Origin of the sequence: Variovorax ginsengisoli (assembly GCF_030811835.1) — a bacterium.
GTDB classification, from domain to species: Bacteria; Pseudomonadota; Gammaproteobacteria; order Burkholderiales; family Burkholderiaceae_C; genus Variovorax; species Variovorax ginsengisoli_C.
Genome location: NZ_JAUSRO010000003.1, coordinates 339,665 through 396,393, shown reverse-complemented (window position 1 = coordinate 396,393; position 56,729 = coordinate 339,665). Strand labels below are relative to the sequence as shown.

The window sequence follows — 56,729 nt, the reverse complement described above, 5'->3', positions numbered from 1 at the left end:
GTCATCGGGCGTGTCCACGCCGGGGCCAGGCGCATGGGCGCTGACATGCACGGCAATGCGATGACCATGCCACAGCGCCCTCAGTTGCTCCAATGCCTCGGTGGCCTCGATCGGCGCGGGCGGCAGCAAGGGGAAGCGCTTCACGAAGCCGGCGCGATAGCCGTAAATACCGATGTGGCGAAGGGGTGCGGGCGAACTGGGCACGCGCGTTGGGCCGGCGGCGGCAAAGGCATCGCGCCACCACGGGATCGGTGCGCGGCTGAAATAGAGCGCATTGCCGTTCGTGTCGAGCACAGCCTTCACTACATTTGGATTGAGAAATTCCTCGAGCGAATCGATGGCATGGGCCGCCGTGCTCATGGACGCGTCGGGATGCGCGCGCAGGGTTTCGGCGACCGCATCGATCAGCGAAGGGGCAATCAGCGGCTCGTCGCCCTGCACGTTCACGACGATCGCATCGTCGGGCAGGCCGAGTTGTTCGCAGGCTTCGGCCAAGCGGTCGCTGCCGCTCGGGTGGTCCTGGCGGGTCAGCAATGCGGCGATGCCATGGGCCTGGCAGGCGTCGACGATGCGCATGTCATCGGCCGCCACCACCACGCGCCCCGCACTGGAGGACAGTGCGCGACGGGCCACACGCACCACCATCGGCTCGCCGCCGATGTCGGCCAGCGGTTTGTCAGGCAGACGCGTGGACGCCAGCCGTGCAGGAATCAGGACGGTGAAGCTCAAAGTCCGAGCTCTTCGTCGGTCAGGGTGCGGGCTTCGTTTTCCAGCAGCACGGGGATGCCGTCGCGCACCGGGTAGGCCAGTCGCGCGCTGCGCGAGACGAGTTCCTGCTTTTCCGCATTCCAGGTCAGGGGGCCCTTGGTGACGGGGCAAACGAGCAGTTCAAGCAGCTTGGTGTCCATGGGTCGATGATAGCTTTGCATCGAGCGCCGAGAAGAACGCGGGCTCGGGCGTGAAGACCAGCGGCACGGCCAGTGCGTCAGGTACCCGCCGCCACAATTTGACCGCGTCTTTTTCCGTACATACCAGCACGGCATCGGTAGCCGACACAGGGCGCGTCCATTGCGTGAGGTCGTGGTGATCGGGCAGCGCGATGGTGTCCGCCAGCGTCAGCCCGCGTGCGCGCAGCATGTCGAAGAACGCCTCGGGCCTGGCGATGGCAGCGAGCGCGACCAGTGGGCGATTGCTCAACTGGGAGAGTGGCACCTGGGTGCCGTCGCTGCGCAGCGCGTGGTCGGCCAGCGCGCGCTGCGAAGTGAAGCCGGCGAAGGCTGGCTGTGATCCCGTGTGCAGCACGAGGTCGCAGGTCCGCGGCCAGTGCTCGCGCAAGGGGCCTGCAGGCAGGAGAAAGCCGTTGCCTGTGCCCCGGTCATCGAACACGCAGATCTCGATGTCACGCCCCAGCGCCAGATGCTGCAGGCCGTCATCGCTCACGATGACGTCGGTGGTGGGGTGCGCTGCGCGCAGGGTCCGGGCGGCTTCCACCCGGCGCGCCGCGACGAACAACGGCGCGCCGGTCGCCTGGCGGATCAGCGCCGGCTCGTCGCCGACCGCAGCCGGGTCGCTGTCGGCCCGCACTTCGCAGCACCCCGTGCCCGTACGCCCATAGCCGCGCGAGACGACGCCGACATGGAGGCCGCGAGACTGGAGGTGGCGCACGACAGCCATCACCACAGGGGTCTTTCCGGCACCGCCCGCAACCACATTGCCGACCACGATCACCGGCACGCCGATGCGTTCGGTCGACTGCCAGCCGCGACGGTAAGAAAGGCGGCGCAAGGCGGCCAGCGCGCCGTAAAGCAGCGACAGCGGCCACAACACGCGCGCCCGCCAACCGCGTGTGAGCCACGCTTGTTGCAGGCTCAAGAGGAGCACGCCTGCCCGGCGACGGTGCGTCGAGCCACTATGATGGAAAACAAGGAAACCTCCGCCCCGAGAGCTGCCAATGCGGGGCGATTATCTCTCTCGACTTGCACTGTCGTGCACCCCGGTCCTGTAGGCACCGACGCACAGAAACTGTGGATAACTTTGTGAGTAACCGCGTTGGGAACGCACTGGAAGCCACGCCCGACGGGGCTTTCATTGGAACGATCGAATTTTGAGCACCTATTTATCATTTGAAATCAATGAGTTGCACCACAAAACGTGCCTCTTTCACGCGTCCTGCCCGGTGCCTGGAGACAGCGTGCACCGCTGTGGACGAGTTGTGACACATTTGTGGCGTCTGGCATGAGCACGCGCGCGTTTTCCTCGATGCCCGGGCCTCGCGTGTGGGCGGTGGGTGCCCTTTGCCATGCGGTGGCCGATGCGCTGGAAGCGCGCTTCAACCCAGTCACCGTGGCTGGCGAGATTTCGGGCTTTTCACGGGCATCGAGCGGGCACTGCTACTTCTCGCTCAAGGATGACACCGGCCAACTGCGCAGCGCCATGTTCCGTCGGGCGGCCAGCCTGCTTGACTTCACGCCGCGCGACGGCGATCAGGTCGAAGTGCGCGGTCGTCTGGCCGTGTACGAGCCGCGCGGCGACTTGCAACTCATTGTCGAAAGCCTGCGCCGGGCGGGGCAGGGAGCGCTGTTCGAGCAATTTCTCCAGCGCAAGGCGAAGCTCGAAGCCGAAGGGCTGTTCGATGTGCAACGCAAGCGCGAACTGCCGGTCATGCCGCGCGCGATCGGGCTGGTCACGTCGCTGGGCGCAGCCGCATTGCACGATGTGGTGACCGCACTGCGGCGCCGCGCGCCGCACATCCCCGTCGTGCTGGCGCCCGCTGCAGTGCAGGGCGCCGGGGCACCGGGTGAACTGGTGCAGGCCCTGCGGGCGCTGTATGCGCTGGGCCGCACCGACGGCGCCTTGGAAACGCCTGTCGATGTGATTTTGCTGGTGCGCGGTGGCGGCTCGATCGAGGACCTCTGGGCCTTCAATGACGAAACGCTGGCGCGCACCATCGTGCAAAGTCCCGTGCCGGTGGTCAGTGGCGTGGGCCACGAAACCGACTTCACCATTGCCGATTTCTGCGCCGATCTGCGCGCGCCCACGCCCACCGCTGCGGCTGAACTCGTGTCAGCCACGCGCGAGCTCTGGCTCGGCGCGCTCGATCTGATCGGACAGCGACTCGACGACGCCCTGGGCCACCGCATCGACCAGCTGAGCCAGCGCCTGGACCTCGCCGCCGGCCGGCTGGGCCGCCCTTCCTCGATGGTTGGTCGCCAGCAGATGCGGCTGGCGCACCATGCCCAACGCCTGCGCTACGGTATGCGCGCGCGGCTCGAGCGGGCAGTGCGCGCGCAGTCGGAGTTGGCCGTCGCCTTGCCTGCTGCGCTCGAACGGGACAGCGCGCGGCGTGCTGACCGGCTCGACCGCGTCGAATCGCGACTGCGCCTGCTCGACCCGGCGCTGGTGCTGCAGCGCGGCTACGCGTGGCTGACCGACCCCCAAGGGCGGGCGATCACCCAGGCCGCGGCACTTCGCCCCGGCGACCGCGTGGTGGCACGGCTGGCCGACGGCGCCGCGGCGCTGACGGTGGACGCGGCCGCCACGCCGTCACGCAAGGCCCGCTCCGCGCCCACGCCACGTGTTCGTCCGACACAGGGCGAATGATTTTTTTCTAGAATGATCCGTTCGACCAACCAACCCGCGAGAAAAAAGATGGAACACGTTCTGCCACCCCTGCCTTACGCAATGGACGCCCTGGCGCCCGAGTATTCGAAGGAAACGCTCGAATACCACTACGGCAAGCACCACAATGCCTACGTCGTGAACCTGAACAACCTCCAGAAGGGCACTGAGTTCGAGAGCATGACGCTCGAAGAAATCGTCAAGAAGTCGAGCGGCGGCGTGTACAACAACTCCGCACAGATCTGGAACCACACCTTTTTCTGGAACTGCATGAAGCCGCAAGGCGGCGGCGCTCCGAGTGGCGCACTGGCCAAGGCCATCGAAACCAAGTGGGGAAGCTATGACGCTTTCAAGGAAGCCTTCGTGAAGTCGGCCGTCGGCAATTTCGGTTCCGGCTGGACCTGGCTCGTGAAGAAGGCCGATGGCTCGGTCGATATCGTCAACACCGGTGCGGCCGGTACGCCCCTGACCACCGAAGACAAGGCCCTGCTGACCGTCGACGTCTGGGAGCATGCCTACTACATCGACTACCGCAACCTGCGCCCCAAGTTCGTGGAGACCTTCCTGGCCAAGCTGGTGAACTGGGAATTCGCGGAAAAGAACTTCGCTTGACCCGTTGATTTATCTGAACGCGCGCGGCCACGGCTGCGCGCGTTCAGGCAAAAAAGCCGACCCTTGAGATCGGCTTTTTTCGTTCTGGAGCGCGCTTTCGGCTCACTTCGAACCGAACGGGGCTCCGACGAGCTTGAAGCCCTTCTTGATGCTCTTCTTGGCAAACCAGCCCTGGTTCATCTCCAGCACGAAACGCACCGGTTCTTCAGAGCAGTGGGAGTCGAGCGTCTGCGGCTTCATGTCGACCAGGTTGACGATACGGCCGTCGTCCGCCACGAACGCAGCGGTCAGCGGCAGCACCGTGTTCTTCATCCAGAAGCACTGCGTCGAAGGCTGCCGGAACATGAACAACATGCCTTCTTGCTGGGGCATCTCCTGGCGGAACATCAGGCCGATCTCCTGTTCCTGAGGCGTGACCGCCACCTGCGCATCGATGTTGTACATGCCGGCGTGCAGTTCCACCCGTTGCAGGTTCATTTGCGGTTGCGGCTGGGACCAGGCGGCATGTAAAGGCGCGAGGAAGGCTGCGGCTGCGAGCAGCACCGAGGAAAGAGGGCGAGCGAACATAGGGACCTCAAAGGAATGACCAAATCAAAAATGCCCGCGGAGAGCGGGCATCGTTCCAACACCGCGGTGGAGCTTACATCGCTCAGACCGCGTGTGCCTTATGCACGGCGCGCTTGGCGGTGTGCTTGACATGGACCTTGTGGACGGCCTTCTTCTTGGCGTGCTTGGGTGTGTGTTTCACGGCGTGCCTGGCTGCTGGTGCGTGCGCCGGTGCATGTGGCGTCTGGGCGAAGGAACCGACAGCGAAGAGGCCTGCAAAGAGGGCAGCGATGATTTTGTTCACGAGAGATCCTGTGTAGTCATTGGTTCTGGACACCCCCCGATGGAGGTTCTCCTACAACGGCGCAGCAGCAGCGCGGTTGACGGCATGTGCTTGTCGATCAGGCAAAAAAAAACGTCCCGAAGGACGTTTTTTTGACCCGGGGGCCGTCCGAATTACTTCGGCGTACCGCCTTGCACGGTCTTCTTCTTCACGCTGCCGTCCTTGTTCAGGTGACGGGCGTCACGCGTGGAAGCGCGCTTTTGGCCAGCCACAGCAGCCTTGTCGACGCCAACTGCGCCGCCTTCGGGCGTCTTGTTGATGTCGCCACCAGCAGCAGGAGCCACACCGGCCGGACGCGAAGCCACCTTGGCTTCGGCCTTGTCGACAGCCTTGCCGCTGGGCAGTGCGCCTTGTTCCGGGGTCTTGCCCGTGGGGTTCTGGGCGTAGGCGCCAGCTGCGAACAGGCCTGCGATCATGACTGCGAGAACTTTGTTCATACGATTTCCTCTGTGGACAAATTGATTTAAAGCGCCTCCCGGCCAGCAGAAGGTCTGCAAACAACGAAGCCGGCATGGCTGCGGTTGACAGAACTTCGGGCTCCTCCGGTTGCGTCTAAAATTCTACGGCTATTCCGTCGGTCTAATTTACGTTGAACCGCCGACTGTCACCTCGGAGCCACATTGCACATGTCCAGCTATCAGCACATCGCGGTCCCCTCAGAAGGCCAGAAGATCACCGTCAAGGCCGATGGCACGCTGAACGTTCCTGATCAACCCGTCATTCCATTCATCGAGGGCGATGGCACCGGTGCCGACATCACGCCGGTGATGATCAAGGTGGTCGACGCAGCGGTGGCCAAGGCTTACGAAGGCAAGAAGAAAATCCATTGGATGGAAGTCTTCGCGGGCGAGAAAGCCACTCGCATCTACGGCCCCGATGTGTGGTTGCCCGAAGAAACGCTGGCGGTGGTGCGCGAGTATCTTGTGTCGATCAAGGGTCCGCTGACGACCCCCATCGGCGGCGGCATCCGGTCGTTGAATGTGGCACTGCGCCAGGAACTCGACCTTTATGTTTGCTTGCGGCCCATCCGCTACTTCAAGGGCGTGCCGTCACCGGTCAAGGAGCCGGAAAAGACCAACATGGTGATCTTCCGGGAAAATTCGGAAGACATCTACGCTGGCATCGAATTCGAAGCCGAAAGCGAAAAAGCCAAAAAACTCATCCGATTTCTGCAGGAAGAATTCGGCATCAAGAAAATCCGGTTTCCCAATACGTCGGGCATCGGCATCAAGCCGGTCTCGCGTGAAGGCACCGAACGGCTCGTGCGCAAAGCGATCCAGTACGCCATCGACAACGAGAAGCCTTCGGTCACGATCGTGCACAAGGGCAACATCATGAAGTTCACCGAGGGCGCGTTTCGGGACTGGGCTTACGGTCTGGCCGCCAAGGAATTCGGCGCGGAGCTGATCGACGGTGGTCCCTGGATGCGGGTGAAGAGCCCCAAAACCGGCAAGGACATTACCATCAAGGACAGCATCGCCGACGCGTTCCTCCAGCAGATCCTGCTGCGTCCGGCGGAGTATTCGGTGGTGGCCACGCTCAACCTGAATGGCGACTACGTGTCCGATGCGCTGGCGGCCCAGGTGGGCGGGATCGGCATTGCGCCGGGCGCGAATATCAGTGACACGGTGGCGATGTTCGAGGCCACGCACGGCACGGCGCCCAAGTATGCCGGCAAGGATTATGTGAATCCCGGCTCCGAGATTCTGTCTGCCGAGATGATGCTGCGCCACATGGGCTGGACTGAAGCGGCCGACCTGATCATCAGCGCGATCGAGAAGTCGATCGTCAGCAAGAAGGTGACTTATGACTTCGCCCGCATGATGGACGGTGCGACGCAGGTGAGCTGCTCGGGCTTCGGCCAAGTGATGATCGACAACATGTGACATCGACGGTCGGTCGGTCCGCTGGAAGCCAAGCCCTGATGTCCGTACCGCGCGGCCACAGGGCTTTTTTCTTGCTTTCGTACCCATCTGGGCAAGGTGAAGGGTGGGTACCTTCGTATTCGCTCGCTCCCACCCCTTGATTTGTCCGTAATATGACACCAACTCCTCAGGCATCGGCAAGGCGCTGGGCTCCTCGATAGAATGAAATTCATGGCAACCCGAATCCCCTCCACCCCGAAGACGCCACCGGCAACCAAGCCGCGGCGCGACGATGGTGACGCGGTCGTCCTGGAGCGGCGCCCCCAGAAAACGGCCCCCCCGCAGATGTACCAGGTCGTCATGCTCAATGACGACTACACGCCCATGGAGTTTGTCGTGGTGGTGATCCAGGAGTTCTTCAACAAGGACCGGGAAAGCGCCACCCAGATCATGCTCAAGATCCATCTCGACGGCCGCGGCGTATGCGGCGTTTACTCCCGCGACATGGCTGCGACCAAGGTCAACCAGGTGATGGAAGCGGCGCACCAGGCTGGTCATCCGCTCCAATGCGTCAGTGAACCGGTTGAATAAACCGCACTCCAACCCATCTGACAATTTATTTACAGCAAGGCAAAAGGAAATCTCATGATTGCCCAGGAACTGGAAGTCAGCTTGCACATGGCCTTTGTCGAGGCCAGGCAGCAGCGCCATGAGTTCATCACGGTAGAGCACCTGTTGCTCGCTTTGCTGGACAACCCGAGTGCCGCAGAAGTGCTGCGGGCCTGCTCGGCCAACGTCGACGACCTGCGCGCGTCGCTGACGAACTTCATCAAGGACAACACGCCTCAGGTGGCGGGTACCGACGACGTCGATACGCAACCCACGCTGGGCTTCCAGCGCGTGATCCAGCGCGCCATCATGCACGTACAGTCCACGGGCAATGGCAAGAAGGAAGTGACCGGCGCGAACGTGCTGGTTGCCATCTTCGGCGAGAAGGATTCGCATGCGGTGTATTACCTCCACCAACAAGGTGTCACACGCCTTGACGTGGTGAATTTCATCGCCCACGGCATCAAGAAGAGCGATCCGCCGGAAGCAGCCAAGGGCAATCCCGAGGCTTCTTCCAGCGAGAACGAAGAGGGCGGTGGTGAGAAGAACGAAAAGGCTTCGCCGCTGGAGCAGTTCACCCAGAACCTCAACCAGATGGCCAAGGATGGAAAGATCGATCCGCTGATCGGCCGCGAGTACGAGGTCGAGCGTGTGATCCAGATCCTGTGCCGTCGGCGCAAGAACAATCCGCTGCTCGTCGGCGAGGCCGGCGTCGGCAAGACTGCCATTGCCGAGGGCCTGGCCTGGCGCATCACGCAAGGGGATGTGCCGGAAATCCTCGCGGAAGCGGTGGTCTATTCGCTGGACATGGGCGCCTTGCTGGCCGGCACCAAGTACCGCGGTGACTTCGAGCAGCGCCTCAAGGGTGTGCTCAAGTCGCTCAAGGACAAGCCGAATGCAGTGCTCTTCATCGATGAAATCCACACGTTGATCGGCGCAGGTGCGGCGTCGGGCGGCACGCTCGACGCATCGAACCTGCTGAAGCCGGCGCTCTCGAGCGGTCAGCTCAAGTGCATCGGCGCGACCACCTTCACCGAATACCGTGGCATCTTCGAGAAGGATGCGGCCCTGTCGCGTCGCTTCCAGAAGGTCGACGTGGTCGAGCCGACGGTGCAGGAAACCGTCGACATCCTCAAGGGCCTGAAGTCGCGCTTCGAGGAACACCATGGCGTGAAGTACGCGGTGGCGGCCCTGCAGGCGGCTGCCGAGCTGAGCGCCAAGTACATCAACGACCGTCACCTGCCCGACAAGGCGATCGACGTGATCGACGAGGCCGGTGCGGCCCAGCGCATCCTGGCGCCGAGCAAGCGCAAGAAGACGATCACCAAGGCCGAGGTCGAGGAAATCGTCGCGAAGATCGCCCGCATTCCCCCGGCCAACGTGTCGAACGACGACCGCGGCAAGCTGCAGACGCTCGAACGCGACCTCAAGAGCGTGGTGTTCGGTCAGGACAAGGCCCTCGAGGTGCTGGCCTCCGCCGTCAAGATGGCGCGTTCGGGCCTGGGCAAGGGCGACAAGCCTATCGGCTCGTTCCTGTTCAGTGGCCCCACCGGCGTCGGCAAGACCGAAGCGGCCAAGCAGCTCGCCTACATCATGGGCATCGAGCTGATCCGCTTCGACATGTCGGAGTACATGGAGCGCCACGCCGTGAGCCGCCTGATCGGCGCGCCTCCGGGCTACGTCGGTTTCGACCAGGGCGGGCTGCTGACCGAGGCCGTCACGAAGAAGCCGCATTGCGTGCTGCTGCTCGACGAAATCGAGAAGGCGCACCCGGACATCTTCAACGTGCTGCTGCAGGTCATGGACCATGGCACGCTGACGGACAACAACGGACGCAAGGCCGACTTCCGCAACGTCATCATCATCATGACGACGAACGCCGGCGCCGAGACCATGAACAAGGCGACCATCGGCTTCACCAACCCGCGCGAGTCGGGCGACGAGATGGCCGACATCAAGCGTCTGTTCACGCCGGAGTTCCGCAATCGGCTGGACGCCACCGTCAGCTTCAAGGCGCTGGACGAATCGATCATCCTGCGGGTCGTCGACAAGTTCCTGTTGCAGCTCGAAACGCAGCTGGCCGAGAAGAAGGTCGACGTCACCTTCACCGATGGCTTGCGCAAGCACCTGGCCAAGAAGGGCTTCGACCCGCTGATGGGTGCGCGGCCGATGCAGCGCCTGATCCAGGACACGATCCGTCGTGCGCTGGCCGACGAGCTGCTCTTCGGTCGCCTGCAGGACGGCGGTCGCCTGACCGTCGACCTCGACGACAAGAACGAAGTGCAGCTCGACATCCAGCCGCTGCCGAAGAAGGAAGGCAAGGCCAAGCCCGAAGCTGAGGAAGCCGCCACGGGTTGACGTCCCGTCGGGTCGTGGACCCGGACTGAAGGCAAAGGCCGGTAGCATCGCAGCTCCCGGCCTTTTTCTTTATCTCCCCCACCTTGACGCTCCCCGAACTCAGCGCTGAATGGAAAACCGGGCTCTCTGTGGCCTGGAGTGCCTACATTGCCGTGCTGTCGGTGTGGATCGTGATGCAAAAGCGCGCACCCGTCTCCACGATGAGCTGGATTCTGTCGCTCGCGCTGCTGCCCTTCGGCGGCTTCATCGTCTACTACTTTCTCGGGCCGCAGCGGCTGAAGAAGCAGCGTCTCAAGCGTCTGCGCAGCCGCGTCAACGCCCAGGCGCAAGCCGACGGCACTGTGTTTCGCCACGCCATCTCTGACGTCCCCACCGCTGTGCGCCAACTCGCTGCGTTGGGAACCGCCGCCTGCGGCATTCCGGTCTCTAGCGCCACGCGTGCCGAGTTGCTGTCGGGTGGCGCTGCCACCTTCGATGCGATCTTCGCAGCCATCCATGCCGCGACCGACCACATCCACCTCGAGTACTACATCTACGAACCCGACCGCATCGGCATCGCCTTGCGCGACCTGCTCATCGAGCGGGCCGGGCAGGGCGTGAAGGTGCGCTTGCTGCTTGATGCGCTGGGCTCCAAGCGCATCGGCCGCACGTTCATGGCACCGCTGCATGCCGCGGGAGTCCAGGTGGCGCTGTTCCACGAGACCCGGATCGGCCGCCGCCTTCGCCCGGTGACGAACTACCGCAGCCACCGCAAGATCGTGGTGTGCGACGGCCGGGTGGGCTTCACCGGCGGGGTGAACATCACCGACGAGGAAGACCGCCGCAAGCGCCCCGACGCCTACCACGATGTGCATCTGCGCTTTGAAGGCATCGCCGTGCGCTGGCTGCAGACCACCTTCCTCGAGGATTGGGCCTACGCCACGGGCGAGAACCTCAAGAACGTCGACCAGACGATCGGCCACATGATGCCGCCCATGGAGGCGGGCGACATTCCGCTGCAGATCGTGACCAGCGGCCCCGACACGCCGCTCGAGGCCATCCACCGCATGCATGTCGCGGCGATCCATTCGGCCGACCGTCGCGCCTGGCTCACCACGCCGTACTTCGTACCCGGCGAACCGGCCCTGATGGCGCTCACCAGCGCCGCGCTGCGTGGCGTCGATGTACGCCTGCTCGTGCCGCGACGCAGCGACTCGGCCATCGTGAGCGCCGCAGCGCGCTCGTACTACGACGAACTGCTGACCGCTGGCGTGAAGATCTGGGAGTACAAGGCGCGCATGCTGCACTCCAAGACGCTGGTGGTCGACGACGACTGCGCCATGATTGGCACCGCCAACTTCGACAACCGCAGTTTTCGCCTGAATTTCGAGGTGATGGCGGTGGTGTATGGTCCGACGCTGGCCCGGCCGCTCGCCGCGCAGTTCGAAACCGACCTGCACAGCGCCGCGCCGGTGCGCGCCCAGCGGCACCAGCCCTTCTGGCGCCGCCTCGGCGACGCGCTCGCCCGTCTGTTTTCCCCTTTGCTCTGACACCGCATGTCCGCACACACCTTTCTCTGGCACGACTACGAAACCTTCGGTGCCGTGCCTCGCCGCGATCGCCCCTCGCAGTTCGCAGCCATCCGCACCGATGCCGAACTCAACGAAGTGGGCGAGCCGCTCATGGTCTATTGCAAGCCAGCCCCGGACTACCTGCCGAGCCCCGAGGCCTGCCTGATCACCGGCATCACCCCCCAGACCTGCCTGGAACGCGGCCTTCCCGAGCATGAATTCGCCTCGCGCATCGAGGCCGCCTTCGCGCAGCCCGGCACCATCGGCGTGGGCTACAACACGATCCGCTTCGACGACGAGGTGACGCGCTTCCTGTTCTGGCGCAACCTGATCGACCCGTACGCCCGCGAATGGCAGAACGACTGCGGCCGGTGGGACCTGCTCGATGTGGTGCGCCTGACCTATGCGTTGCGACCGGATGGCATCCAGTGGCCAACGAAGGAAGACGGCAAGCCCAGCTTCAAGCTCGGCGACCTGGCGCGCGCCAACGGGCTGCTGCACGAAGCCGCGCACGATGCGCTGTCGGACGTGCGCGCCACCATCGCGCTGGCCCGGCTCATCCGCAACGCGCAGCCGCGGCTCTTCGATTTTGCTTTCGGCCTGCACCGCAAGGACCGGGTGGCGAGCGAGCTCGGCCTGCCGGCCACGCGCGAGACGGCCAAGCCCTTCCTCCACGTGTCGGGCATGTTTCCGGCCGAGCGCGGCTGCCTCGCCGTGATGTGGCCGCTGGCCAGCCACCCGACGAACAAGAACGAGCTGCTGGCCTGGGACCTCGCACACGACCCCAGCGAACTGCGCGACATGGACGTACCTACGCTGCGCCAGCGCCTCTTCACCCGCACCGCCGAACTGCCCGAGGGCGTGGTCCGGCTGCCGATCAAGGGCATCCACCTGAACAAGTCGCCGATGGTGGTGGGCAACCTCAAGACGCTGGCCCCGGCGATGGCCGCGCGCTGGAACATCGACCTCGACACCGCCATGCGCCACGCCGCCCTCGCCCAGGGCCTGCCCGACATGAGCGCCATCTGGACGCAGGTTTACGAGCGCCCGAAGGAGGCCGCGCCCGATGTTGACGAAGACCTGTACGGCGGCTTCGTCGGCAATGCCGACCGGCGGCGGCTGAACCAGCTGCGCGGCCTGTCGCCGGCCGAACTGGCGCTGTCGCGCACCGGTTTCGACGACCCTCGGCTCGAAGAGATCCTGTTTCGCTACCGTGCCCGCAACTTCGTCGAAACGCTCACGCCCGACGAGGCCGAGCGCTGGGAAGCGCACCGCGCGGCGCGCCTGATGGAAGGCGAGGGCGGTGCGCGCAATGTCGATCAGTTCTTTGCCGAGATCGACGCTGCGGCCGAGACGACCGACGAGCGTGGCGAGGAATTGCTGGGCCTGCTGTATGAGTATGCCGAGGCGATCGCGCCGTCGCCCTGAATCAGCGCAAATCTGGAAGCATCGACGCCTTACATTGACGCTTTACATCGACGCCGTGAGCATCTCGCGGTAGTCCTCGCGGGTGGCCAGGCGCGGGTTGGTCTTGTGGCAGTGGTCGGCCATGGCCCCGTCGATCACTTGCTCGAACAACGCTGGCGTCACACCGACCTCGGCCAGACCGGTGGGCAGGCCCAGACGCGCGCTCATGTCGCGGATGGCGTCGCCCAGGTCGCCCGCGGAATCGAGATGCATGGCCTGGGCCATGCGCTGCAGGCGCTGCTCTTTCTGCACCGATTCGGCGCCCGCGTTGAAGCGGATCACCGCCGGCAGGAAGAGGGCGTTGAGCGTGCCGTGGTGCAGCCGTGGATCCACGCCGCCCAGGCTGTGGCTGAGCGAATGCACGCAGCCCAGGCCCTTCTGGAAGGCCATGGCACCCTGCATGGATGCGCTCATGAGGTTCAGTCTCGCCTCGCGGTCCTGGCCGTCCTTCGTGGCGCGCTCGATGTGGCCCCAGGCACGCTCCAGCCCGTCGAGCGCGATGCCGTCGGCCGGCGGGTTGAAGGCGGCCGACATGAAGGTTTCCATGCAGTGCGCGATCGCGTCCATGCCGGTGGCGGCCGTCAGGCGCGGCGGCAGGCCCAGCGTGAGTTCTGGGTCGCAGATGGCCGCCTTGGGCAGGATGTGCCAGCTGTGGAAGCCAAGCTTGCGGTGGTCGTCGACGATCACGATGGCGCCACGCGCCACCTCGCTGCCGGTGCCGCTGGTGGTGGGCACGGCAATCAGCGGCACCACGTTTTCAGTGATGAGCGCCGAGCCGCCTTCGATGGTTGCGTAGGTCTTGAGCGGCCCCTCGTGCGTCGCGGCAATCGCCACGCCCTTGGCACAGTCGATGGCAGAGCCCCCACCCACGGCGATCAGACCGTCGCAACGGCCGCTGCGGTACACCGCAACGGCCGCGCGCACGGCCGCCTCGGTCGGATTGGACGGCGTCTCATCGAACACGGCCACCGGCAGGTCGCCCAGTGCATCCAGCGCCTTCTGCAGGATGCCGGCAGCACGCACACCCGCGTCGGTGACGATCAGCGGCCGCTGGATGCCGATGCGCGTGCACTCGCTGGCTAGCAGGCGCACCGCGCCGAATTCGAACTGGATCTGGGTCAGGTACTGAATGAGGGCCATGGGTCTGCAGGATCGGTGATGGAGTGGAAAGAAAAAAGCGGATGGCGAGAGCGTTACGATTTGCGGATTCCGAATCCTCTACCCTAACCACAGGAGCCGAACTTGCCCATGAAAAAAACCCTTGCCGTTGTCGCGCCGGGCGCGTGCGCCGCGCAACGTGTCCAAGGGATGCGCCTGTGCTGACGGCCAAGATGGCGGACGTGGTCGCGCGCATGGCGCGTGCGCGCCATCCGGCCTTGCGCCACCTCACCCCGGCGCAGGCCAAGGCGTCGTATGAAAAGGGCGCGGGCGTGCTCGAGGTGCCCAAGCCGGAGCTCGAGCGCATCGAGGATTTCCGGGTCCCCGCACGCGACGGCACCGCGCTCGCGGCGCGGCTGTACGCACCGTCGCACGCGCGACTGCCGTTTCTGCTGTACTTCCACGGCGGCGGCTTCACCGTTGGCAGCATCGCCACGCATGACACGCTCTGCCGCGTGCTGGCCGAACGCAGCGGCTGTGCGGTGGTCTCGCTGGACTACCGCCTGGCGCCCGAACACAAGTTTCCGACCGCCCACGACGACGCCTGGGACGCACTGCAGTACCTCGCGGCCGAGGCCGCATCGCTGGGCCTGGACAGCACGCGCCTGGCCGTCGGTGGCGACAGTGCGGGCGGCACCCTGGCCGCGTCCTGCGCCGTGATGGCACGCGACGCGCGCTTGCCGCTGGCCCTGCAGCTGCTGTTCTACCCGGGCACCGCTGCGCACCAGGACACCCCATCGCACGCACGTTTCGCCGACGGCCCGCTGCTCGACGAGCCGACCATCACCTGGTTCTTCAGCCAGTACGTGCGCACACCGGCCGACCGCAACGACTGGCGTTTTGCGCCATTGCACGCCGACGATGTCGACGGCGTGGCGCCCGCCTGGATCGGCCTGGCCGAGGCCGACCCGCTGGTCGACGAAGGTATCGCCTATGCCGACAAGCTGCGCGCGGCCGGCGTGGCTGTCGACCTGGAGATCTACCGCGGCGTGATCCACGAATTCATCAAGATGGGTCGCGCCATTCCCCAGGCGCTGCAGGCCCACACCGACGCCGCACACGCCATGACCCAAGCACTCCAGCCATGACCCACTCTTCTCCTGCATCCCCCGTGCGCCGCGCCGACTTCCGCTTCTTCCACCGCCTGCGCGTGCGCTGGGCCGAGGTCGACATGCAGAAGATCGTCTTCAACGCGCACTACCTGATGTACTTCGACACGGCCATCGCCGACTACTGGCGTGCGCTGGCATTGCCCTATGAGGAGTCGATGCAGTCGCTCGACGGCGACCTGTACGTGCGCAAGGCCACCATCGAATTCAACGCGTCGGCGCATCTGGACGACCTGCTCGACGTTGCCATGCGCTGTGTGCGGGTGGGGACGTCGTCCATCGTGTTCCATGGCGCGCTGTTCCGTGGCGACCAGTTGCTGGTGACCTGCGAGCTGGTCTACGTCTTCGCCGATCCGGCCACGCAGACCTCGCGGCCGGTGCCCGACGCCCTGCGCGCCATCTTCACCGGCTACGAGGCAGGCGAGCCGATGCGCACCGTGCAGACCGGCGATTGGCAGGCGCTCGGACGCGATGCAGGCGCGCTGCGTCGCATGGTGTTCGTCAAGGAGCAGAACATTCCTGAAGCGCTGGAGTGGGACGAGCACGACACCACTGCGCTGCACGCGGTGGCGCGCAACCGGCTCGGCCGCGCAATCGGCACCGCGCGCCTGGTGGCCGAGGCACCGGGCCTGGGGCGCATCGGCCGCATGGCCGTGCACCGCACGGTGCGCGGTGGCGGCCATGGTGCAGCGGTGCTGGGTGCGCTCGAAGAAGCGGCCCGCGCCCGTGGTGACCATACCGTGATGCTGCACGCGCAACGCAGCGCCGAGGCCTTCTACGCGCGCCTGGGTTACGTGCCGCATGGCGAACCCTTCGAAGAGGCGGGCATCGCGCACATCGAGATGCGGCGGGCGCTGGTCTAGTGGCCATGGGGCTGCGTACCAAGATCGTGGTGCTGGCCGTGGCACCGCTGATCGTCGCGCTCGCGCTGGTGGCGATGGCGGTCCACCACCAGCAGCGCGATCTGGCGGCCCGCGAGCGCGAGGTCGTCGAGCGCAACATGCTCGCGCAGCGCCGCGCCGAACTGCGCAGCTACGTCGACCTGGCGGCGAGCACGGTGCGCTCGCTTCATGACGCGGACACGGCCGGCAGCAATGTCGCATCGCGCGACGAGGCGTTGCGCCGGCTGGCTGCGCTCGACTACGGCAGCGACGGCTACTTCTTCGTCTACGACATGCAGGGGCGCGTGCTGATGCATTCGCGCCAGCCCGAACTCGTGGGGCGCAACCTTTGGGACCTGCGCGACTCGCAAGGCCGGCCCACCATCCAGGAACTGATCGAACAGGCGCGACGCGGTGGCGGTTTCGTCGAATACGAGTGGCGCAAACCGTCGAGCACCGAACTCGCACCCAAGCTCGGCTATGTGACCACGCTGCCGCGCTGGAACTGGATGATGGGCACCGGCATCTACCTGGACGACGTCGAAACCACGATGCAGGCCGTGCAAAAGCAGGTGAGCGACAACGTGGGCACCACCATGCTCTGGATCGCCGCCATCGCCGCCATCGGCCTGGGCACGGTGAGCGCGGCCGGCGTGCTGCTCAACCTCAGCGAGCACAAGGTCGCCGAGGCGCGGCTTCGCGTGCTGACCCGCCAGGTCGTGCGCTCGCAGGAGGACGAGCGCGGCCACCTGTCGCGCGAGTTGCACGATGGCGTGAGCCAGACGCTGGTGTCGGCCAAGCTCCTGATCGAGTCGGCCGTCGACACGCTGGAACGCGCCGCTCAGGTGGTACCGGCCACGTTGCTGAAAGCGCAGCAGCGGCTCAACGAATCGCTGGCCGAGGTGCGCGGCATCTCGCACCGGCTGCGGCCGGCCCTGCTGGATACGCTCGGCCTGCCGGCCGCGCTGGAACACCTGGGTGCGGAATTTGGCGAAGAGGGCACCGTGCGGGCGGAGGTGCGCATCGAGGGGGCACCCTTCGACCTGCCGCAGGAAGTGAACACCGCGTTCTTTCGTGTGGCACAGGAAGCGCTCACGAATGTGCGCAAGCATGCCCATGCCCGACAGGTGGGCGTGGTGCTCGCGTTCCGGCGCGACGGTGTGCAACTGGAGATTGGCGACGACGGCTGCGGCTTCGACCCCGAGGCCTTGCGGCTCGATCCGAACCGAGGCATCGGCCTGCGCAACATGCGCGAGCGGCTGGACGCCATCGGTGGCCGGCTCGACGTGCGCGCGGACGGGCAGGGCACGCGCATCGTCGCGAGCGCACCCGTGGCAGGATGGACGGCTGCATGAGCCATCCTGCGCCACCCATCCGACTGTTCCTCGTCGACGACCATCCGCTGGTGCGCGATGGCCTGCGTGCCCGGCTCGGTGCGCTTCCCGGCCTGGAGATTGCCGGCGAAGCCGGGAGCGGACAGGAAGCGCTGGCGCTCATCGCCACGCTGCGTCCGCATCTGGTGCTGACCGACGTCGGCATGAAGGACATGAACGGCATCGAACTTGCTGCGCAATTGCTGGCGCGCGATCCGTCGCTGCATGTCGTGATGCTGAGCATGTACGACAACCCCGAATACGTGCAGCGTTCCTTGCAGGCGGGCGCGCGAGGCTATGTGCTCAAGGATGCGCCGGCAGCGGAAATCGTGGCCGCCATCGAGGCTGTCTCCGGTGGGGGCACCTTCCTCAGTCCGGCCGTCTCGCAGCGCCTTTTTCGCAATCAGTCGCAGCGCCCGACGCTCACGCCGCGCGAAAGCGAGATCCTCACGGCGCTCGGGCGTGGCGAGTCGAGCAAGCAGATCGCGCGCGATCTTGGCCTGAGCGTGCGCACGGTGGAGGCGCATCGCCAGAGCATCAAGCGCCGGCTGGGCATCGAGGGGCAGGCCGAACTGATCAAGTACGCGGTGGAGCACGCCCGGCAGTTCGAGGCGCGCTGACCTCGATTAAGGGTTTTCCCTTAAGAGTCTTCCCTTACGAAGTAGCGCGCAGTCCGGATGCGTGGTGAGACGGATGCTGCGAGGGGACAAGCCGGGAACACTCCAGGAACTTTTTCCTGGAGACAAATACGATGCAGAGCATCCGCCGCCACCTCGTGTGGATCGTCGTCGCCCTCGTGGGCGCCTTCGCGCTCGGAACCGTGGCCCTGGCCCGCGGCGAGGCGATCAGCGCGTTGTGGATCGTGGTTGCCGCCGTGTGCGTCTACCTGATCGCCTACCGCTACTACAGCCTGTTCATCGCCGACAAGGTGCTGGGGCTGGACGCATGGCGCAAGACGCCAGCGCACCGTCACAACGACGGCCTGGACTATGTGCCGACCGACAAGAATGTGCTGTTCGGCCACCACTTCGCAGCCATCGCAGGCGCGGGGCCGCTGGTCGGCCCGGTGCTGGCCGCGCAGATGGGCTACCTGCCCGGACTGCTCTGGATCCTGGCCGGCGTGGTCTTTGCCGGCGCGGTGCAGGACTTCATCATCCTGTTCATTTCGACCCGCCGGGACGGCCGCTCGCTGGGCGACCTGATCAAGCAGGAAATGGGCATCGTGCCCGGCATGATCGCGCTGTTCGGCACTTTCATGATCATGATCATCATCCTGGCGGTGCTGGCGCTGATCGTGGTCAAGGCGCTGGCCGAATCGCCCTGGGGCGCCTTCACGGTGGCCGCCACGATTCCGGTCGCGCTCTTCATGGGCGTGTACCTGCGCTATCTGCGCCCAGGCCGCATCGGCGAGGTGTCGGTGATCGGCTTCGTGCTGCTGATGCTGGCCATCTTCGGCGGCCAGGCCGTCAGCCAGAACCCCGAATGGGCCGCGCTCTTCACCTTCGACGGCAAGGCGCTGACCTGGATGCTGATCGGCTACGGCTTCATTGCCGCCACCTTGCCGGTGTGGCTGCTGCTGGCGCCGCGCGACTACCTGTCGACCTTCCTGAAGATCGGCACCATCCTTGCGCTGGCCGTCGGCATCGTGTTCGTCGCGCCGACGCTTCAGATGCCGGCCATCACGCAGTTCGCGCAGGGCAATGGCCCGGTGTGGTCGGGCAGCCTGTTCCCGTTCCTGTTCATCACTATCGCCTGCGGCGCGGTGTCCGGCTTCCATGCGCTGATTTCCTCGGGCACCACGCCCAAGATGCTGGACAACGAATCGCATGCGCGTTTCATCGGCTACGGCGGCATGCTGGCCGAATCCTTCGTGGCCGTGATGGCTCTGGTGGCGGCCGCATGCATCGAGCCCGGCATCTACTTCGCCATGAACAGCCCGGCCGCACTGGTCGGCTCGACGCCGGTCCAGGTCGCCCAGACCATCTCCAGCTGGGGCTTCGTCGTGACGCCCGAGATGCTGATCCAGACCGCCAAGGACGTGGGCGAAACCACCATCCTCGGGCGCACCGGCGGCGCACCGACGCTGGCCGTCGGCATGGCGCACATCCTGCACCAGGCGCTCGGCGGCCCCGGCATGATGGCCTTCTGGTACCACTTTGCGATCCTGTTCGAGGCGCTCTTCATCCTGACCGCGGTGGATGCGGGCACGCGTGCCGGCCGCTTCATGCTGCAGGATCTGTTGGGCAGCTTCGTGCCCGCGCTGGGCAAGACCGATTCGCTGCCGGCCAACCTGATCGCCACGGCGCTCACGGTCGCGGCCTGGGGTTACTTCCTCTACCAGGGCGTGGTCGATCCGTTGGGCGGCATCAACACGCTGTGGCCGCTGTTCGGCATCTCCAACCAGATGCTGGCCGCCGTGGCGCTGATGCTGGGCACCGTCGTGCTGTTCCGCATGAAGCGCGAGCGTTATGCCTGGGTGGCGCTGGTGCCCACGGTCTGGCTGCTCGCCTGCACGCTGACCGCCGGCTGGCTGAAGATCTTCTCGTCCGATCCGAAGGTCGGCTTCCTGGCCCACGCGACCCGTTACGCGGACGGCCTGAAGCAGGGCGTGCTGATCGCCCCAGCGAAGACGCCCGAAGCGATGTCGCGCATCGTGTTCAACGACCGCCTGGACGCCGCTCTCTGCGCGTTGTTCATCTTCGTGGTGCTGAGCGTGCTGGTCTACAGCGTGCGCGCCTGCCTGGCCGCCCGCGCGTCGAACAGGCCGACCGTCACCGAGACGCCGTTCGAGCTGATGGCGCTACCCGCCAAGTGATGAGCACCGGCATGAGCCTGCCGGAGACCGGCCGCTACCTGGGCCGGCAACTGGCGCAGTCGCTGCGCCTCATGGTCGGCCAGCCCGACTACGGTGGCTACCTGCGCCACATGCAGGCCACCCATCCCGACCAGACGCCGATGACGGAAAAGGCGTTCTTCAGGGAACGCGAGCAGGCGCGCTACGGCGGTGGAAAAGGGCGCTGCTGCTGAGGCAGTCCATGCCTCGCGCGCGCCGCGCGACCTCGGTCAGATGTCGGCCAGCAGTTCGTAGGGCAACGGTTCGACCGTGAGCGCCGGGCCGGTCGCACTGCCGGCGTGCAGCCCGCCGGCTTCGAGCGCGGCGATCTGCATCGACACGAGTGCGGCCCAGCGGCCGTCGGGCGCCTGCGCGGCCTGCACCACGGTGCCCACCGGCTGCTCGGCGTCGCCTGCGGCAAACACTTCCTGGCCCGCTTCGACTGGCGCCTGGGCCGTGACCACATAGGCGCGACGCTTGAGCGTGCCGCGGAACTGGCTGCGAGCCACCACCTCCTGGCCGGGGTAGCAGCCCTTCTTGAAGTTCACGCCACCGACCGATTCGTAATTCAGCATCTGCGGCACGAAGGCATCGAGCACCGGCGTGCTCAGCATGGCGATGCCGCTGCGCACGTCGCTCCATTGCCAGAGCGTGGGGTCGAGCGCGTCCCCGGTCGGCTGCGGCGCGCCGGGCGGTGCGATCCACAGGGCGCGCGGCACGCCATCGGCCGGGTAGAGCGACACGACGCTGGCTTCGGCGGGCTCGACGGCGTCCTCGTGCACCGCAGCCGGCACCGCCCAGCGCCGCCCCGGCGCCGCGACCGCATCGACACCGTTGGCCGCGAGTGCGCTGCCGGCGAGGCCGAACAGGGCCACCTCTTCGGTGACGTCGCTGAGCTTGACCTTGGCGCGCAGCACATACATCGACAGGCGCTTGAGCGTCGCCGCCAGGATGTCGCGGTTGCAGACCAGCAGCACCTGCTCTTTTTCAGGCCGGATCCCGATGAAGCTGGCGATCATGCGGCCCTTGGCCGTGCACAGCGCGGCCAGGCGCGCCTCGCCTGTGCCCAGCAGGGCGAAATCCTGCGTGAGCTGCCCGTGCAGGAAGCTGGCGGCATCGGGGCCTGCGGCGCGGATCACGCCGAGGTGGGAAAGGGCTGTAACACCCTGAAGGACGGCAGAGGTCATGGCTGAATTATCATGGCTGGCTCGTTTCCCCAGGCCCGAAGGGCTTCCCGACTCCCCCTTCATCCTCTTCTATCCCCCTCAACGAGCCCCGTTCGTGCGTCGATTCTTCCTTTCTCTTTTCCTGCTGTGCGCGCTGGTCGTGCTCGGCGGCGGCGCGGCCGCGCTGTGGTGGGTGAACCACCCGCTCAAGCTGCCCGCGCCCTCGGTCGATCTTTCCATCGAGCCGGGCACCACGCCGCGTGGCACCGCCAAGGCTGTCGCCGACACCGGCACCGACGTGCCGCCGCAGTTGCTCTATGCTTGGTTCCGCTTCTCAGGTCAGGACCGGCAGATCCGCGCCGGCAGCTACGAACTGGAGCGCGGCATCACACCGCGCGAACTGCTCAACGTGTTGGTGCGCGGCGAGGAAGCCACGCGCAGTGTCGTGCTGGTCGAAGGCTGGAACTTCCGTCAGGTGCGCGCCGCGCTGGCCAAGGCCGACCAGCTCAAGTCGGATACCGTGGGTGAGAGCGACGAGGCGCTGATGGCCCGGTTGGGAAAGCCCGGCCTGCTCCCCGAGGGCCGTTTCTTTCCCGACACGTACACCTATTCAAAAGGTTCGACCGACGTTGCCTTGCTGCAGCGCGCCATGCGGGCCATGGACAAGAAGCTCGATGCTGCCTGGGCCGCGCGGGCCGCTGACCTGCCGCTCAAGTCGGCCGAAGAAGCGCTGATTCTGGCCAGCATTGTCGAAAAGGAGACGGGCAAAGCCAATGATCGCCCCGAAGTGGCCGCCGTGTTCGTCAACCGGCTGCGCATCGGCATGCCGCTGCAGACCGACCCGACGGTGATTTACGGACTGGGGCCGGCCTTCGACGGCAACCTGCGCAAGAAAGACCTGCAGACCGACACGCCCTGGAACACCTACACCCGCGGCGGCCTGCCGCCCACGCCGATCGCGATGCCAGGCAAGGCGGCGCTGCTGGCTGCTGTGCAGCCGGCGCGCAGCAAGGCGCTCTATTTCGTGGCGCGCGGCGACGGCACCAGCCAGTTCAGCAGCTCGCTCGACGACCACAACCGTGCCGTCAACCGCTACCAGCGCGGCGGCGGCAGCGCTGCAACCGATTCCAACATCCGGAGCCTAGGTCAATGAGTGGACTTTTCCTGTCGCTGGAAGGCATCGATGGGGCCGGCAAGTCCAGCCACATCGATGCACTCGAAGCCTTGTTCCGCGCCCATGGTCGGCAGGTCGTGCGTACGCGCGAGCCCGGCGGCACGCCACTGGCGGAAACGCTGCGCAGCCTGGTGCTCGACCAGCCGATGGACCCGCTGACCGAATCGCTGCTGGTGTTCGCAGCGCGCCGCGACCATGTGGTGCAGGTGATCGCACCGGCGCTGGCGCGCGGCGACGTTGTGCTGTGCGATCGCTTCACTGATGCCACTTTTGCCTACCAGGGAGGAGGGCGTGGCTTCGACCTCGACGTGCTGGCCACGCTGGAGCGCTGGGTGCAGTGGGGTGCGGCCGAGGCCGAGGTGCTGCTGCAGCCCGCAATCACCCTCTGGTTCGACCTGCCCGCCGAAGTGGCGGCCGAACGCCTGGCGGGCGCCCGCGTGCCCGACCGCTTCGAATCGCAGCCGCTGGAATTCTTTCGGCGCGTGGCGGCCGGCTATGCGGCGCGCGCCGCGCAGTCCGACCGTTTCGCTCGCATCGATGCGGGCCAGTCGCGCGACCAGGTCTGGCAGCAGGTCCTCATCGCGCTCCACCAACGCAAGCTGATCGCATGAAGCCACTGGCGCCCTGGCTCCTCACGCCGCTGTCCGATCTGCTTCGCCAACGCGGCCACGCCTGGCTGCTGCAGGGGCCCTCGGGCCTGGGCCAGTACGAACTGGCATTGGCGCTGGCCGCCACTTGGCTGTGCGAGCAGCCCGGCCCGCAAGGCGCCTGCGGCCAATGCAACAGTTGCCATGCGATCGACGTGCGCACGCATGCCGACTTGGCCGTGCTCATGCCCGAGACCGCGATGATGGCGCTCGGCTGGCCCCTGGATGAAAAAACCCAGTCCGACCTGGACGACAAGAAGCGCAAGCCCAGCCGCGAGATCCGGGTCGAAGCCATGCGCGACACCGTCGGATTCGTGCAGCGCACCAGCGCCCGCGGATGCGGCAAGGTCGTGTTGGTGTACCCGGCCGAGCGCATGAACGCGATCACGGCCAACGCGCTGCTCAAGACGCTCGAGGAGCCCGTTGGCGACGTGCGTTTCGTGCTGGCCAGCGAGGCCGCCTGGCAGTTGCTGCCGACCATCCGCAGCCGCTGCCTCGGCTTCACCCTGCCGTGGCCCGACGCCGACGCCGCGGTGGGCTGGCTGGTGGCCCAGGGCATTCCCGTGGCCGACGCACCCGGCCTGCTGCGTGTGGCGGGCGGCCGGCCAAGCGATGCGCTGCGCCTGGCCAGCGAAGGCCACTCGGCCAAGGCCTGGTCGCTGCTGCCCAAGGCGATGGCGCGCGGCGAGGTGGGCGCGCTGGCCGAGCGCGCGCCGGCCCAGGCCATCGATGCGCTGCAAAAGCTCTGCCATGACCTGATGGCCGTTGGCGCCGGTGCCGCGCCGCGCTTCTTTGCGCCCGACGACTTGCCGGCCATTCCGTCGCGGCTGGCGCTGGCGCGATGGTCCAAGTCGCTCGCGCAGGCTGCGCGCACGGCCGAACACCCCTTCAACGCCGGCCTGATGCTCGAGGCGTTGGTCAGCGAGGCGCGCAATGCCTTGGCGCCGCCGGCCACGCGCCGTGCCTGATTCCAGGCGCCTGGGCCAAATAACTGGCGCCCGGCGCAGCAACGCATCCGAACCGCACCCCACCTGACCGATGTTCACCGACTCCCACTGCCACCTGACATTTCCCGAGTTTGCCGACCAGATGCCGGCGATCCGCGCCGCCATGGCCGCCGCGCAGGTCGACCGCGCGCTGTGCATCTGCACCAAGCTCGAAGAGTTCGACGACGTGCAGGCACTCGCCGCACGCTACGACAACTTCTGGGCCAGTGTGGGCGTGCACCCCGACAACGAGGACATCGCCGAGCCTACCCTGGACGACCTGGTGCGCCGCGCAGCGCTGCCCAAGGTGGTCGCCATTGGCGAGACCGGCCTCGACTACTACCAGATGGAAGAACGCAAGGGCGGTCGCACCATCGCCGACATGGAATGGCAGCGGGAGCGTTTTCGCGTGCACATCCGTGCCGCACAGCAGACGGGCAAACCGCTCGTGATCCACACGCGCGAGGCCTCGGCGGACACCTTGGCGATCCTGAAGGAAGAGGGCGAGGACGGCACCGGCGGCGCGGCCGGCGGCGTGTTCCACTGCTTCACCGAGACCGCCGAGGTGGCGCGTGCGGCGCTCGACCTGGGCTTCTACATCTCGTTTTCCGGCATCCTGACCTTCAAGAAGGCGCAGGACATCCGCGACGTGGCCACCTTCGTGCCGCTGGACCGGATGCTGATCGAGACCGACAGCCCCTATCTCGCGCCCGTGCCCTACCGCGGAAAGACCAACAATCCGTCGTACGTGCCCTTCGTTGCGCGCCAGATTGCCGAACTGCGCCAGATTCCTGTGGAGGCCGTTGCGCAAGCCACCAGCACCAACTTCGAGACGCTGTTCAGCAGCGTGAACGCATGACATCACAGCCCACTCGACGATTTCTTTGCCTGGCCGTGCTCGCGGGCGCCTTCATGGGCGCCTCGGTGGCGCATGCCGGCTCTTTCGAGGACTTCTTTCGCGCCGTACGGGCGGACAACGCGAGCGGCGTGCGCACGCTGCTCAACCGCGGCTTCGACCCCAACACGCGCGACGAGAAAGGCCTCACGGGGCTGCTGATCGCGCTGCGAGAGCCGTCACCCAAGGTGATCGACGTGCTGCTCGAGTCGCCGAAGACCGACGTGAACGTGCTCAATGCGAGCGGCGAAAGCGCGCTGATGCTGGCCGCGATCAAGGGTCAGCAGGATCTGGTCACCCAACTGCTCGCGCGCGATGCCGCCGTCAACAAGACCGGCTGGACGCCGCTGCACTATGCGGCCTCCAGCGGGCAGCTCACCATCATCAAGGTGTTGCTCGACAAGTACGCCTTCATCGACGCCCAGTCCCCCAACGGCACCACGCCGCTGATGATGGCGGCGATGTACGGCTCGCCCGAAAGCGTGAAGCTGCTGCTGGAGGAGGGCGCAGACCCCCTGATGAAAAACGAGCTCGGCATGACGGCGCTGGATTTCGCGGTCAAGGGCAAGCGCTCCGACGCCGAACAGATGATCGCCGCAGCCATGCGCGCCAAGTCGCCCAACGCGGGCAAGTGGTGATGGCGTCCGGCTTGCCTGAGCGCAGGCACTGAAAAACTTCAGGGCCTCACGCGGGGACTCCATGCATAGGCCAGCAGGCCGAGCACCAGCGCGAGCGCTGCGGTCGCGAAAATGTTGCCGAATGCCGCCGCCGCGCCAAGCCCTTGCAGGCTGGCGCGCTGTGCGATCCAGCCGAAGCCCCACGAAGCGAGTGCCGCACCGACGAAAACAAAGGTGTTGAGCACGCCCATTGCGCGTCCACGCAGCGCCGCCGGCACCAGCTCGCGGCCGTGCGACATCACGAGCGGATGCACCATGCCGGCAATGCACAAGAGCGACAGCAAGGCCAGATCGACGCCCAGACCGGCCGCTGGCGCCGCCCACAAAGCCAGCGCGGCGAGCACCGACACGCAGACCCATCCCATGATCGTTGACTTGAGGTGGGAACGCCGCATCAGCATCGGCAGCACGAAGGCCGAGCAGAAGCAAGCGACGGTCAGCACCGTGAGACCCAGCCCGCGGCCGCCGGCATCCAGACCGAAGACATCCGACAGGTAAACGCCGCCCCAGGTATTGCGAAACGCCGTGCCGGCGGCCATGGCCACGCACAGCGGAATCAACGTCCAGAGCGGCGCGATGCGCAGCAAGCGCAAGCTGACCAGAACCATGGTGCCGGGCGACTCTGCACGCGCTGCGCTATGACCCTTATCGCGCGCAAAGCGCCACACCCCCCAACAGGCCAGGCCCATCATCGGCACCGAAGCCGCCATGGCTGCGCGCCAGCCCACCGCATGAACGAGCCATCCGAGCGGCGCCGTCGCGCACAGCGCGCCCAGCATGCCGAACGCATTCGAATGGCTCACGGTCCTGGCGTAACGGTGTCCATCGAGGTTTTCCGATGCGTAATGCAGGAGCGCCATGAACACGGGCGCGCAGGCGATACCGAGGCCGACCTGGGCGACCACACCGCCGAGCGGCCCGCGCGCCAGCGAGAACGCAACAGCCGACAGCACGCCCACCGCGAGCAGTGCGGCGGTGGGACGACCGACGCCGTAACGGTCAAAGGCAATGCCCACCGGCAACTGCGCAAAAGCAAACGCCAGGAAAAAACTCGACGACATCGCGCCATATTGCGCAGACGAGAGCCCGAGGTCCAGCTGCAGTTCGGGCGCCATCACGGCCAGGCAACTGCGAAAGAACTGGCTCAGGCCGAAGGCGAAGGTGAGCGCGGTCAACGCCAGCGCGGCGGTGTGAGGAGATTTCTGCATGGGCCGGCGCAGATGATACCTTTGAATAAATAACACAATGTATATTATGTTAAATAATGGAAGTGTCGATGTGAAATTGACACAGCCTTCAAGGTCAACGGACCACTGCCGATAACATCTGCACCGATCCACCTGCCCTGCCACCTGGGCCCGCCCACATCTGCGATGAAAGAAATCCGCCTCAGCTGGAGCCCGGACGTGTCCCATCAGGAACACGACATGCGCAGCTATGGCAATTGGACGCCTTTCGCCGCCGAGCTGCGACGCGACTATGAGATCGTGGCTGAAACGGCCAACGAAATCTTTGGCGAAGGTTCGCACTGGGTCGAGGAGCGTCAGGTTCGCCGGCTGGCGCCCGATCGGTTGGCCGCGCTCGACGACGACCTGCTGACCGGCGAAGCCGCCACCAGCGCGTACGCGCGCCAACTGCAGGCCGGCTTTCGGGGTCTGCGTTTCGAGCCTGCGCTCGAGCAGGAATACGTCACCCATGTGCGCATGGCCCAGCGGCCCGCGGGCATCGTCTGCGGCATCCTCGCCCTGGTGACCTGGTTGCTATTTCTGGCCGCCGACTTCGTGCGCATGGAGCCGAACGAGCACTTCCCGAACTACGCGCGGGACACCTGGGTGATCCTGTCGGGCCGGGTTCTCGTGATCGGGCTGCTGCTGTTCGGGCTGGCCACGAAGCTGTCGCGGCGTCACCTGCACCGGCACCTGACGCTCGATGTGTCCACCGCGCTCAGCCTGCTGCCGATGACGGCCGCTACGGGCATCATCGTGACGCTCTACAAGCTGGAGGGAAAAGCCACGACCGACCTGCCCTTGCTGCTGCTCGTGATGAGCGCGTTCTTTCCGTTGGGATTCGTTTTTCGCCAGGCCTTGTTCGTCGCCTCGGTCGCGGCCCTGCTTGGCGTGCTGCCCGGGATCATCCTGCTGCCGAGCGCGTTGGCCGAAACCCATGAACGGTTGATCGGCATGATGCTGCTGACCACCGTCGTGGCCGGCGTGGGCGGCTATCTGCGCGAACAGTCGCATCGCGAACAGTTTCTGTTGCGCAGCCTGCTGGCCGAGCAGGCCTACCTCGACCCGCTGACCGGCCTGCACAACCGCCGCTGGCTGGATGTGCATATCACCAGCGCTCGCCTGCAAGCGGCCCGTGAGCGCACGGCACTGGCCTTCATTCTGCTCGACATCGACCAGTTCAAGGCCTACAACGACCATTACGGCCATGAAGCGGGTGACGCCGCACTGACGACGGTAGCCAATGTGGTCAACGCCTTCGCCCGCAGGCCGCTCGACGTGGCGAGCCGGCTGGACGGCGACGAATTCGCGCTGCTGCTCTACGACTGCCGCCTGGAGCAGGCTCGGCGGATTGCCGAACAGCTTCGCATCAAACTCAGCGAGGCGGCCGTGCCGCATGCGAGGTCCGACGCCTCGATCCTGACGGCCAGCGTCGCGGCGGTCGAGATCGGGGAGGATGAGAATCCAGACGACATCTACCGCAGGGCCGACCTCATCAAGCGACGGCTCAAGCAGGCCGGTCGCGATCGCGCGTCCTGACGAAATCGATCGCTGATCGCTGAATACTCGCCCATGGTGCAAGCTTCGGCTTCAGGTGGCAGCCGGACGCGGCGCGGCTGCACGCTGCGCGGGTCGGCGTTCGTGGGTCGTCGCCGTCACACCGCGCTCACGCAGCTTGTACTTCTGCACCTTGCCGTTTTCGGTGCACGGCAGTGCGGCGACCACGTCCAGGTAGCGCGGCACGGCGAAGTACGGTAGCCGCGCGGCGCAGAAGTCGAGCAAGGCGTCGGCATCGAACGCGCCGACATGCCGGACCACGACGCTGGCCATGACTTCATCTTCGGCCAGTTCGGAGCGCACCGGGTACACGGCGCAGGACGCCACGCCAGGATGGCTCAGCAGCACCTGCTCGACCTCGAAGGACGAGATGTTCTCGCCGCGGCGCCGGATCGCGTCCTTGATGCGGTCGATGAAGCGGAAGGCGCCATCGGGGTCGCGTACCACGCGGTCGCCGGTATGGAACCACAGGTTGCGCCACGCTTCGACCGTCTTGTCGGGCATGCCAAAGTAACCGCTGGCAAAGGCGTAGGGTTCGTCCGCGCGCAGCAGCAGTTCTCCGGCTTCGCCGTCGGGCAGCGCGGCGTCGTCTTCGTCGGCCACGCGTGCATCGAAGCCCGGTCGCAGCCAACCCATCACGCCGCCCCGCGGGGAATCGGGTGCGGTGGCAATCACAAAATTGGTTTCGGTCGAGCCATAGCCTTCGAGCAACCGCACACCGGTGCGTTCGAGGAAGTCGCGTGCGGCGGCCTGCGGCACGCCCGGTCCGAGCCCTGCCCGTACCCGGTGATCGCGCTCGCCCTCCCCCGGCGGTTGTGCCAACAGGATCGGCACCATCGCGCCGAGCAGGTAGACCACGGTCGCCCCATTGGCGCGCATCGAAGGCCAGAAGCCTGAGGCCGAGAAGCGCGACTCGAAGACCACCTCGCAGCCGGTGAGCGCTGCCTGCGCGAAGGTGTTGAGCGCATTGATATGGAACAGGGGCAGCGTGGTGCAAAGCACATCGTCGGCCCCCACGCCGAGCACCGCTGCGCTGTTCGCGCCCCAGCCGTGGTACTGCGCATGAGGGCAGATCACACCCTTGGCGGGCCCGGTCGTGCCCGAGGTGTAGAGGATGGCCAGCGGGTCGCCGGGTTGCACGGGCGCCGCGTCGACGGCGGCGGGCGCTCCGGCAGAGGCGGCTGACGGCAACGCCTGCACACGCGCGAACTGCACAAGGGTGGCCAGCCCGGCGGGCACGGTGCCGTCCCACGGCCCGATGATCCAGACGGTCTGCAAGGGGCTGCCGGTCCAGTCGACGTCGGCCAACCGCGGCAGCCATTCGGCCGCGATCACCAGCAGACGGGCGGCGCTGTTGCCGAGGAAATAGCCGATCTGCGGGCCCATGGACGCGGTGTTGATCGGCACCACCACCGCACCGTGCCAAGCACTCCCCAGGAACACATCCAGGAACTCGATGCCGTTACCGGTCATGAGCGCAACCCGGTCGCCGCGGACGATGCCGGCCTCGGCCAGCGTCGCTGCGCGCGCGCCTGCAACGCGGGCCGCATCGCGGTGCAACCATTGGTGGCCCGCCACACGCAGCAGCGGACGCTCGCCATACACGGCCGCCTGTCGCTGCAACATCGAAGGCAGCGTGCGCTGTGCCAGGGGGACGTGCGCCAGAGGGGCATGCGCCATGGCCAGCGCGGCAGGCTCAGTCGTCGTCATGCGTACCGCCGCCCAGGTAGGTCGCCTGCACACGAGGGTCTTCGGCCAGATCGTGCGAGGCGCCCGACAGTGCGATCTCGCCCGTCTCCAGCACGTAGCCATGGTCCGAACTCTCCAGTGCCGCACGCGCGTTCTGCTCGACCAGCAGGATCGACACGCCGTCGTTGCGCAGCGTGCGAACGATGCTCAGGATGTCCCGCACGATCAGCGGTGCCAGGCCCAGGCTCGGTTCGTCAAGCATCAGGAGGCGTGGCGACGACATCAGCGCGCGACCGACGGCGAGCATCTGGCGCTCCCCGCCCGAGAGCGTATCGGCGCGCTGCTTGCGTCTTTCGGCCAGCCGCGGAAAGCGGTCGTACACCGACTGCAGCAGGCGCTTCATTGCATCGCCGCGTGGGCGCTTGGCATAGGCGCCCAGTTGCAGGTTGTCGAGCACGGTGAGCTCGCCGAAGAGCTCACGCTTCTCCGGCACCAGGCACAGGCCGCGCTCCACCCGCGATTCGACGTCCAGGCCGTGCAGGTCCTCGCCCTCGAAGCGCAGGGTGCCCTTGCTGGGCAGCAGGCCCATGGCCGCGGCCAGCAGCGTGGTCTTGCCTGCCCCGTTGGGGCCGATCACCGAGATGATCTGGCCATGCCGCAGGTCGAGCGACACGCCGCGCACAGCGTCGACCTGGCCGTAGGACACGTGCAGATCACTGATCTCGAGCATCGCTGTCATACGACGCTCCCCAGGTAAGCCGCCTGCACGCGCTCGTCGGCGCGCACCACGGCTGGCACGCCTTCGACCAGCTTGGAGCCGAAATTCATCACCACGAGGCGGTCCACCAGTTTCATCACGAAGTCCATGTCGTGTTCGACGATGAGGATGGTCACGCCCTCCCCCTGCAGCTTGCGCAGCAGCTCGCCGAGCGCCATCTTTTCCTTGCGGCGCAGGCCCGCGGCGGGTTCATCGAGCACCAGCAGCACGGGGTCGGCCGCCAGCGCGCGCGCGATTTCCAGAATGCGCTGGGTGCCCAGCGGCAGGCTGCCGGCCATTTCGTGCGAGCGATCGCCCAGGCCGATGCGGTCGAGCTGGCGTTGCGCCTCCTGCAACACCTGCTGCTCTTCGGCGCGGTCCAGCCGCAGGCCCGCCTTGAGCACGCCGGCGCCGGTGCGCGCATAGGCACCCAGCGCCACGTTGTCGAGCAGGCTCATGTGGGGGCGCAGCTTGACGTGCTGGAAGGTCCGCGCCAACCCCAGCCGCGCCACCTCGCGCTGCGGCAGTCCGGCGATGTCGCGGTCCATGAAGCGAACCTGGCCCGAGGTCATCGGCATGGTGCAGGTCAGCAGGTTGAACATGGTCGACTTGCCTGCGCCGTTGGGCCCGATCAGGCCCATGATCTCGCCCGCATTCACGTCGAAGCTCACCTCGTTGACGGCGACGAGGCCGCCAAAGCGCTTGACGGCGCCTTTCACCGACAGGATCGGCGTGCCACGCGCGGGCAGCGTGCGCTGCGGCAACGGGGTCACCGGCTGGGCCGGCGCCGCGGCCGGCCGCGCTGCCCAGCGGCCCCGCGTCCAGCGCCGCACGAAGCCCATCAGGCCACCGCGCGCAAAGTGCAGCAGCAGGATGAACGCAGCCGCGAACGCGACGGCTTCGAGTTGGCCCGCGCGCTGCGTGAGGAGCGGCAGCACGTCCTGCAGGCCGTTCTTGAGCATCAGCACCAGTGCCGCGCCCACCAGCGCACCCACCAGCTGGCCCAGCCCGCCGGCCACGGCCATCAGCAGGTACTCGATGCTCGCGCGCACGTCGAAAGGCGACGGGCTCACGAAGCGGTTCATGTGCGCATAGAGCCAGCCCGCCAGGCCTGCGAACAGCGCTGCGGTCACGAACAGCGTCAGCCGTACGCGGTAGGCGTCGGCCCCGACGCTGGCCAGCAACGTCGCGCCGCCGCGCAACCCGCGAATGGCACGGCCGGGCCGCGAGCTCAGCAGGTTGCGGCTGAACAGGAACGCCAGCCCGACCAGCCCCCAGATCAGGTAGTAGATGGCGCGCGGCTCGGCCAGAGACCAACCTGCGATGCGCAACGGCGGAATGTTCGACAGCCCCGTGTGACGCCCGAGCGCCTCGACGTTGCCGAACAGCATCGCGATCGACAGGCCCCAGGCGATGGTGCTGAGCGACAGGAAGTGCCCGCCCAGCCGCAGCGTGAGCATGCCGATGGCGAGCGCCGAAAGTCCCGTGAGGGCGAGCGCGAAGACCAGGCCGATCCATGGCGACATGCCCTGCGTGGTGGTGAGCCAGGCACTGGCATAGGCCGCAATGCCGACAAAGGCAGCCTGCCCGAAGGAGGTCGCGCCGCCGATGCCGGTGAAGAGCACCAGCCCCAGCGCGACCAAGGCGCCGATGCCGACGTCATTGAGCAGCGACACGGTGAAGTTGCCGGCCACCTGGGGCACCAGCGCGAGCAGGAGCACGATGGCTGCGGCCAGGAACATGCGGTTGCGCGGTGTCATCATTCGTCGACCTCGTCCTGTTCTTCCTCTTCATGGCGCGAGAGGTAGGAGCGCAGCATCAGCACCGGAATCAGCAGGCTGAAGACGATCACATCCTTCAGTGCGCCACTCCAGAACGACGCAAAGCTCTCCACCAGGCCCACGGCCAGCGCGCCAAGGGCCGTGATGGGATAGCTCACCAGCCCGCCGATGATGGCGGCGACGAAGGCCTTCAGCCCGATGATGAAGCCCGAGTCGTAGTACATGGTGGTCACCGGCCCGATCAGCACGCCGATCAGCCCCGCGAGCAGCGACGCACTGCCGTAGGCCATCAGGGCGGTGCGTGCCGGCCGGATGCCGACCAGCCGTGCACCCACGCGGTTGACCGCCGTCGCACGCAGCGCCTTGCCGGCCACGGTGCGTTCGAAGACCAGGAAGAACAGCCCGCTCAGCACGATGGCAGAGCCCACCATCAGCAGCACCTGCCCGCTCACCACGAAGCTTTCACCGAGCGTGAAGACGCCGCTGGCCAGTGGCTCGGTGCGCGACCCCTCCGGACCGAAGAACAGCAGCCCCAGCCCCGACAGCAGGAAGTGCAGCGCGAGCGAAACGATCAGCAGCACCAGCACGGACGCATCGGCGATCGGCTGGTACACCACGCGCGCCAGGAGCGGCGTGATCGGCACGATCAGCAGCAGCGTGACCAGGATCTGCACCACTGCAGGCATGCCCGGCCGCGCCGTCAACCATGCAAGGAGGCAGGGCACCAGCGGCAGCACGCCCCATGCGAGCAATGCGTGCGGCATGCGCCGCAACTCGCCACGGCGCCACAGACTGACGAGTTCGGTGGCCGTGGCCAGCGCAGCGAGCACCATCACCAGGCCGATGGTCGGCGGCACGCGGCCCGTCTGGAAGGCCGCGAGCGTGAGCGCCGAGAAGGCGGCCACGTCGCCGAAGGGCACGAAGACCACGCGCGTGACCGAGAAGATCAGTACCAGGCCCAGGCCGGCGAGCAGGTAGACGGAGCCATTGGCCAGCCCGTCCATGGCGAGGATGAGGGCGACATCCCAGCTCATCGGAGCACCCTCCTCGCGCGCGTGCTGTTTGGGCGCCGGGTCAAGGTGCGAGCTTCCACTGGCCGTTGTCGAGCTTGACGATCACGCGTGCGCGCTCGTCCACGCCGTAGAGCGCGCCGGGCTTGAAGTTGTAGACGCCATGCGTGCCCACCACTTCCTTGGTGCTCAGGATCGCATCGCGCAACGCGACGCGGAACTCCGGCGTGCCGGGCGCAGCCTTGGGCATGGCGCGCGCCGCGGCATCGAGGAACACCAGCCAGGCATCGAAGGAATAGGCCGAGAACGCGTCGGTGGTCGGCGCGTTGTTCACCTTCTGGTAGACCGCGCGGAAGTCCAGTGCGATCTTCTTGGTGGGGCTGCCGTCGGGCAGCTGTTCGGCCACGATCACCGGCCCCGTGGGCATCAGCGAACCCTGTGCCGAAGCACCCGCGACCCGCACGAAATCGGGGTTGATGAGACCGTGCTGCCCGTATACGCCGCCCTTGAATCCGCGCTCTGCCAGTGCCAGGAAGGGCAACGCACCCGGCGTGCCGGCACCGCCGGTCATCACGGCGTCGGGCCGCGTGGCGACGATCTTCAGGATTTGCCCGGTCACCGACGAGTCGCCGCGTGCGTAGCGTTCATTGGTGGTGACCTTGATGCCGGCGGCGGGCGCGGCCTTCATGAGCGCGTCGTAGACCAGGTCGCCCCACACGTCGGAAAAGCCGATGTAGCCGACCGTCTTGACGCCATTGCGTTTCATGCGCTCGACCACCGCATCGACCATGAGCTGCGTGGGCTGCGCCACGGTCACGGCCCAGGGGTTCTCGACCGGGTCCCATGAGATGGGCGTGACCGCGATCATCGGCGTCTTGCTCTCGCGGCCGACCTGCGCAATGGCCACCGCCGACGGCGCGCCCGAGGTGCCCATGAGCACGTCCACCTTCTCTTCTTCGACCAGCTTGCGCGCATTGCGACCGGAGGCGGTCGGGTCCGAACCGTCGTCCAGCACGATCAGCTGGATCTTCACCCCGTTGAGTTCGCCCTTGTACGCGAGTGCGGCCTGCATGCCCTTGGCGTAGGGAATGCCGATCGAGGAGTTCGGGCCGGACAGCGAGGTGCTGAGGCCGACCTTGAGGTCGGCAGCCAGTGCCGTGGTCGCCACTGCGACGGCCAGCGCCGCTGTCAGCGCGCCGCGCGTCAAGGTCGGGATCAGGTGCTTCATGTCGTAACTCCTCGGGGGTTGAGTGAAAGGGAGGTGCCGGGCGCCATGAAGCGCGCCCACGCACGGAACTGGTTGCGCATCAACAGTTCATTGGTGCCGTTGGTGGTGACCGTGCCCTGGCCGAGCTCGGCCGGGTCGAAGTCGCGGTGCAGGCTGACCCAGTCGTTGCCATCGGCATGCAGGCCGCGCTGCATGCTCTCGAACAGATGCAGGTCGTCGTGCGCGACCACCGACATGGGCGAGAACACCAGACGGTTGTAGGTCATGGCGCGCTGGAACATCACTTCCGGCGCGCCGGCCGCGCGAAAGCTCCAGGCTTCGATGAGCGTTCGGTCGGCAGCCAGCGGCCGGATCACGCGGATGGCTTGCGGCGAGCCCTTGACCGACAGGCTCGGATAGAACACCGCGTTCTGCGGCGAGCGCTCCAGGATGTCGGCCGCGCGCGCCTCGCCGTGTGCCTTGCGCATCGCGGCCTCGTACGCGGGCAGCTGCGCATAGTTCGAATGGATGCTGAAGTGGATGCCCAGGATGCTGTGGCCATTGGCGAACACACGTGCGCCCATCCTGTCGAAGAAGTCGTAGCCCGCGCCGAAGGGCAGGATCTGCTCCATGGCCATCGGCTTGGGCGCATCGGCATCCCGCCCCTGCGCCTGCCACACCGACTTGGCAGCCTGCGTGGCCGATTCGTGCGTGGACATCGGATGCACCGTGTCGTTGATGTTCTCCAGGTACATCTTCCAGTTGCAATGGACGATGCTGCGCAACACGCCGCCACCCACGGTGAGGCGGCCTTCGGGCGAGCGGTCGACCATGTTGTCGATGGCCTGCTTGACGTCGCCGAAGTAGCTGTCGAAGTCGACGCCCTCCTCGGCCAGGCGCACGAACACGAAGTCGCGGTAGACCACCGTGTTCCTGACCTCGACCAGGCCCTGGCCCGATTCGCACTCGGCCAGACGCGTGCCCTCGTAGCCGCTCTTGAGCGGCATGGCGAGCGGCGCACCGTCCAGCTTGTAGGTCCACGCGTGGTAAGGGCAGCGGAAGAACTTGCCGGCGTTGCCGCTTTCGTCGGTCACCAGGCGACTGCCCTTGTGGGCGCAGCGGTTGTAGAAAACGCGCACCCGGCTGTCGGCCTGCCTTACCAGCATCACCGGCTTGCCTGCGAGGTCGAGCGCCCAGTAGTCGCCCGCGTTCGGCACCTGGCTGGCGTGGCCTGCGTAGAGCCAGCTGTTGGCGAACAGGCGCTCCTGTTCGAGCGCGAACAGTTCGTCGCTGAGGTAGAGGTCGCGGTGGACGCGATCGTTCTCGACCAGTGCGGCGACGGCTTCGGGGTGGTCGCGGTAGGTGGTCATGTCAGTGGCCCATGCTAGGGCGCCAGCTTCCACTGACCCTTTTCCATCTTGACCATGACGACCGCGCGCTTGTCCGACCCGTAGCGATCGTCGACCTTGAAGTTGTAGACGCCGTGCGTGCCCACCAGCTCCTTGGTGCTCATGATCGCGTCGCGCAAGGCCGTACGGTAGGCCGGCGTGCCCGGCTCTCCCTTGGCGCGCTTGGCGGCATCGCCAAGCAACAGGTACGAGTCGTAGGTGTACGACGAGAAGGCATCGTTCGGCATCGCGCCGTTGGCCTTCTGGTAGGCGCTGCGGAAGTTCATCGACACCGCGCGGATCGGGTTGTCCGCCGGCAGTTGGTCGGCCACCAGCACCGGACCGCTGGGCACCTGCAGGCCGTCGATGGACGTACCGCCCACACGCACGAAGTCGGCGTTGATCAGGCCGTGCGTGCCGTAGAGCTGGCCTTTGTAACCACGCTCGGCCAGCGCCAGGTAAGGCAGCGCACCCGGTGTGCCGGAGTTGCCTGCGAACACCGCATCGGGCCGCAGCGCCGCGATCTTGAGTACCTGTCCCGTGACCGAGGCGTCGGCGCGCGCATAGCGTTCGTTGGCCACGATCTTGATGCCGACCGCGTCGGCACTCTTCTTGAGCGAGTCGTAGGCCAGGTCACCCAGGGCATCGGAGAAGCCGATGAAGGCCACCGTCTTCACGCCGGCCTTCTGCATGCGCTCGACCACGGCCGACACCATCAACGGGAAGGACTGCGACACAGTCACCGTCCAGGTATCGGCGCCGCCGGGGATGGTCACCGGCGTCGGCGAAATCAGGGGCACGTTCAGTTCCTTGGCAACGGCCGCGATCGCCATGGCGCCCGGCACGCCCGAGGTGCCGATCAGCACGTCGACCTTGTCTTCCACCACGAGCTTGCGTGCATTGCGGCCGGCGGTGGTCGGGTCCGACGCGTCATCGAGCACGATCAGCTGCACCTTGTGACCGGCCAGTGACGGGTTCTCGGCGATGGCGGCCCGGATGCCTTTCTCGTAGGGAATGCCCAATGCCGAGACGGGCCCGGAGAGCGAACTGATGAACCCGATCTTCAGGTCGGCGGCGCTGGCGGCGGCCGACAGGCCCGCGGTCAGGCCCAGCGCGAGACCCAGTGCAATGGCGGTGCGGTTCAAGGGCTTCATGGACATCCTTCGGTTGGTGTATGAGATTTGAAAAATTGAGGTGTCAAGCAATTGGGCGCAAGGGGACGAAGTGTTCGGGGCCGGGTCAGTGCGTGGCCTTCATCCGGCCAGGCGGTCCTGGTGCTTGCCGGCCAGGCCGAGGTAAGCCTCCACCACGCGCGGGTCTCGCGCCAGTTCCGCCGCGGGGCCCTGTATCGTGATCGCGCCGGTTTCCAGCACATAGGCATGGTCGGCCACCTGCAACGCGGCCCGCGCGTTCTGCTCGACCAGGAGGATCGACACGCCGCGCGCGCGCAGCGCCGCGATGATGCGGAAGATCTCGCGCACGATGAGGGGCGCCAGGCCCAGGCTGGGCTCGTCGAGCATCAGCAGGCGTGGCCTGGCCATGAGCGCGCGGCCGATGGCGAGCATCTGGCGCTCGCCACCCGACAGCGTGCCGGCAAGTTGCTCACGGCGCTCCTGCAACCGCGGAAAGAGCATGTAGACCTCGTCGAGCGTCTGCAGGCTGTCGCGCAGCCCGCGCCGGTGGCGGTCGAAAGCACCCAGCAGCAGGTTGTCCTGCACGCTCATGCCCGCAAAGAGCTCGCGCTTCTCGGGCACCAGCGTCATGCCGGCGCGCACCATCTGCTCGACCTGGGGCGAACGATGCACCGTGCCGTCGAGCACGATCTCGCCACGCGATGGCAACACGCCCATCACGGCGGAGAGCAGCGTCGTCTTGCCCGCACCGTTCGGTCCGATCACGGTCACGATGTGGCCGGTGCGGACCTCAATGTTCGCCTTCACCAACGCGTCGACCTTGCCGTACGACACGGTCAGGTCGCGCACTTCAAGCACCTTGTCGCTCATGCGTCCACCCCGCCCAGATAAGCTTCGAGCACCGCCGGGTTCTTCTGCACCTCGTCGGGCAGCCCCTCGGCAATCTTCTGGCCGAAATCCATGACGACCACGCGGTCCACCAGTCCCATCACGAAGTCCATGTCGTGCTCCACCAGCAGAATCGCCATGCCTTCGTCGCGCAGCTTGCGCAGCAGTTCGGCCAGCGCGACCTTCTCCTGCAGGCGCAGGCCGGCGGCGGGTTCGTCGAGCAACAGCAGGCTCGGATCGCTGGCAAGCGCACGGGCGATCTCCAGCGTGCGCTGCTGGCCCAGGGCCAGTGAGCCTGCGTCGTCGAACATGTGCGCTTCCAGGCCCACGCGCCGAACCTGATGCGCGGCCTCTGCCATCAGGCGGGCTTCTTCGGCGCGGTCGAGCCGCCAGGCCGAAGCCAGCACGCCGCGCCGTCCGCGCAGGTGCGCGCCGATGGCCACGTTCTCCAGCACACTCATTTCGGGCAGCAGCCGCACGTGCTGAAAGCTCCGGCTCAGGCCCAGCCGCGCAATGGCGCGCGAGCCGCGGCCGGTGATCGGCGCGCCCTGGAACAGCACCTGTCCGGAGGTCGGCGTGTCCACGCCCGACAACTGGTTGAACATGGTGCTCTTGCCCGCGCCATTCGGGCCGATCAGCGCGAGGATTTCTCCGGCATGCACGGTCAGGTCCATCGCGTTGTTGGCCACCAGGCCGCCGAAGCGTCGCGTGACGGCGCGCGCCTCCAGGACGACTTGCCCGCGCGGCAGCATGGCACGCCGCGGCAGCGGCTCAATGGCTGTCGACAAGGCCCGTGCACCCGCAGGCCGGCGCTTCTTCGGTCCGGGCAGCCAACGCGTCAGCACGCCCCACAGCCCGGTACGCGAACGCTGCAGCAGCAGGATCAGCAGTGCACCGAAGACGATCATCTCGAAATTGCCGGTGCGGCCCAGCAGGCCGGGCAGCAGGTCCTGCAACCATTGCTTGAGCACGGTGATCACGCCTGCGCCCAGCAGGGCACCCCACACCTGGCCGGCACCGCCGACGACGGCCATGAACAGGTAGTCGATGCCGTACTGCAGGCTGAAGGGCGACGGGTTCACGAAGCGCTGGAGGTGGGCGTACAGCCAGCCGGACGCACAGGCTTGCAACGCGGCGATGACGAAGATCACCATGCGCGAACGCGAAGTGTTCACGCCCATCGCCTCCGCCATGACGACGCCGCCGCGCAGCGCACGGATCGCCCTGCCCTGGCGCGAGTCGAGCAGGTTCTGCGTGGTGAGCGCGGCAACCAGCACGAACGCCCAGATCAGGTAGTACATCTCGTTGGCGGTCTGCAGCGGATGGCCGAACAGCGCGATCGGCGGAATGCCAGACAACCCGGTCTGGCCCCCCAGGCGATCGAAGGTGCCGAACAGGTAGTACAGGCTCAGACCCCAGGCAATGGTGCCCAGCGGCAGATAGTGGCCCGACAGCCGCAGCGTGAGCGCGCCCAGCACCATGGCCACGCCCAGGGTGAGCAGCAGGCCGGCGAGCAGTGCGATCCAAGGCGAATGCTGCATCCACGACAGCGCCGCAGGCAACGCGATGACACCGGTCGACAGTGCCGCCGTGGTGTACGCACCCACGCCCACGAAGGCCGCCTGGCCGAAACTGGTGAGCCCGCCCACGCCCGTGAGCAGGAGCAGCCCGAGGGCAACCAGTCCGTACAGCCCGATGTAGTTCAACAGCGTGACGTAGAACGGCGGCACCACCAGCGGCGCCACACAGAGCAGGAGCACGAAGACGACGAGCGCCATCGGCACGACAGGCGCCTTCATTCCTCGTCCTCCACATGCTTGCTGGTCAGTGACAGCCACAGCAGCACCGGAATGATCAGCGTGAACACGATGATCTCCTTGTATGTGCTGGCCCAGAAGGCCGAGAAGGCCTCGATCAGGCCGACGACGACGGCGCCCGCCGCGGCCAGCGGATAGCTCACCAGGCCGCCGATAATCGAACCCACGAAGCCCTTCAGGCTGATGATGAAGCCCGAGTCGTAATAGATGGTGGTCATCGGTGCGATGAGCACGCCCGACATCGCGCCGATCAGCGCAGCCAGGAAGAAGGTCGCCTTGCCGGCGAACACCGGTGAAATGCCCATGAGCCGGGCGCCCATGCGGTTCATCGCCGCGGCGCGCAAAGCCTTGCCGTACAGCGTTCGGCCGAACAGGAGGTACAGCGCACCGATCAGCAGGAGCGCCACCGCAATGACGCACAGCGTCTGTGCCTTGATGCGAACGCCGCCGATCTCCAGCACGGCGTCGACCAGCGGCGTGGTGCTCGCGCCGCCCGGGCCGAACACCAGCAGGCCCACGCCCACCATGGACACATGCAGCGCAATCGACACGATCAGCAGCACCAGCGCGGGCGCGTCGGCGATCGGCTGGAAGACCAGCCGGTACAGCAATGGCCCCATCGGTACCAGCAGCGCGAGCGTGAACGCGATCTGCAGCGGCATGGCCAGGGTGGCCAGCGGCAACCGGTACATCAGCAGCACCATCAGCGCCGGGTAGGCCAGTTTGCCCGCGAACAGCCATCGCAACGGCACCGCGCGTTCGCTGCGCATCAGGTGCTGCGCGACGTCGACCGCGGCCGAACCCAGGCACAGCCCGACCAGCAGCCAGACCACTGCACTCGGCTGGCCGGCCTGGATCGCGGCCATGGTCAGCGCGCCATAGGCAACGAATTCACCTTGGGGAATCAGGAGCACGCGCGTCACCGTGAAGACCAGCACGATCGACAGCGCAAGCAGCGCATAGATGGCGCCGTTGGTGATGCCGTCCTGGCCCAGGAGCACTGCGATCTGGAGGTTCATGCGGTTGCGCGCTCCGTGCCCGTTACTTCAGCAGCTTCCAGCCGCCGTCCTTGACCGTGATGAGCTCGCGGCCCCGGTCGTCGAAGCCGCTGTGGTCGGCCGGCGTCATCGTGTAGACACCCTGCGTGGCCACCAGCTCCTTGGTTTGTTCCAGTGCGTCGCGCAGCGCGGCGCGGAATTCCTTGGTGCCTGGCTTGGCCTTTTGCGCGGCAATCGGAATCGCCTTCTGCAGCAGCAGACCGGCGTCGTACACGTTCGCGCCAAAGGTCGCGGGCTTGCTGCCGTTGAGTTTCTCGTAGGCGGCGATGTAGTCCATCGCCATTTTCTTGGACGGGTTGCTGTCGGCGATCTCGGGCAGCACCAGCATCAGGCTGGCCGCCAGGATGGTGCCTTCGACCTTCTTGCCGCCCAGACGCAGGAAGTCGGGCAGCGCGGCGCCGTGCGTCTGGTAGATCTGGCCCTTGTAGCCCTGGTCGACCAGCGTGGTCTGGGGCAGTACGGTCGGACCGCCCGCAGCCGCAACGAGCACCGCATCGGGGCTGGCCGACAGCACCTTCAGGCTCTGCGCCGTCACCGAGGTGTCGGTGCGCAGGAAGCGTTCGGTCGCCACGATCTTGATACCGTGGCGCGCCGTGAGCTCGCCCACCACCTTGACCCAGTTCTCGCCATACGGATCGTTCAGTGCAATCAGGCCCAGCGTCTTGACCTTGGCCTTGACCATCTGCTCGACCAGCGCCTTGGCGATGATGTCGTCGTTCTGCGTGGTCTTGAAGACCCATTTCTTGGGCTCCGTCATCGGCAGCACGACCGCGGCCGTGCCCACGGGCGCGAGCATGGGCACACCGGCGTCGGCCACGAACTGGATCACGCCCATCGCATTGGGTGAGCCGCTCGGGCCGATGAGCGCGTCGATGTTCTGCTCGCTGATGAGCTTCTTCACCTCGGTCACCGAGTTGGTCGGATCGCTGGCGTCGTCGCGCGAGATGTATTCGACCGTAATGTCGCCGATCTTGGTCGGCAGCAGCGGCACCGTGTTCTTCTGCGGAATGCCGACCAACGCCGTTGGACCGGTCGACGAAGTGACCACGCCGATCTTCACCTGCGCGAGAACGGGCGCCCCGAAGGCGGCGGCAAGTGCCAGTGCGACGAGAGACTGAAGAGGCTTGAAGGACATGACAAAACTCCGGGGTTGGAACAAAGAGGCTTGCGGCACAGGGCAAGGTCGAGAATCGATGGCACCCGCACCGCAGCGGTCAGGCAGGCTGAGCATCAAGAAACGGGCCAGCATGCGGCGGGTGTGTGGCAGGCGGGGCATCGGGATCAGAGCGCGAGGCTGCCTACGCTGGTGCCACCGCACACATACAGCACCTGGCCCGTGACGAAGCCGTTGTCCGCGTCGGCGAAAAAGCCCACCGCACGCGCCACGTCGGCCGACTCACCCAGGCGCTTGACGGGGACCGACGCGGCCAACGCACGTTCCTTGTCGCTGCCCGCTTCCACCACGTCGTAGAACATGTCGGTGCGGATGGGCCCCGGGGCCACCACGTTCACCGTGATGCCGTCGGCGGCGAGCTCGAGCGCCCAGGTGCGCGCCATGCCCAGCATGCCGGCCTTGGTTGCGGAATAGGCGGTGCGCGTGGCCAGGCCGACCGCTGCGCGCGACGACATCAGCACGACGCGGCCGAAACGCTGCGACCGCATGTGCGGCAACGCGGCCTGCACCAACCGCACGGCACAGCCCAGGTGCAGTTCGACCAGCGCGTCGAGGTCGGACAGCTTCACGTCGGCCAGCAAAGCCGGCCGGATGACACCTGCGTTGTGCACCACCGTATCGACGTCGAAGCGGCGCACCAGCTCGCTCGCTGCTGCGGCGGTGGCTTCGCGGTCGCCGAGATCGACCTCAATGCTGTGCAGGCGGGGATGGTCGAGGGCTGCCTTGCGGCGGGACAGCGACACCACTTCATAGCCCTTGGCCAGCAGGTCTTCACAAATGGCCTGGCCGATGCCGGCGCTGCCGCCGGTGACGGCCGCCACGCGTCGTCGGCCTTCGGCGCTCCCAGTCATGGCAGCCATCGTTACGCGCCTCCCACCAGTGCAAGGACGCGCAACGGGCTGCCACTGCCCTTCTGGATCTTCAGCGGCGGGCAGATCAGCACCGCACCGGCGGGCGGCAGCAGGTCGAGGTTGCACAGGCATTGAAGGCCGTAGCGGCCGGCGCCGTGCATGTAGTAGTGGCACGGGTACGGTGGGCGCAGGTGGTAGCCCTGGCCGGCGTCGGTGCCGATGGCCTCGGAACCGAAGCCCAGCACGTCGCGCTGCTCGACCAGGAATCGCACCGCCTCGGTGCCGGGGCCGGGCGTGTGCTGGCCGGTCTCGTCGAAGTTCTGGTAGGCCTCAGGGTCTTGCCGCTTGGACCAGTCGGTGCGCATCAACACCCAGGCGCCCTTGGGAATGCGGCCATGCGTAGCTTCATAGGCGTGGATGTCGTCGAGCGTGAGGAGGTAGTCCGGGTCGGCCGTGGCCTCGGCCGAGCAATCGATGACGCACGCCGGTGCGACGAAGTTCTGCACCGGGATGGTGTCGACCGAGTTGTTCGGCAGATCGCGCCCGGAGATCCAGTGGATCGGCGCATCGAAGTGCGTGCCCGTGTGCTCGCCGCACGAGAAGTTGTTCCAATACCAGCCCGGTCCGCGCTCGTCGTACTTCGACACCTCCTCGATGCGAAATGGCCAGCACTGCCCCATCTCGGGCGGCAAAGCGATCTGCGGGAACTCGGGCGTGAGGGTCTGCGTGAGGTCGATCACGCGGATGCGTCCGCTGCTCAGCGCGCCCACCAGGCCGCCGAGGATCTCGGCGGTGGACATCAGGTCGGTCGTCATCATCTCAAGCTCCTGTCTCTGTTCGAGGAATGCCGCGGAAGGCGCGTCATGGCTGCGACAGCTCGCGTTCGAGCACCTTCGGGTTGTCGCGCCAGCGCTCGAGCCATTCCTGCGCGACGTCGCCCGGGTAGATGTCCTCGACCCCGTCGCGCAGCGCCTTGACGATCGCATTGGCGAGCGTCTCGGGTGCGAGCTTGGGCGGCGGCACATGCTGGTTCCAGTCGTCGTCGATCGGCCCGGGAAACACGTTGATCACGCGGATGCCGGCGGGCCGCATTTCAGCGCGCAGGCACTGCGACAGCGACAGCGCTGCGGCCTTCGATGCGCTGAAGGTGCCGTGCGGCGGAAAGTTGCTCAGTGCATAGACCGACAGCAGGTTGACCCAGGCCGTTGCGCCCGTTTCGCCGTCGGCCGCGCGCCCCTTGAGCGCCGGGCCGAACTCCTGCGCCAGGCGCAGCAGGCCGAAGTAGTTGATGTCCATCTCGGCGCGCGCGGCATCGGTGCCGCGCCGCGCACCGATGCCGAACGTGCGATGCACCTCGGCGTTGTTGATCACGATGTCGACCTTGCCGCCGATCGAGCCCGCGAGTTCGGTCACTTGGCGGCCGTTCGTCAGGTCGAGCGGCACCAGCGTGACCTGCGGCAGCGCCGAGAGGTCGTCGAGCCCGCCGGTTTTCTTCCAGGGCTCGGCATGGCCGACCCACACGATGTCGGCACCGGCCTTCACCAGCGCGCGCACCAGCGCCTGGCCGACGCCGGTCTTGCCATCGGTCACCAGCACCTTTCGGAATTTCGGATCACTGGTCATTTCGCGCAGCATCTTGTCGTCGGCCATGTGGACGCTCCCTTCGTTCGGAAAACCAATGAGGACGGCCTGCCCGGCGCGGTCGAGCCGCGCACCGACGCGCACCCGGGTGGGTACCTTTGCGGCTTCGGCGGCCTCCGGTTCAGTGACCTCGCCGTGCATGTGCACCATGAGGGTGGGCCCGGCGTCCAGATGCACCAGGCCGAGCCGCCAGGGCAGCCGCTCGCGGAAGTAGAGGTCGTTGCTGTGGTGCAGGGTGGTGGTGGCGAGCAGCGCTCCCTCCCCGCTCTGTTCGCGCCAGCGCAACCGCACCGACAGGCAACGGTGGCAGACCTCGCGCGGCGGGTATTGCACGGCGCTGCAGTCGTCGCAGACCTGCAGCTCGAAGCGGCCCTCGGCGGCCGCCGCCGTGATGCCGAGCGCGACGCGCCCACGGGCCCACGGTGGCAGGTTCATCTGCCGGGTGCGGAGCACCGGATTCTTGCGCGGCGGATGCATGAGCGGCATGGTCATGACAACGCCTCCCCCCGGCCGAGGATCACGGCGCCGGTGCACAGGCAGCGGTCGTAGGTGACCATGCCGAAGCCCGCCACCAGGCCCAGTTGCGCGCCGGGCACGGCGCGCGCGCCAGCGTCGTCGGTCAGCTGCCGCAGCGCTTCGGTCATGCCGAGAAAGCCGCCCGCCGCGCCGGCCTGGCCGGCCGAGAGCTGGCCGCCACTGGTGTTGTTCGGGAAGCTGCCGTCGTGCGTCATGGTGTGGGCGCGCACGAAGGCCGGGCCTTCGCCTTTCTCACAAAAGCCGAGGTCCTCGAACTGCATCATCACGATCACCGGGTAGTCGTCGTAGGTCTGGACGAAGTCGATGTCCGCAGGCTGCACGCTGGCCTGCGCATACAGGTCTGCGCGGTCCACGCGCCAACCACCACGCACCATGATCGGGTCGTCGGCATAGGCGTTGTGGCGTTCGATGGCACCGTGGATCAGCGCATGCCGCAGCCCCAGGTCGCGGGCGCGTTCTTCGCTCATCACCAGGAACGCCTCGCCGCCCGCGCAGGGCATGACACAGTCGAACAGGTGGATCGGGTCGGAGATCGGGCGTGCGGCCATGTAGGCGTCGAGCGTGAGCGGCTTGCTGAACATCGCATGCGGGTTCTTGAGCGCGTTGCTGCGCTGGTCGACGGCGATGCGGCCGAAATCTTCGCGCCGCGCGCCGAAGGTGCGCATGTAGTTCGCGGTGATGAAAGCGAACACCGAGTTCGGCCCGCCCGCGCCATAGGGATAGGTTGCGTCGCGCGAAAAGTTGCTGAAGCTGCCCAGCGTCTGGCGGAACGAGTCGACATGGTTGGTGTCGGCCGCCACGCAGGCCACCACGTCGGCGTCGCCGGATTGCACCGCACGCGCCGCGCGGCGCAGGCACATCACGCCCGATGCACCGCCGGTGGGCACATGGTCCAGCCAGCGTGGCGACAGGCCCAGGTGCTGCGTCAGGCCGACGGCGGTGTCGGGCGCGAGCGAGAAGCTGCTCACGCACAGGCCGTCGATCTGCGCCTTGTCCAGGCCGCTGCCCTGCACCAGCGCGTCGACGGCCCGGCCGAGGAACCAGTGGGCGGTTCGTGTCGAGTAGCGTTCGTACGGCACGGTCACGGGCACGGCCACGGCCACGCCTTCGTAGGACTGGCGGCGTCGGGTCGTCGTCATGCCTGTGATTCCATCGCGATGGTTGGGGCGCATTGGGGAGCCGACGCGCATCGAGTCGAGAGCCAAGCGTTCATTCAGCCCTGCCGTTTCTTGAGTGCGCGCGTGTCGACACAATGCGCAGCGCCTGGCAGCGTTTGCGCCATGCTGCGCAGTTCCCCGCGCTGGATCTTCTGCGACGGCGTGAGCGGCAGCGCGTCGATGAAGGCGACGTAGCCCGGCGCCTTGTAGTAGGCCAGTTGGTCGAGCGCATGCGCGACGATGCTGGCCGCCATCTCAGCCTGTGCAGCCGCATCAAGCGGCGCATGCAGCACGATGCAGGCGAGCACCTCGTCGCCCCGCACGGCATCGGGTGTTGCCGCCACGGCCGCCGACTTCACGGCCGGATGCTGGTTGAGGACGCTCTCGACTTCCACGGCCGAGATGTTCTCGCCACTGCGGCGGATCACGTTCTTCTTGCGGTCGACGAAGAAGAAGTTGCCATCGGCGTCGCGCCGCACCAGGTCGCCGGTGTGGAACCAACCGTCGGCCCAGGCTTCGCTCGTGGCGTCGTCGTCCTTGAGGTAGCCCGAAAAGAAGGCGTGCCGGGGTTCGGCACCGGCTGCGCGCACCAGCAACTCACCGGGCATGCCGACCGCGGCAGGCAGGCCCTGGTCGTCGAGCACCTGCACCTCGACGAAGTCCTCCTGCCGGCCGAAGCAGCTCTGGCCGACCAGGCGCGGTTCTCGGTGGGCCATGATGCACGCGGCCACGCCGGTCTCCGTCATCGCCCAGGCTTCGACCAGCGGAAATCCGAAGCGCGCTTCGAAGGTGGCGTGGTGCTTGGGGTCGACGCCAGCGCCGAAGCCCCAGCGGATCGCATGGTCGCGGTCTGCCGGCGCTGCGGGAGCCGACAGCAGCATGGCCGGCATCACACCCAGGTAATGCACGATGGTCGCGCCGCTCTCGCGGGCGCTCTGCAGCCAGGTCGTGGGGTGGAAGCGGTCGAGCTGCACCAGGCAGCCACCGGCCACCAACACCACCATGGTCGAGCAGGCCATCGCGTTCATGTGCGTGAGCGGCAGCGGCGTCATCACGCGCTCCGCATCGGGCCGCACGCTGCACACGCCATCGAGTGCTGCGTACCATGCACCCGCATGCAGGAAGTAGGTGTTGCTCAGGATGCAGCCCTTGGGGCGCCCGGTAGTGCCCGACGTGTACAGCAGCGCGCATTCGGTGTCGGCGCCGACGGGCTGCCTGGCTCGCGGTGGCGGCGTGGTCGCACGAGGGATGACGCGGGCATTGGCGTCGAGCGTGTCGAAGCGGGGTGCGCCGGCGAGCGCCGCTGCGGTCTGCAGGTCGGCTGCGCGTTCGGGCAACGTGACGGCCAGGCCGATTTCGCTGTGGCCGATCAGGTAGCTCAGCTCCGCCGAACGCATGTCTGAGTTGATCGGCACCACGCTCACGCCCAGTGCGTTGAGCGCAAACCAATGGAAGAGGAAAGCCGGCCTGTTCTCCAGCAGCAGCCCGACACGGTGGCCGTGGCCGTACCCGGCCTGGGCGTAGGCCAGGCGCAGGCGCTCGACTTCGGCAGCGGCTTCGCCCCAGCGCACCGCGCCGGCCTCGATGCCGTAGGCCGTTGCCGTCACCGACTCGGTGAACAGGAAGTCGGCGTCGGGCGTGCGCGCCGCGCTGTTGCTGAAGACGTCATGAACGGTCGCGTGCATGGGCCGCCTAGATGAAGAGCTGCACCGCAGGCAGCGCCGCGTCGCAGTTGAGCAGATCGACGCGCTTGAGCGTGATGCGCAACGCGCCGTTCTGCACCGTGAGGTGATGGAAGAAATAGCCGACGTAGAACTGCATCTCGTCGCCCTGCGACTCGGTGTAGTGGAAGGACGTGCGCACCACGTAACGGTTGCCGGCGTTGTCCAGCACCTCGACCACGGGCACCTGCAGCAGGTGGTGGCAGCGGCTGCGGGGCTGCTGCGAGAACGCGCGCGGGCTCTTGAGGCGCTCGATGCGCAGGTCGCGCAGCAGCTTGTCCTCGTACATGTGCGAGGTGTGGTTGATGCCGTCCTCCTGGTCAGGCACGAGCGGCACCCAGTAGAAGGCATCGTCGGCGAACAGCGCGTTCCATTCCTCATAGCGACGCGTGTCAAGCAGGTGCGCCTCGTGCACGACGAAATCGATGAGGTCCTGCCGCGTCACGGTGGTCGTCGGTGTGGGGTTGACCATCACATCGTCTCCGTCATGTAGCGGGACCAGGCCCGGTACTGGTTGCGCATGGGCAGCTCGCTGGTGCCGATGGTCGTGATCTCGCCGCCGGCGACTTCGGTCGCATCGAAGTTGCGGTGCAGGCTCACCCACTCGTTGCCGCTGGCGAGCAGCCCGGCCTGCATGCCGCGGTAGGCCTGCAGGTCGTCATGGCCGACCACCGAAAAAGGCGAATTGATGAGGCGGCTGTACATGGTGGTGCGCTGCAGCAGCTCGGGTGGCGCGCCCTTGAGCCGGAAGGTCCAGCTCTCCACCAGCGTGCGGTCGACCGCGAGGGGCTTGACCACGCGGATCGCCTGGATCGCCCCCTTGATGGTGAGGTTCGGGTAGTACACGGTGTTGTGCCGCGCCATGCCCAGGATCTGGGCTGTTTTCTCTTCGCCGTAGCGCGCCTTCATGGCGTCGTCGTAGGCGGGGATGGCCGCGTATTTGCTATGGATGCTGAAGTGCACACCGGTGAAGCTGTGGCCGTTGTCATAGGTCCGGATGCCCATGTCCTCGAAGAACTTGTAGTCGGACATGAAGGGCACGAACTGCTCGATGGCCATCGGCTTGGGCGCATCGGCGGGCTGGCCGGCCCACATGGCCTTGGCGGTGCCGGCCGACGATTCGTGCGCCACCATCGGATGCATGGTGTCGTTGAGGTTTTCGACGAACATCTTCCAGTTGCACTGGTGCACGAAGCGCAGGCAGCCGCCGGCGATCTCCAGCTCGCCTTCGGGCGAGCGGTCGGCCATGTTGTCGATCGAGCTCAACGAATCGCCGAAGAAGGTCTCGAAGTCCGGCCCTGCATCGTTGATCTTCACGAAGATGAAGCCGCGATGGCTGCGTACGTGGCGTAGCGCAGTGAGGCCGCGGGACGCCTCGCACTCACCGAGTGCCGTGCCCTCGTAGCCGTTCTTCAGCGGGATGGCCAGCAGCGCCCCGTCGGTCTTGAAGGTCCACGCGTGGTACGGGCAGCGAAAGAACTTGCCGGTGTTGCCGCAAGGTCCGTTGACCAGACGCGATCCCTTGTGCGCGCAGCGATTCATCAGTGCCCGCACCGAGCCGTCGCCGTGCCGCACGATGATCAGTGGTCGTCCGCCGATGTCGTTGCTGATCCAGTCGCCGGACTTCGGGATCTGGCTTTCGTGGCCGACGTAGTTCCAGGTGTTGCCGAAGAAGTGCTCCTGCTCCAGCGCGAAGATTTCAGGACTGGTGTAGAGGTCGCGATGCACGCGGTCGTCCTTGACCAGCGCGCGCACGGCATCGGGATTGTCTCGGTAGGCGGTCATGGCAGCTTCCTGTGGACGGGGCTTCACATGTCGAGCACGAGGCGCGCACCCTTGGCGCGCGAAATGCAGATCTGCATCACGTTGCCCTGGGCCTTTTCACGCGCGGTCAGTACATAGTCGCGATGGTCGATCTCGCCTTCGAGCACCGGCACGGCACATACGCCGCATTCACCGCGGTTGCAGTCGAACATGGGGTCGCAACCGTGTTCGATCAGGCAGTCGAGCAGGGTCTGGTGGGCCGGCACGGTGAAGCGCTGGCCCGACTGGGCGAGTTCGACCTCGAAGGGCTGGTCGCCCTCCTCCACCACCGGCGCGCTGAAGAGTTCGAAGTGCACGCGGTCGTGCGTCCAGCCGCGCGCCTGGGTCTTTTCCAGCACGGCGTCGAGCATCGGCTTGGGTCCGCAGACGTACAGGCGGTCGCCGGCCGGGCAGGCGTCGAGCAGCGCTTCGATGTCCAGTGGCGCACCGGCGTCGGCGTCAGCATGCACCTGCAGGTCGTCGCCGAGCATGGCTTGGAGCTCCGGCAGGAAGGCCATGGTGTCGCGGCTGCGGCCGGCGTAGTGCAGGCGCACAGGCAAACCTTCTGCACGGCGGCGTGCGGCCATGGTCGCGAGCGGCGTCACGCCGATGCCACCGGCCACCAGCACCGTGCCGCCCGGGCCGGTGTGCAGCGGAAAGTCGTTCTTCGGCATCTCGATCGTGAGCACGTCGCCTTGCTGCACGCGCTCGTGCATGAAGCGCGATCCGCCGCGGCCCGCGGGCTCCAGGCGCACCGCGATCACATACTCGACAGGCACCTGGGTCGCGTTGCGCGCGGTCGAAAAATTCACCAGCGAGTAGTGGCGCCAATCCACCGCGCTGTCGTCGGCTCCGGTCTGTACGCGAACGCGTACATGCGCACCGGCCGCATAGGCGGGCAGTTGCCGGCTGTCGTCTGCGCGCAGCCGCAACAGACGGATCAGCGGGTTGAGCGTGCGGGCTTCGACGACGCGCAGTTCGAGAGTGGAAGCGGACATCGGTGCCTTTCTCGTCGTTCTTTTTTTCTTGCAGTGGGCGATCAGGCCAGCGCGTGACGCGCGAGTGCCGCCCGCAGCTGGTTGCCATGCTCGTCGGCGAGCGCTGCGTCGCGCAGCTCACGCAGTGTGGCGGGCGCCAGATTGCTGCCGGCGCGCTCGAGCGCCGCCATCAGCGTGTCGTAGTTCAGGGTGCCGCGCGTGTGCGTATCGCTGTAGCCCTTGACCAGCCGCTGGCACTGAGCCACCTCGACGGCGAGCGCCGGGTTGCGGTCCGCGGTGTCGGCGATGCAGGCGAGCCAGGCCTCGATGCGGCGGTTTTCTTCCGCATAGCGCATCGTGGAACGACGCCAGCGCTTCATGCCCGCCACGGTGCGCAGCATCAGGTAGCCGTGCACCGAGCTGGTCTGGATTACACGGCCATGCTGCGTCAGCTTCTCCACCAGCCGGCGCGGCAGCGACGAGCGCATCAGCCAGCGGCCGATGCCCGCAGGCAGCGTCTCGCAGATCTCCTGCAGGCGCGGATGCATGTATTCGTTGATCGCGAGGATCTGGCCGCTCTTGACACTCGCCTCGCCGCGCACGCGCTCGAAGCGGGTGGCGCGCGTCTTCAATGCGGCGACGCGGGCCGTGTCTTCATACGACATCCACAGCGCGAGGTGGCGCCCCGTTTCGATCACCAGCTGCGGCGTGTCGGCGACCGCAGGCAAGGCGGCGATGCCGGCCATGCGGTCCAGGTACAGCGCTGCATAGTCGATGTCCTGGTAGTCGATCAGGCGGCGCACACCTTCGAGCAGCACGAAGTGCGCCGCCGGTTCGAACCGTTGCTGCACGCGGTCGACCAGCGCGCGGACGGCCGGATGGCGCGGCTGCGGCGCAGGCATGGCCGCCGGCTGCGGCGTTGCTGGGTCGAGCGGATCTTGAGCACGCGCAAAGCCGGTTGCGAAAGCCTTCAGGCTCGGCTGCACGCCCACGCCGCCGCGCGTGATGGTGTCCTCGAACTGCGCACGTGCAAAGGGCAGCACGCCCGCACCGGCCAGCGCGCCGAAGAGCACGGCGCTGATCACGCTGCCTGAAGCTTCTGCAGCCTGCGCCATGTCGAAGCGAATGAAGCGCCGGGCGGCGGCCTCGGCATGGCCGAGCAGCTGTGCGCTGTCGACCCGCCCGTCGCCGAGCGCGCTCTTCTCCGCGATGGAATACACCCGATGGGTCGACGCGATCAGCGTCGTGCGGTCGGTGGTGACCAGGCCGCGCTGCACTGCGCGGCCCGCCTCCATCAGTTCGGAGGCCAGCACCACGTCCACGTCGCCGGGCAGCGGCATCAGTGCCAGGATGGGTTGGCCGCCGTCAGCCGTCGCTTGCGCGGCCGGATACAGCTCCACGTAGTAGATGGTGGCACCGGTGCGTTGCGCCACGCCCGGCACCGAGGTGGTCTGCGCGATGTAGCCGTTGTGCTCGCCCATGTCGACGATCCAGTCGGCCAGCACGCCGCCGCCTTCGCCGCCCATCGCCAGGATTGCGAGCTTGATCGGCTGGGTCATGGCTCGCCCCCAGGGTCGAATTTCAGAACGCATACGCCTCCCTGCGTCGCGCATCGCCGCGTTGCAGCCAGCCGATGACGGCGGCACGCACGCGTTCGCGCATGCGGTCCCAGCGGTTCGGGTTGCTCACGATCTGTGCCTTGTAGAACGACGGGCACAGCACGGCGGCATGGGAGACCTCGCCGCACACGCCGCAGCCCACGCAACTGTCGAGCACGGTCGCGACCGGATCGGTGCGCAGCGGATCGGGGTTGGGCTTGATCGACAGCGACGGGCAGCCCGACAGGCGGATGCACGAATGGTCGCCAGTGCAGGTGTCGGCGTCCACGCCGAACTTCTCGCGCACCACGCGCTTGCCGTCGGCGATCGCCTTGCGCACCAGAGGCTTCTCGCGGCGCTGCTTGTTGAGCATGCATTCGGACTGCGCGATCAGCACCTTCGGTCCCGCTTCCTTGGTCGTGAGTGCCTCGCGCAACAGGTCGCGCATGCCCGCCACGTCGTAGGTGCGGCGCAGCGTCCTGACCCATTTCACGCCGACGCCGCGCACGGCGCGCTCGATCTCGTGGCCGGTGCTGCGCGTCGGATTCAGCGCGGTCGACGACAGGATGTCCTGTCCGCCCGTGGCCGATGTGTAGTTGTTGTCAACCACGATGGTCAGGTTGTCGCTGCGGTTGAACACCGCGTTGGCGATGCCGCTGGTCAGGCCGTTGTGCCAGAAGCCGCCGTCGCCCATCACCGAGATCGCGCGCTTGCCATCGGGCCGGCCGAAGGCGGCCGCGCTGGCCGTGCCCAGGCCGTAGCCCATGGTGGTCGCGCCGATGTGGAAAGGCGGCAGGATGGAGAACAGGTGGCAGCCGATGTCCGCGCTCACGTGATGCGTGCCCAGTTCGCGTTCGACCAGCTTCATCGCCGTGAAGATCGGCCGTTCCGGGCAGCCCGTGCAAAAGCCCGGCGGACGGCCGTTCACGCTATCGGCGAGCGGGCCAAGCACCGCCGGCGCAGGCCCATCGTCGACCCCCACCGCCGAAACCTCCTTCAGCGCGAAGACCTTGCGCACGGGCGGGGGCACGGGCAACGGCTGCAAACGGCCGTAGCGCTCGCCAAAGCTGCGCGCACCCTTGAGCAGTTCCGACGCGGTGTATTCGCCCGCCACCGGCAGCGTGTCCTTGCCATGCAGCACGGTGGTCGAGCCGGCCTGTCGCAGGATGCTCGCCAGATTCTGTTCGACGAAATTGGGCTGGCCTTCCTCGACCACCAGCACCGCGCGCTTGCCTTCGCAGAAGCGCAGCACCTCGCTGTCGATGAGCGGATAGGCCACGTTCATGACGTAGAGCGGCATGCGGGTGTTGCCGTACACGTCGGCCAGGCCCAGGCGTTCGAGCGCGCGCAGCAGCGTGTTGTAGCAGCCGCCCTGCACGATGATGCCGACGTCGTCGGCGTCCGCCGAGAAGAACTCGTTGAGCTGGCGTTCTTCGATGAAGCGCACCGCGGCGGGCCAGCGGTCCTGCACCTTTTCCTGCTCGTGAAGAAAGCTCGCCGGCGGCAGCACGATGCGGCTGACGTCGCGCTGGGGCGTCTGCAGCGCGTCCTGCAGCGTGAACTTCGCGCGCCGGTTGTCGCCTGCAATGAAGTGGCCGTGGACATGGCAGGCGCGAATGCGCAACTGCAGCATCACCGGCGTGTGGCTCGCCTCCGACAGCTCGAAGCCATCCTTGACGGCCTGAACGATGCACGGGAGGTTGGGACGCGGGTCGAGCAGCCACATCTGCGACTTCATGGCGAACGCATGGCTGCGCTCCTGCATGATCGATGAGCCCTCGCCGTAGTCCTCGCCGACGATGATGAGCGCTCCGCCGACGACGCCGCCCGAAGCCAGGTTGGCCAAGGCGTCCGACGCGACGTTGGTGCCGACCGTGGCCTTGAAGGTCACCGCGCCGCGCAGCGGGTAGTTGACCGAGGCGGCCAGCGTGGCTGCTGCCGTGGCTTCGCTGGCGCTGTTCTCGAAACGGATGCCGTAGTCGGCCAGGATGTCCTGCGCGTCCGCCAGCACGTCCATGAGATGGGAGATGGGCGACCCCTGGTAGCCCGCGACGTAAGACACACCGGATTCGAGCAACGCCTTGGTCACTGCCAGAATGCCTTCACCACTGAAGACTTCGCCGCCCGAAAGCCGAAGCTTCTTGACTTCCTCCACGAACGAACGTTCAGCCATGGGGTTCCTTTGTTACCGGTGGGGGCGGCCCGCAGCGCTCATGACGCCGTCGAATGCACGCTTCATATAATGTTTACAACTGAATGTATTCACAATCATGAATTACCCTAGACATGCAAGCAGCGTGCCCGGAAAGCCAGATGTGGAGACGAATCCGTCGGCACCCGCACCGGCGCCTCGCTTCGTCGACGACTACCTGCCGGCACTGCTCGCACAGGCCAGCCTGCTGATCTCCTCGGAGTTCCACGAAGTCGCGCGCCAGCAAGGGTTTTCAGTGTCCGAATGGCGCGTGATGGCATCGCTCGCCGGCGGCGAAGCGGTGAGCATCGGACGGCTCGCCCAGGTCACGGTGACCAAGCAGCCGACCGTCACCCGGCTGCTCGACCGCATGGAAGCACGCCAGCAGATCGAACGCCTGCCCCATGACAGTGATCGCCGTATCACCTTGGTGCGCATCACGCCCCAGGGCGCGAAGTCGGTCGAGCATCTGATGGAGCTCGCACGCGAGCACGAACGCCGCGTGCTGGAACCCTTCGGCCTGCAACGCGCCGAAGACCTCAAGGCCACGCTGCGCCGCATGATCGACCTGCACGCGCAGGCGCCGGGCGATGCGGCGGAGGGTGCAGAAGGTGCCGACTGAAAGCGAAAGGCGGTTGCCGTCTTTCGCTTGCTACGACACGCTCTGGTCGGCTGGCGGCTGCCAGAGCCCCGCATGCCGGAGCATGCCGAGCGTGCGGGTCAGCACGTCGGCCCGGTAGGCCGCCACGTCGCGGCCTGCGTAGTCGTAGAAACCGTTGCCTGTCTTCAATCCGAGACGCCCCTCGGACACCATGCGCTCGACGATGGCGGGTGCCGCATAACGTTCGGGGCTGAGCGAGGCCGACATTTCGCGGCTCGCGTGATGCAGGATGTCGCAGCCGCCGAAATCGATGAACTCGACCACGCCCAGCGCGGCGAACCGAAGGCCCAGTCCATAGCGTGTGGCCTTGTCAATCTCCTCCGCCGTGGCGGCGCCCTCCTCGATCATCCGCGCGGCCTCGTTCATCACCAGCGCCTGCAGCCGCGGCACGATGTAGCCGGGCGAGGCACCGCACACCACCGGCAGCTTGCCGATGGCTTCGAGCAGCGCCTTGGCACGTGCCAGCACAGCCGGGTCGGTGCCCGGATGGCAGCTGAGTTCGACCACCGGGATCACGTAAGCCGGGTTGAGCCAATGGATGTTCAGAAAGCGCTCCGGCCGACGCACGAGCGACGCGAGTTGGGTGACCAGGATCGAACTCGTCGTGGAGGTGAGGATCGCCTCGTCGCTGCAATGCAGGTTGAGCTGCGCGAATGCATCGCGCTTGGCGGCCATGGTTTCGGGCACGCCTTCGAACACCAGTTCGGCTGCGCCCAGGAAGGCCGGGGCATCGCTCGCGCGCACGTAAACCACGCGCTCGGCGATGGCGCCGACCTGTGCTGCGTCGATGGCACCCAACGCGCTCAAGCCGCGCAGGCTGCCTTCGATCTCGGCCGCCGCTTCGGCCTGCAGCCGAGCCCAGTCTTCGTCGCTGCGCTCACGCAAGTCGACGAGCGCGATGCGGTGGCCTGCGTAGGCAAAGGCGATGGCGATGCCGCGCCCCATGCGGCCGGCGCCGACAGCCACCACGCGCGGGTGTTGTTCATTCGCCATCGTGCAGCCTCTCGCGGATCTGCGCAGCCGTCAGTTCGGCCAGGCCG

Annotated in this window: 51 protein-coding genes and 1 pseudogene (2 of these 52 running past the window's edge); 20 read left to right on the top strand and 32 right to left on the bottom strand. The window is 66.7% G+C overall.

What is annotated here, in order from left to right; translation table 11 throughout:
* From kdsB to lpxK, 3 genes and pseudogenes are all read right to left on the bottom strand, one after another.
* Positions 1–729, bottom strand: the 5' portion of a protein-coding gene (gene kdsB, locus J2W36_RS06095; RefSeq protein ID WP_307688784.1) for a 3-deoxy-manno-octulosonate cytidylyltransferase. Its footprint begins 36 nt before the window's first position; only the first 729 of its 765 coding nucleotides appear in the window; its start codon is at positions 727–729; its stop codon lies off the left edge, out of view.
* Positions 726–908, bottom strand: coding sequence for a Trm112 family protein (locus J2W36_RS06090; protein WP_307688783.1), 183 nt, complete (start codon positions 906–908; stop codon positions 726–728). The genes kdsB and J2W36_RS06090 overlap by 4 nt, the downstream gene beginning before the upstream one ends.
* Positions 889–1,900, bottom strand: a pseudogene (gene lpxK / locus J2W36_RS06085) (tetraacyldisaccharide 4'-kinase); the annotation flags it as partial. The pseudogene lpxK and the gene J2W36_RS06090, both read right to left, overlap by 20 nt.
* A 335-nt stretch (positions 1,901–2,235) precedes the next feature.
* On the opposite strand from lpxK, the gene xseA reads away from it, so the two are divergent.
* Together xseA and J2W36_RS06075 are read left to right on the top strand one after the other, a co-directional pair.
* Positions 2,236–3,600 carry an exodeoxyribonuclease VII large subunit gene (gene xseA, locus J2W36_RS06080; RefSeq protein ID WP_307688781.1) on the top strand — a complete coding sequence of 455 codons (1,365 nt, stop codon included), beginning with the start codon at positions 2,236–2,238 and terminating at the stop codon, positions 3,598–3,600.
* Positions 3,601–3,648: 48 nt separating this feature from the next.
* Complete coding sequence (locus tag J2W36_RS06075) at positions 3,649–4,230, top strand: superoxide dismutase (protein ID WP_307688780.1); 582 nt, start codon at positions 3,649–3,651, stop codon at positions 4,228–4,230.
* Between the two features lie 102 nt (positions 4,231–4,332).
* Here J2W36_RS06075 and J2W36_RS06070 read toward each other — a convergent pair whose 3' ends face one another.
* The 3 genes from J2W36_RS06070 to J2W36_RS06060 form a co-directional block, all read right to left on the bottom strand.
* Complete coding sequence (locus tag J2W36_RS06070; RefSeq protein WP_307688779.1) at positions 4,333–4,797, bottom strand: DUF192 domain-containing protein; 465 nt, start codon at positions 4,795–4,797, stop codon at positions 4,333–4,335.
* Between the two features lie 82 nt (positions 4,798–4,879).
* Positions 4,880–5,080 carry a hypothetical protein gene (locus tag J2W36_RS06065; RefSeq protein ID WP_307688778.1) on the bottom strand — a complete coding sequence of 67 codons (201 nt, stop codon included), beginning with the start codon at positions 5,078–5,080 and terminating at the stop codon, positions 4,880–4,882.
* A gap of 152 nt (positions 5,081–5,232) precedes the next feature.
* Positions 5,233–5,556, bottom strand: a complete 324-nt coding sequence (locus J2W36_RS06060; RefSeq protein ID WP_307688777.1) for a cell envelope biogenesis protein TolA — start codon at positions 5,554–5,556, stop codon at positions 5,233–5,235.
* Positions 5,557–5,745: 189 nt separating this feature from the next.
* Here J2W36_RS06060 and icd point away from each other — a divergent pair, with 189 nt between their 5' ends.
* The 5 genes from icd (at position 5,746) to sbcB (ending at position 12,929) form a co-directional block, all read left to right on the top strand.
* On the top strand, positions 5,746–7,005 hold the full coding sequence (icd, locus tag J2W36_RS06055; RefSeq protein ID WP_307688776.1) for an NADP-dependent isocitrate dehydrogenase: 1,260 nt from the start codon (positions 5,746–5,748) through the stop codon (positions 7,003–7,005).
* A gap of 210 nt (positions 7,006–7,215) precedes the next feature.
* The gene (gene clpS, locus J2W36_RS06050) at positions 7,216–7,575 is read left to right on the top strand and encodes an ATP-dependent Clp protease adapter ClpS (RefSeq protein ID WP_307688775.1); all 360 of its coding nucleotides are present in this window, start codon (positions 7,216–7,218) and stop codon (positions 7,573–7,575) included.
* Between the two features lie 54 nt (positions 7,576–7,629).
* On the top strand, positions 7,630–9,951 hold the full coding sequence (gene clpA, locus J2W36_RS06045; protein WP_307688774.1) for an ATP-dependent Clp protease ATP-binding subunit ClpA: 2,322 nt from the start codon (positions 7,630–7,632) through the stop codon (positions 9,949–9,951).
* Between the two features lie 83 nt (positions 9,952–10,034).
* Positions 10,035–11,480 carry a cardiolipin synthase gene (gene cls, locus J2W36_RS06040; RefSeq protein ID WP_307688773.1) on the top strand — a complete coding sequence of 482 codons (1,446 nt, stop codon included), beginning with the start codon at positions 10,035–10,037 and terminating at the stop codon, positions 11,478–11,480.
* A gap of 6 nt (positions 11,481–11,486) precedes the next feature.
* Positions 11,487–12,929, top strand: a complete 1,443-nt coding sequence (gene sbcB / locus J2W36_RS06035) for an exodeoxyribonuclease I (RefSeq protein WP_307688772.1) — start codon at positions 11,487–11,489, stop codon at positions 12,927–12,929.
* A gap of 42 nt (positions 12,930–12,971) precedes the next feature.
* Here sbcB and gbd read toward each other — a convergent pair whose 3' ends face one another.
* Complete coding sequence (gene gbd, locus J2W36_RS06030) at positions 12,972–14,108, bottom strand: 4-hydroxybutyrate dehydrogenase (RefSeq protein WP_307688771.1); 1,137 nt, start codon at positions 14,106–14,108, stop codon at positions 12,972–12,974.
* A gap of 191 nt (positions 14,109–14,299) precedes the next feature.
* Between gbd and J2W36_RS06025 the strand changes: the two genes are divergently transcribed.
* The 6 genes from J2W36_RS06025 (at position 14,300) to J2W36_RS06000 (ending at position 20,516) form a co-directional block, all read left to right on the top strand.
* On the top strand, positions 14,300–15,214 hold the full coding sequence (locus J2W36_RS06025) for an alpha/beta hydrolase (RefSeq protein ID WP_307688832.1): 915 nt from the start codon (positions 14,300–14,302) through the stop codon (positions 15,212–15,214).
* The gene (locus J2W36_RS06020) at positions 15,211–16,098 is read left to right on the top strand and encodes a YbgC/FadM family acyl-CoA thioesterase (RefSeq protein WP_307688770.1); all 888 of its coding nucleotides are present in this window, start codon (positions 15,211–15,213) and stop codon (positions 16,096–16,098) included. The genes J2W36_RS06025 and J2W36_RS06020 overlap by 4 nt, the downstream gene beginning before the upstream one ends.
* A 5-nt stretch (positions 16,099–16,103) precedes the next feature.
* On the top strand, positions 16,104–17,471 hold the full coding sequence (locus tag J2W36_RS06015; protein WP_307688769.1) for a cache domain-containing protein: 1,368 nt from the start codon (positions 16,104–16,106) through the stop codon (positions 17,469–17,471).
* Complete coding sequence (locus J2W36_RS06010) at positions 17,468–18,109, top strand: response regulator transcription factor (RefSeq protein WP_307688768.1); 642 nt, start codon at positions 17,468–17,470, stop codon at positions 18,107–18,109. The genes J2W36_RS06015 and J2W36_RS06010 overlap by 4 nt, the downstream gene beginning before the upstream one ends.
* A 131-nt stretch (positions 18,110–18,240) precedes the next feature.
* Positions 18,241–20,304 carry a carbon starvation CstA family protein gene (locus tag J2W36_RS06005; RefSeq protein WP_307688767.1) on the top strand — a complete coding sequence of 688 codons (2,064 nt, stop codon included), beginning with the start codon at positions 18,241–18,243 and terminating at the stop codon, positions 20,302–20,304.
* The gene (locus tag J2W36_RS06000) at positions 20,304–20,516 is read left to right on the top strand and encodes a YbdD/YjiX family protein (RefSeq protein WP_307688766.1); all 213 of its coding nucleotides are present in this window, start codon (positions 20,304–20,306) and stop codon (positions 20,514–20,516) included. Before J2W36_RS06005 ends, J2W36_RS06000 begins: the two co-directional genes overlap by 1 nt.
* 36 nt (positions 20,517–20,552) lie before the next feature.
* Here the strand turns inward: J2W36_RS06000 and ygfZ are convergent, their stop codons facing one another.
* Positions 20,553–21,509 (bottom strand): CAF17-like 4Fe-4S cluster assembly/insertion protein YgfZ, encoded by a 957-nt coding sequence (ygfZ, locus tag J2W36_RS05995; protein WP_307688765.1) that lies wholly within the window; start codon positions 21,507–21,509, stop codon positions 20,553–20,555.
* A gap of 94 nt (positions 21,510–21,603) precedes the next feature.
* On the opposite strand from ygfZ, the gene mltG reads away from it, so the two are divergent.
* From mltG to J2W36_RS05970, 5 genes are all read left to right on the top strand, one after another.
* Complete coding sequence (gene mltG / locus J2W36_RS05990; protein WP_307688764.1) at positions 21,604–22,641, top strand: endolytic transglycosylase MltG; 1,038 nt, start codon at positions 21,604–21,606, stop codon at positions 22,639–22,641.
* Entirely contained in the window at positions 22,638–23,273 is a 636-nt protein-coding gene (gene tmk, locus J2W36_RS05985; RefSeq protein ID WP_307688763.1) for a dTMP kinase, read from the top strand. The genes mltG and tmk overlap by 4 nt, the downstream gene beginning before the upstream one ends.
* Entirely contained in the window at positions 23,270–24,277 is a 1,008-nt protein-coding gene (locus J2W36_RS05980) for a DNA polymerase III delta subunit-related protein (protein ID WP_307688762.1), read from the top strand. The genes tmk and J2W36_RS05980 overlap by 4 nt, the downstream gene beginning before the upstream one ends.
* A gap of 70 nt (positions 24,278–24,347) precedes the next feature.
* Positions 24,348–25,154 (top strand): TatD family hydrolase, encoded by an 807-nt coding sequence (locus tag J2W36_RS05975; RefSeq protein ID WP_307688761.1) that lies wholly within the window; start codon positions 24,348–24,350, stop codon positions 25,152–25,154.
* On the top strand, positions 25,151–25,828 hold the full coding sequence (locus J2W36_RS05970; RefSeq protein WP_370869269.1) for an ankyrin repeat domain-containing protein: 678 nt from the start codon (positions 25,151–25,153) through the stop codon (positions 25,826–25,828). Before J2W36_RS05975 ends, J2W36_RS05970 begins: the two co-directional genes overlap by 4 nt.
* A gap of 38 nt (positions 25,829–25,866) precedes the next feature.
* Here J2W36_RS05970 and J2W36_RS05965 read toward each other — a convergent pair whose 3' ends face one another.
* A complete protein-coding gene (locus J2W36_RS05965; protein WP_307688760.1) occupies positions 25,867–27,075 on the bottom strand; it encodes an MFS transporter in 1,209 nt (402 codons plus the stop codon).
* 165 nt (positions 27,076–27,240) lie between these two features.
* Between J2W36_RS05965 and J2W36_RS05960 the strand changes: the two genes are divergently transcribed.
* Complete coding sequence (locus J2W36_RS05960; protein WP_307688759.1) at positions 27,241–28,632, top strand: GGDEF domain-containing protein; 1,392 nt, start codon at positions 27,241–27,243, stop codon at positions 28,630–28,632.
* Between the two features lie 51 nt (positions 28,633–28,683).
* Here the strand turns inward: J2W36_RS05960 and J2W36_RS05955 are convergent, their stop codons facing one another.
* The 21 genes from J2W36_RS05955 to J2W36_RS05855 form a co-directional block, all read right to left on the bottom strand.
* Positions 28,684–30,360 carry an ATP-dependent acyl-CoA ligase gene (locus J2W36_RS05955; protein ID WP_370869268.1) on the bottom strand — a complete coding sequence of 559 codons (1,677 nt, stop codon included), beginning with the start codon at positions 30,358–30,360 and terminating at the stop codon, positions 28,684–28,686.
* Positions 30,347–31,078, bottom strand: coding sequence for an ABC transporter ATP-binding protein (locus J2W36_RS05950; RefSeq protein ID WP_307688758.1), 732 nt, complete (start codon positions 31,076–31,078; stop codon positions 30,347–30,349). The genes J2W36_RS05955 and J2W36_RS05950 overlap by 14 nt, the downstream gene beginning before the upstream one ends.
* Positions 31,075–32,859, bottom strand: a complete 1,785-nt coding sequence (locus J2W36_RS05945) for a branched-chain amino acid ABC transporter ATP-binding protein/permease (protein WP_370869267.1) — start codon at positions 32,857–32,859, stop codon at positions 31,075–31,077. The genes J2W36_RS05950 and J2W36_RS05945 overlap by 4 nt, the downstream gene beginning before the upstream one ends.
* Positions 32,856–33,911 (bottom strand): branched-chain amino acid ABC transporter permease, encoded by a 1,056-nt coding sequence (locus J2W36_RS05940; protein WP_307688757.1) that lies wholly within the window; start codon positions 33,909–33,911, stop codon positions 32,856–32,858. Before J2W36_RS05940 ends, J2W36_RS05945 begins: the two co-directional genes overlap by 4 nt.
* Before the next feature lie 40 nt (positions 33,912–33,951).
* Positions 33,952–35,115 carry an ABC transporter substrate-binding protein gene (locus tag J2W36_RS05935; protein ID WP_307688756.1) on the bottom strand — a complete coding sequence of 388 codons (1,164 nt, stop codon included), beginning with the start codon at positions 35,113–35,115 and terminating at the stop codon, positions 33,952–33,954.
* On the bottom strand, positions 35,112–36,464 hold the full coding sequence (locus tag J2W36_RS05930) for an aromatic ring-hydroxylating dioxygenase subunit alpha (RefSeq protein ID WP_307688755.1): 1,353 nt from the start codon (positions 36,462–36,464) through the stop codon (positions 35,112–35,114). The genes J2W36_RS05935 and J2W36_RS05930 overlap by 4 nt, the downstream gene beginning before the upstream one ends.
* Before the next feature lie 14 nt (positions 36,465–36,478).
* Positions 36,479–37,636 carry an ABC transporter substrate-binding protein gene (locus tag J2W36_RS05925; RefSeq protein WP_307688754.1) on the bottom strand — a complete coding sequence of 386 codons (1,158 nt, stop codon included), beginning with the start codon at positions 37,634–37,636 and terminating at the stop codon, positions 36,479–36,481.
* A 99-nt stretch (positions 37,637–37,735) separates the two neighbouring features.
* Positions 37,736–38,485 (bottom strand): ABC transporter ATP-binding protein, encoded by a 750-nt coding sequence (locus J2W36_RS05920; protein ID WP_307688753.1) that lies wholly within the window; start codon positions 38,483–38,485, stop codon positions 37,736–37,738.
* Positions 38,482–40,302 carry a branched-chain amino acid ABC transporter ATP-binding protein/permease gene (locus J2W36_RS05915; protein WP_307688752.1) on the bottom strand — a complete coding sequence of 607 codons (1,821 nt, stop codon included), beginning with the start codon at positions 40,300–40,302 and terminating at the stop codon, positions 38,482–38,484. The genes J2W36_RS05920 and J2W36_RS05915 overlap by 4 nt, the downstream gene beginning before the upstream one ends.
* On the bottom strand, positions 40,299–41,339 hold the full coding sequence (locus J2W36_RS05910) for a branched-chain amino acid ABC transporter permease (RefSeq protein ID WP_307688751.1): 1,041 nt from the start codon (positions 41,337–41,339) through the stop codon (positions 40,299–40,301). Before J2W36_RS05910 ends, J2W36_RS05915 begins: the two co-directional genes overlap by 4 nt.
* A 22-nt stretch (positions 41,340–41,361) precedes the next feature.
* Entirely contained in the window at positions 41,362–42,513 is a 1,152-nt protein-coding gene (locus J2W36_RS05905) for an ABC transporter substrate-binding protein (RefSeq protein ID WP_307688750.1), read from the bottom strand.
* A gap of 146 nt (positions 42,514–42,659) precedes the next feature.
* Complete coding sequence (locus J2W36_RS05900) at positions 42,660–43,412, bottom strand: SDR family NAD(P)-dependent oxidoreductase (protein WP_370869266.1); 753 nt, start codon at positions 43,410–43,412, stop codon at positions 42,660–42,662.
* A gap of 2 nt (positions 43,413–43,414) precedes the next feature.
* Positions 43,415–44,221, bottom strand: a complete 807-nt coding sequence (locus J2W36_RS05895) for a cyclase family protein (RefSeq protein ID WP_370869265.1) — start codon at positions 44,219–44,221, stop codon at positions 43,415–43,417.
* 43 nt (positions 44,222–44,264) lie between these two features.
* Entirely contained in the window at positions 44,265–45,536 is a 1,272-nt protein-coding gene (locus tag J2W36_RS05890) for an SDR family NAD(P)-dependent oxidoreductase (RefSeq protein ID WP_307688749.1), read from the bottom strand.
* The gene (locus J2W36_RS05885) at positions 45,533–46,720 is read right to left on the bottom strand and encodes a thiolase family protein (RefSeq protein ID WP_307688748.1); all 1,188 of its coding nucleotides are present in this window, start codon (positions 46,718–46,720) and stop codon (positions 45,533–45,535) included. The genes J2W36_RS05890 and J2W36_RS05885 overlap by 4 nt, the downstream gene beginning before the upstream one ends.
* Positions 46,721–46,794: 74 nt before the next feature.
* A complete protein-coding gene (locus J2W36_RS05880; protein WP_307688747.1) occupies positions 46,795–48,423 on the bottom strand; it encodes an AMP-binding protein in 1,629 nt (542 codons plus the stop codon).
* A gap of 7 nt (positions 48,424–48,430) precedes the next feature.
* On the bottom strand, positions 48,431–48,931 hold the full coding sequence (locus J2W36_RS05875; RefSeq protein ID WP_307688746.1) for an aromatic-ring-hydroxylating dioxygenase subunit beta: 501 nt from the start codon (positions 48,929–48,931) through the stop codon (positions 48,431–48,433).
* Positions 48,931–50,244 (bottom strand): aromatic ring-hydroxylating dioxygenase subunit alpha, encoded by a 1,314-nt coding sequence (locus tag J2W36_RS05870; RefSeq protein ID WP_307688745.1) that lies wholly within the window; start codon positions 50,242–50,244, stop codon positions 48,931–48,933. The genes J2W36_RS05875 and J2W36_RS05870 overlap by 1 nt, the downstream gene beginning before the upstream one ends.
* Before the next feature lie 23 nt (positions 50,245–50,267).
* Positions 50,268–51,260, bottom strand: a complete 993-nt coding sequence (locus tag J2W36_RS05865; protein ID WP_307688744.1) for a PDR/VanB family oxidoreductase — start codon at positions 51,258–51,260, stop codon at positions 50,268–50,270.
* A 41-nt stretch (positions 51,261–51,301) separates the two neighbouring features.
* Positions 51,302–52,798, bottom strand: a complete 1,497-nt coding sequence (locus J2W36_RS05860) for an indolepyruvate oxidoreductase subunit beta family protein (RefSeq protein WP_307688743.1) — start codon at positions 52,796–52,798, stop codon at positions 51,302–51,304.
* A gap of 22 nt (positions 52,799–52,820) precedes the next feature.
* Complete coding sequence (locus J2W36_RS05855; RefSeq protein ID WP_307688742.1) at positions 52,821–55,010, bottom strand: thiamine pyrophosphate-dependent enzyme; 2,190 nt, start codon at positions 55,008–55,010, stop codon at positions 52,821–52,823.
* A gap of 97 nt (positions 55,011–55,107) precedes the next feature.
* Here J2W36_RS05855 and J2W36_RS05850 point away from each other — a divergent pair, with 97 nt between their 5' ends.
* Complete coding sequence (locus J2W36_RS05850; RefSeq protein WP_307688741.1) at positions 55,108–55,650, top strand: MarR family winged helix-turn-helix transcriptional regulator; 543 nt, start codon at positions 55,108–55,110, stop codon at positions 55,648–55,650.
* 30 nt (positions 55,651–55,680) lie between these two features.
* On the opposite strand, the gene J2W36_RS05845 is transcribed toward J2W36_RS05850, so the two are convergent.
* Positions 55,681–56,682, bottom strand: a complete 1,002-nt coding sequence (locus J2W36_RS05845) for a 3-hydroxybutyryl-CoA dehydrogenase (RefSeq protein WP_307688740.1) — start codon at positions 56,680–56,682, stop codon at positions 55,681–55,683.
* A protein-coding gene (locus tag J2W36_RS05840) for an NAD/NADP-dependent octopine/nopaline dehydrogenase family protein (protein ID WP_307688739.1) crosses the window boundary here: on the bottom strand, positions 56,672–56,729 show its 3' end. The gene runs 1,016 nt beyond the window's last position; only the last 58 of its 1,074 coding nucleotides appear in the window; its start codon lies beyond the right edge, outside the window; it ends in the stop codon at positions 56,672–56,674. The genes J2W36_RS05845 and J2W36_RS05840 overlap by 11 nt, the downstream gene beginning before the upstream one ends.

Coding starts and splice junctions, on each gene's coding strand:
- J2W36_RS05850 (WP_307688741.1), top strand. CDS start 55,108: ATGAATTACCCTAGACATGCAAGCAGCGTGCCCGGAAAGCCAGATGTG.
- J2W36_RS05855 (WP_307688742.1), bottom strand. CDS start 55,010: ATGGCTGAACGTTCGTTCGTGGAGGAAGTCAAGAAGCTTCGGCTTTCG.
- gbd (WP_307688771.1), bottom strand. CDS start 14,108: ATGGCCCTCATTCAGTACCTGACCCAGATCCAGTTCGAATTCGGCGCG.
- J2W36_RS06020 (WP_307688770.1), top strand. CDS start 15,211: ATGACCCACTCTTCTCCTGCATCCCCCGTGCGCCGCGCCGACTTCCGC.
- tmk (WP_307688763.1), top strand. CDS start 22,638: ATGAGTGGACTTTTCCTGTCGCTGGAAGGCATCGATGGGGCCGGCAAG.
- J2W36_RS06090 (WP_307688783.1), bottom strand. CDS start 908: ATGGACACCAAGCTGCTTGAACTGCTCGTTTGCCCCGTCACCAAGGGC.
- J2W36_RS05940 (WP_307688757.1), bottom strand. CDS start 33,911: ATGAGCTGGGATGTCGCCCTCATCCTCGCCATGGACGGGCTGGCCAAT.
- J2W36_RS05925 (WP_307688754.1), bottom strand. CDS start 37,636: ATGAAGCCCTTGAACCGCACCGCCATTGCACTGGGTCTCGCGCTGGGC.
- J2W36_RS05870 (WP_307688745.1), bottom strand. CDS start 50,244: ATGACCGCCTACCGAGACAATCCCGATGCCGTGCGCGCGCTGGTCAAG.
- clpA (WP_307688774.1), top strand. CDS start 7,630: ATGATTGCCCAGGAACTGGAAGTCAGCTTGCACATGGCCTTTGTCGAG.
- J2W36_RS06075 (WP_307688780.1), top strand. CDS start 3,649: ATGGAACACGTTCTGCCACCCCTGCCTTACGCAATGGACGCCCTGGCG.
- J2W36_RS05910 (WP_307688751.1), bottom strand. CDS start 41,339: ATGAACCTCCAGATCGCAGTGCTCCTGGGCCAGGACGGCATCACCAAC.
- ygfZ (WP_307688765.1), bottom strand. CDS start 21,509: ATGACCTCTGCCGTCCTTCAGGGTGTTACAGCCCTTTCCCACCTCGGC.
- J2W36_RS05905 (WP_307688750.1), bottom strand. CDS start 42,513: ATGTCCTTCAAGCCTCTTCAGTCTCTCGTCGCACTGGCACTTGCCGCC.
- J2W36_RS05880 (WP_307688747.1), bottom strand. CDS start 48,423: ATGCACGCGACCGTTCATGACGTCTTCAGCAACAGCGCGGCGCGCACG.
- J2W36_RS05875 (WP_307688746.1), bottom strand. CDS start 48,931: ATGGTCAACCCCACACCGACGACCACCGTGACGCGGCAGGACCTCATC.
- J2W36_RS06010 (WP_307688768.1), top strand. CDS start 17,468: ATGAGCCATCCTGCGCCACCCATCCGACTGTTCCTCGTCGACGACCAT.
- xseA (WP_307688781.1), top strand. CDS start 2,236: ATGAGCACGCGCGCGTTTTCCTCGATGCCCGGGCCTCGCGTGTGGGCG.
- J2W36_RS06025 (WP_307688832.1), top strand. CDS start 14,300: ATGGCGGACGTGGTCGCGCGCATGGCGCGTGCGCGCCATCCGGCCTTG.
- J2W36_RS05900 (WP_370869266.1), bottom strand. CDS start 43,412: ATGGCTGCCATGACTGGGAGCGCCGAAGGCCGACGACGCGTGGCGGCC.
- J2W36_RS06060 (WP_307688777.1), bottom strand. CDS start 5,556: ATGAACAAAGTTCTCGCAGTCATGATCGCAGGCCTGTTCGCAGCTGGC.
- J2W36_RS05865 (WP_307688744.1), bottom strand. CDS start 51,260: ATGTCCGCTTCCACTCTCGAACTGCGCGTCGTCGAAGCCCGCACGCTC.
- J2W36_RS05920 (WP_307688753.1), bottom strand. CDS start 38,485: ATGAGCGACAAGGTGCTTGAAGTGCGCGACCTGACCGTGTCGTACGGC.
- J2W36_RS05895 (WP_370869265.1), bottom strand. CDS start 44,221: ATGATGACGACCGACCTGATGTCCACCGCCGAGATCCTCGGCGGCCTG.
- sbcB (WP_307688772.1), top strand. CDS start 11,487: ATGTCCGCACACACCTTTCTCTGGCACGACTACGAAACCTTCGGTGCC.
- clpS (WP_307688775.1), top strand. CDS start 7,216: ATGGCAACCCGAATCCCCTCCACCCCGAAGACGCCACCGGCAACCAAG.
- J2W36_RS05860 (WP_307688743.1), bottom strand. CDS start 52,798: ATGACCCAGCCGATCAAGCTCGCAATCCTGGCGATGGGCGGCGAAGGC.
- J2W36_RS05955 (WP_370869268.1), bottom strand. CDS start 30,360: ATGACGACGACTGAGCCTGCCGCGCTGGCCATGGCGCATGCCCCTCTG.
- J2W36_RS05885 (WP_307688748.1), bottom strand. CDS start 46,720: ATGACGACGACCCGACGCCGCCAGTCCTACGAAGGCGTGGCCGTGGCC.
- J2W36_RS06000 (WP_307688766.1), top strand. CDS start 20,304: ATGAGCACCGGCATGAGCCTGCCGGAGACCGGCCGCTACCTGGGCCGG.
- icd (WP_307688776.1), top strand. CDS start 5,746: ATGTCCAGCTATCAGCACATCGCGGTCCCCTCAGAAGGCCAGAAGATC.
- J2W36_RS05915 (WP_307688752.1), bottom strand. CDS start 40,302: ATGAAGGCGCCTGTCGTGCCGATGGCGCTCGTCGTCTTCGTGCTCCTG.
- J2W36_RS05960 (WP_307688759.1), top strand. CDS start 27,241: ATGAAAGAAATCCGCCTCAGCTGGAGCCCGGACGTGTCCCATCAGGAA.
- J2W36_RS06015 (WP_307688769.1), top strand. CDS start 16,104: ATGGGGCTGCGTACCAAGATCGTGGTGCTGGCCGTGGCACCGCTGATC.
- J2W36_RS06005 (WP_307688767.1), top strand. CDS start 18,241: ATGCAGAGCATCCGCCGCCACCTCGTGTGGATCGTCGTCGCCCTCGTG.
- J2W36_RS05945 (WP_370869267.1), bottom strand. CDS start 32,859: ATGATGACACCGCGCAACCGCATGTTCCTGGCCGCAGCCATCGTGCTC.
- J2W36_RS05890 (WP_307688749.1), bottom strand. CDS start 45,536: ATGACCATGCCGCTCATGCATCCGCCGCGCAAGAATCCGGTGCTCCGC.
- J2W36_RS05965 (WP_307688760.1), bottom strand. CDS start 27,075: ATGCAGAAATCTCCTCACACCGCCGCGCTGGCGTTGACCGCGCTCACC.
- J2W36_RS05950 (WP_307688758.1), bottom strand. CDS start 31,078: ATGACAGCGATGCTCGAGATCAGTGATCTGCACGTGTCCTACGGCCAG.
- J2W36_RS05980 (WP_307688762.1), top strand. CDS start 23,270: ATGAAGCCACTGGCGCCCTGGCTCCTCACGCCGCTGTCCGATCTGCTT.
- J2W36_RS05930 (WP_307688755.1), bottom strand. CDS start 36,464: ATGACCACCTACCGCGACCACCCCGAAGCCGTCGCCGCACTGGTCGAG.
- J2W36_RS06070 (WP_307688779.1), bottom strand. CDS start 4,797: ATGTTCGCTCGCCCTCTTTCCTCGGTGCTGCTCGCAGCCGCAGCCTTC.
- J2W36_RS05975 (WP_307688761.1), top strand. CDS start 24,348: ATGTTCACCGACTCCCACTGCCACCTGACATTTCCCGAGTTTGCCGAC.
- J2W36_RS05970 (WP_370869269.1), top strand. CDS start 25,151: ATGACATCACAGCCCACTCGACGATTTCTTTGCCTGGCCGTGCTCGCG.
- J2W36_RS05935 (WP_307688756.1), bottom strand. CDS start 35,115: ATGAAGCACCTGATCCCGACCTTGACGCGCGGCGCGCTGACAGCGGCG.
- J2W36_RS05845 (WP_307688740.1), bottom strand. CDS start 56,682: ATGGCGAATGAACAACACCCGCGCGTGGTGGCTGTCGGCGCCGGCCGC.